Annotated in this window: 50 protein-coding genes (1 of these 50 only partly in view); 31 read left to right on the top strand and 19 right to left on the bottom strand. The window is 38.2% G+C overall.

What is annotated here, in order from left to right:
- The first annotated feature begins 39 nt into the window (after positions 1-39).
- Positions 40-1443, top strand: coding sequence for an Eco57I restriction-modification methylase domain-containing protein (locus tag H6F39_RS03740; RefSeq protein WP_190396260.1), 1404 nt, complete (start codon positions 40-42; stop codon positions 1441-1443).
- 89 nt (positions 1444-1532) lie between these two features.
- Here the strand turns inward: H6F39_RS03740 and H6F39_RS03735 are convergent, their stop codons facing one another.
- The 4 genes from H6F39_RS03735 to H6F39_RS03720 form a co-directional block, all read right to left on the bottom strand.
- Positions 1533-3122, bottom strand: coding sequence for an HlyD family efflux transporter periplasmic adaptor subunit (locus tag H6F39_RS03735; protein ID WP_137909313.1), 1590 nt, complete (start codon positions 3120-3122; stop codon positions 1533-1535).
- A gap of 131 nt (positions 3123-3253) precedes the next feature.
- On the bottom strand, positions 3254-6247 hold the full coding sequence (locus H6F39_RS03730) for a peptidase domain-containing ABC transporter (protein ID WP_190396259.1): 2994 nt from the start codon (positions 6245-6247) through the stop codon (positions 3254-3256).
- A 51-nt stretch (positions 6248-6298) separates the two neighbouring features.
- Complete coding sequence (locus H6F39_RS03725; protein ID WP_137909325.1) at positions 6299-7024, bottom strand: peptidylprolyl isomerase; 726 nt, start codon at positions 7022-7024, stop codon at positions 6299-6301.
- A 408-nt stretch (positions 7025-7432) separates the two neighbouring features.
- Complete coding sequence (locus H6F39_RS03720; RefSeq protein WP_137909315.1) at positions 7433-8215, bottom strand: COP23 domain-containing protein; 783 nt, start codon at positions 8213-8215, stop codon at positions 7433-7435.
- Positions 8216-8458: 243 nt separating this feature from the next.
- On the opposite strand from H6F39_RS03720, the gene H6F39_RS03715 reads away from it, so the two are divergent.
- From H6F39_RS03715 to H6F39_RS03695, 5 genes are all read left to right on the top strand, one after another.
- The gene (locus tag H6F39_RS03715; RefSeq protein ID WP_137909316.1) at positions 8459-9262 is read left to right on the top strand and encodes a type 1 glutamine amidotransferase; all 804 of its coding nucleotides are present in this window, start codon (positions 8459-8461) and stop codon (positions 9260-9262) included.
- A 147-nt stretch (positions 9263-9409) separates the two neighbouring features.
- The gene (locus H6F39_RS03710) at positions 9410-9949 is read left to right on the top strand and encodes a GAF domain-containing protein (protein WP_236097179.1); all 540 of its coding nucleotides are present in this window, start codon (positions 9410-9412) and stop codon (positions 9947-9949) included.
- Between the two features lie 366 nt (positions 9950-10315).
- Complete coding sequence (locus tag H6F39_RS03705; protein WP_190396258.1) at positions 10316-10879, top strand: Uma2 family endonuclease; 564 nt, start codon at positions 10316-10318, stop codon at positions 10877-10879.
- Positions 10880-10957: 78 nt separating this feature from the next.
- Entirely contained in the window at positions 10958-12145 is a 1188-nt protein-coding gene (locus H6F39_RS03700) for a class I SAM-dependent methyltransferase (RefSeq protein ID WP_137909327.1), read from the top strand.
- Positions 12146-12441: 296 nt separating this feature from the next.
- Positions 12442-13320, top strand: a complete 879-nt coding sequence (locus H6F39_RS03695) for an NAD(P)-dependent oxidoreductase (protein ID WP_028082087.1) — start codon at positions 12442-12444, stop codon at positions 13318-13320.
- Between the two features lie 120 nt (positions 13321-13440).
- On the opposite strand, the gene H6F39_RS03690 is transcribed toward H6F39_RS03695, so the two are convergent.
- Positions 13441-13980, bottom strand: a complete 540-nt coding sequence (locus tag H6F39_RS03690; protein ID WP_137909328.1) for a single-stranded DNA-binding protein — start codon at positions 13978-13980, stop codon at positions 13441-13443.
- Between the two features lie 672 nt (positions 13981-14652).
- On the opposite strand from H6F39_RS03690, the gene H6F39_RS20570 reads away from it, so the two are divergent.
- From H6F39_RS20570 to rpmA, 3 genes are all read left to right on the top strand, one after another.
- On the top strand, positions 14653-17340 hold the full coding sequence (locus tag H6F39_RS20570; protein ID WP_190396257.1) for a lectin-like protein: 2688 nt from the start codon (positions 14653-14655) through the stop codon (positions 17338-17340).
- 827 nt (positions 17341-18167) lie between these two features.
- On the top strand, positions 18168-18575 hold the full coding sequence (gene rplU, locus H6F39_RS03680; protein ID WP_028085419.1) for a 50S ribosomal protein L21: 408 nt from the start codon (positions 18168-18170) through the stop codon (positions 18573-18575).
- A 130-nt stretch (positions 18576-18705) separates the two neighbouring features.
- Positions 18706-18990, top strand: a complete 285-nt coding sequence (rpmA, locus tag H6F39_RS03675) for a 50S ribosomal protein L27 (protein WP_028088939.1) — start codon at positions 18706-18708, stop codon at positions 18988-18990.
- A gap of 85 nt (positions 18991-19075) precedes the next feature.
- Here rpmA and H6F39_RS03670 read toward each other — a convergent pair whose 3' ends face one another.
- Entirely contained in the window at positions 19076-19429 is a 354-nt protein-coding gene (locus H6F39_RS03670; RefSeq protein ID WP_306420257.1) for a hypothetical protein, read from the bottom strand.
- A gap of 362 nt (positions 19430-19791) precedes the next feature.
- On the opposite strand from H6F39_RS03670, the gene cruF reads away from it, so the two are divergent.
- From cruF to H6F39_RS03630, 8 genes are all read left to right on the top strand, one after another.
- A complete protein-coding gene (cruF, locus tag H6F39_RS03665; protein ID WP_137909320.1) occupies positions 19792-20700 on the top strand; it encodes a gamma-carotene 1'-hydroxylase CruF in 909 nt (302 codons plus the stop codon).
- A 147-nt stretch (positions 20701-20847) separates the two neighbouring features.
- Entirely contained in the window at positions 20848-22017 is a 1170-nt protein-coding gene (gene cruG, locus H6F39_RS03660) for a 2'-O-glycosyltransferase CruG (RefSeq protein ID WP_190371954.1), read from the top strand.
- Positions 22018-22174: 157 nt separating this feature from the next.
- Positions 22175-22438, top strand: a complete 264-nt coding sequence (locus H6F39_RS03655) for a hypothetical protein (RefSeq protein WP_137909322.1) — start codon at positions 22175-22177, stop codon at positions 22436-22438.
- A 111-nt stretch (positions 22439-22549) separates the two neighbouring features.
- A complete protein-coding gene (locus tag H6F39_RS03650; RefSeq protein ID WP_137909323.1) occupies positions 22550-22807 on the top strand; it encodes a hypothetical protein in 258 nt (85 codons plus the stop codon).
- 9 nt (positions 22808-22816) lie between these two features.
- On the top strand, positions 22817-23260 hold the full coding sequence (locus H6F39_RS03645; protein ID WP_137909324.1) for an HNH endonuclease: 444 nt from the start codon (positions 22817-22819) through the stop codon (positions 23258-23260).
- Between the two features lie 419 nt (positions 23261-23679).
- Entirely contained in the window at positions 23680-24822 is a 1143-nt protein-coding gene (locus H6F39_RS03640; RefSeq protein ID WP_370539361.1) for an NB-ARC domain-containing protein, read from the top strand.
- A 161-nt stretch (positions 24823-24983) separates the two neighbouring features.
- Positions 24984-26132 carry an alanine--glyoxylate aminotransferase family protein gene (locus H6F39_RS03635; RefSeq protein ID WP_190396256.1) on the top strand — a complete coding sequence of 383 codons (1149 nt, stop codon included), beginning with the start codon at positions 24984-24986 and terminating at the stop codon, positions 26130-26132.
- 371 nt (positions 26133-26503) lie between these two features.
- Positions 26504-27088 (top strand): hypothetical protein, encoded by a 585-nt coding sequence (locus H6F39_RS03630; protein WP_137909679.1) that lies wholly within the window; start codon positions 26504-26506, stop codon positions 27086-27088.
- 50 nt (positions 27089-27138) lie between these two features.
- Here the strand turns inward: H6F39_RS03630 and H6F39_RS03625 are convergent, their stop codons facing one another.
- The 3 genes from H6F39_RS03625 to H6F39_RS03615 form a co-directional block, all read right to left on the bottom strand.
- Positions 27139-28449 (bottom strand): ABC transporter substrate-binding protein, encoded by a 1311-nt coding sequence (locus tag H6F39_RS03625; RefSeq protein ID WP_137908864.1) that lies wholly within the window; start codon positions 28447-28449, stop codon positions 27139-27141.
- Between the two features lie 157 nt (positions 28450-28606).
- Positions 28607-29359, bottom strand: coding sequence for an MBL fold metallo-hydrolase (locus tag H6F39_RS03620; protein WP_137908863.1), 753 nt, complete (start codon positions 29357-29359; stop codon positions 28607-28609).
- Between the two features lie 50 nt (positions 29360-29409).
- Positions 29410-30180, bottom strand: a complete 771-nt coding sequence (locus H6F39_RS03615) for a circadian clock KaiB family protein (RefSeq protein ID WP_190396255.1) — start codon at positions 30178-30180, stop codon at positions 29410-29412.
- Positions 30181-30661: 481 nt separating this feature from the next.
- Between H6F39_RS03615 and H6F39_RS03610 the strand changes: the two genes are divergently transcribed.
- Positions 30662-31036: a hypothetical protein gene (locus H6F39_RS03610; protein ID WP_137908861.1), complete on the top strand. Its 375-nt coding sequence runs from the start codon at positions 30662-30664 to the stop codon at positions 31034-31036.
- A 322-nt stretch (positions 31037-31358) separates the two neighbouring features.
- Here H6F39_RS03610 and H6F39_RS03605 read toward each other — a convergent pair whose 3' ends face one another.
- A complete protein-coding gene (locus tag H6F39_RS03605; RefSeq protein WP_137908860.1) occupies positions 31359-31637 on the bottom strand; it encodes a LuxR C-terminal-related transcriptional regulator in 279 nt (92 codons plus the stop codon).
- 245 nt (positions 31638-31882) lie between these two features.
- Here H6F39_RS03605 and H6F39_RS03600 point away from each other — a divergent pair, with 245 nt between their 5' ends.
- Positions 31883-32863, top strand: coding sequence for a carbohydrate kinase (locus H6F39_RS03600; protein ID WP_137908859.1), 981 nt, complete (start codon positions 31883-31885; stop codon positions 32861-32863).
- On the opposite strand, the gene H6F39_RS03595 is transcribed toward H6F39_RS03600, so the two are convergent.
- From H6F39_RS03595 to sfsA, 3 genes are all read right to left on the bottom strand, one after another.
- Positions 32855-33319 (bottom strand): gluconokinase, encoded by a 465-nt coding sequence (locus tag H6F39_RS03595; protein ID WP_190371960.1) that lies wholly within the window; start codon positions 33317-33319, stop codon positions 32855-32857. The genes H6F39_RS03600 and H6F39_RS03595 overlap by 9 nt on opposite strands.
- Before the next feature lie 67 nt (positions 33320-33386).
- Positions 33387-33593: a hypothetical protein gene (locus H6F39_RS03590; RefSeq protein WP_190371997.1), complete on the bottom strand. Its 207-nt coding sequence runs from the start codon at positions 33591-33593 to the stop codon at positions 33387-33389.
- Between the two features lie 58 nt (positions 33594-33651).
- A complete protein-coding gene (sfsA, locus tag H6F39_RS03585) occupies positions 33652-34377 on the bottom strand; it encodes a DNA/RNA nuclease SfsA (protein ID WP_137908857.1) in 726 nt (241 codons plus the stop codon).
- 291 nt (positions 34378-34668) lie between these two features.
- On the opposite strand from sfsA, the gene H6F39_RS03580 reads away from it, so the two are divergent.
- The 5 genes from H6F39_RS03580 to H6F39_RS03560 all read left to right on the top strand — a co-directional run bounded on the left by H6F39_RS03580 (position 34669) and on the right by H6F39_RS03560 (position 43824).
- The gene (locus tag H6F39_RS03580; protein WP_190396254.1) at positions 34669-35340 is read left to right on the top strand and encodes a 2OG-Fe dioxygenase family protein; all 672 of its coding nucleotides are present in this window, start codon (positions 34669-34671) and stop codon (positions 35338-35340) included.
- 116 nt (positions 35341-35456) lie between these two features.
- On the top strand, positions 35457-36716 hold the full coding sequence (locus H6F39_RS03575; protein ID WP_190396253.1) for a tetratricopeptide repeat protein: 1260 nt from the start codon (positions 35457-35459) through the stop codon (positions 36714-36716).
- 326 nt (positions 36717-37042) lie between these two features.
- Positions 37043-39781 carry an amino acid adenylation domain-containing protein gene (locus tag H6F39_RS03570; protein WP_190396252.1) on the top strand — a complete coding sequence of 913 codons (2739 nt, stop codon included), beginning with the start codon at positions 37043-37045 and terminating at the stop codon, positions 39779-39781.
- 84 nt (positions 39782-39865) lie between these two features.
- On the top strand, positions 39866-40876 hold the full coding sequence (locus tag H6F39_RS03565) for an adenosine deaminase (protein ID WP_137908865.1): 1011 nt from the start codon (positions 39866-39868) through the stop codon (positions 40874-40876).
- Between the two features lie 422 nt (positions 40877-41298).
- The gene (locus H6F39_RS03560) at positions 41299-43824 is read left to right on the top strand and encodes a substrate-binding domain-containing protein (protein ID WP_190396251.1); all 2526 of its coding nucleotides are present in this window, start codon (positions 41299-41301) and stop codon (positions 43822-43824) included.
- 222 nt (positions 43825-44046) lie between these two features.
- Here H6F39_RS03560 and groL read toward each other — a convergent pair whose 3' ends face one another.
- Positions 44047-45744: a chaperonin GroEL gene (gene groL, locus H6F39_RS03555; protein ID WP_190396250.1), complete on the bottom strand. Its 1698-nt coding sequence runs from the start codon at positions 45742-45744 to the stop codon at positions 44047-44049.
- Between the two features lie 181 nt (positions 45745-45925).
- Between groL and H6F39_RS03550 the strand changes: the two genes are divergently transcribed.
- Entirely contained in the window at positions 45926-47008 is a 1083-nt protein-coding gene (locus H6F39_RS03550; RefSeq protein WP_190371966.1) for an MraY family glycosyltransferase, read from the top strand.
- A gap of 70 nt (positions 47009-47078) precedes the next feature.
- On the opposite strand, the gene fabG is transcribed toward H6F39_RS03550, so the two are convergent.
- A complete protein-coding gene (gene fabG / locus H6F39_RS03545) occupies positions 47079-47819 on the bottom strand; it encodes a 3-oxoacyl-[acyl-carrier-protein] reductase (protein ID WP_190396249.1) in 741 nt (246 codons plus the stop codon).
- Positions 47820-48045: 226 nt separating this feature from the next.
- Between fabG and H6F39_RS03540 the strand changes: the two genes are divergently transcribed.
- The gene (locus H6F39_RS03540; protein WP_190371967.1) at positions 48046-49062 is read left to right on the top strand and encodes a TOBE-like domain-containing protein; all 1017 of its coding nucleotides are present in this window, start codon (positions 48046-48048) and stop codon (positions 49060-49062) included.
- A 136-nt stretch (positions 49063-49198) separates the two neighbouring features.
- On the opposite strand, the gene H6F39_RS03535 is transcribed toward H6F39_RS03540, so the two are convergent.
- The 3 genes from H6F39_RS03535 to gatA form a co-directional block, all read right to left on the bottom strand.
- Positions 49199-50194, bottom strand: coding sequence for a protochlorophyllide reductase (locus H6F39_RS03535; protein WP_190371968.1), 996 nt, complete (start codon positions 50192-50194; stop codon positions 49199-49201).
- Between the two features lie 62 nt (positions 50195-50256).
- A complete protein-coding gene (locus H6F39_RS03530; protein ID WP_190396248.1) occupies positions 50257-50394 on the bottom strand; it encodes an alpha/beta hydrolase in 138 nt (45 codons plus the stop codon).
- 1 nt (position 50395) lies between these two features.
- Complete coding sequence (gene gatA / locus H6F39_RS03525; RefSeq protein ID WP_137908847.1) at positions 50396-51856, bottom strand: Asp-tRNA(Asn)/Glu-tRNA(Gln) amidotransferase subunit GatA; 1461 nt, start codon at positions 51854-51856, stop codon at positions 50396-50398.
- A gap of 214 nt (positions 51857-52070) precedes the next feature.
- Between gatA and H6F39_RS03520 the strand changes: the two genes are divergently transcribed.
- Genes H6F39_RS03520 through H6F39_RS03500 form a run of 5 tightly spaced genes read left to right on the top strand, consistent with a single transcriptional unit; the run spans position 52071 to position 55945 of the window.
- Entirely contained in the window at positions 52071-52307 is a 237-nt protein-coding gene (locus H6F39_RS03520) for a ChpI protein (protein WP_137908846.1), read from the top strand.
- Positions 52307-52645: a type II toxin-antitoxin system PemK/MazF family toxin gene (locus tag H6F39_RS03515; protein ID WP_137908845.1), complete on the top strand. Its 339-nt coding sequence runs from the start codon at positions 52307-52309 to the stop codon at positions 52643-52645. The genes H6F39_RS03520 and H6F39_RS03515 overlap by 1 nt, the downstream gene beginning before the upstream one ends.
- Before the next feature lie 45 nt (positions 52646-52690).
- Positions 52691-54370: an AIPR family protein gene (locus H6F39_RS03510; RefSeq protein ID WP_190396247.1), complete on the top strand. Its 1680-nt coding sequence runs from the start codon at positions 52691-52693 to the stop codon at positions 54368-54370.
- Between the two features lie 10 nt (positions 54371-54380).
- A complete protein-coding gene (locus H6F39_RS03505) occupies positions 54381-54545 on the top strand; it encodes a hypothetical protein (protein WP_190371972.1) in 165 nt (54 codons plus the stop codon).
- 35 nt (positions 54546-54580) lie between these two features.
- Complete coding sequence (locus H6F39_RS03500; protein WP_190371973.1) at positions 54581-55945, top strand: OB-fold nucleic acid binding domain-containing protein; 1365 nt, start codon at positions 54581-54583, stop codon at positions 55943-55945.
- A 22-nt stretch (positions 55946-55967) separates the two neighbouring features.
- On the opposite strand, the gene H6F39_RS03495 is transcribed toward H6F39_RS03500, so the two are convergent.
- On the bottom strand, positions 55968-56534 hold the 3' portion of the coding sequence (locus H6F39_RS03495) for a PP2C family protein-serine/threonine phosphatase (protein ID WP_137908842.1). Its footprint extends 825 nt past the window's final position; 567 of the gene's 1392 nt are visible here — the last part of the coding sequence; the start codon falls outside the window, past its right edge; the stop codon is at positions 55968-55970.

Here is a 56534-nt window from a genome sequence, read left to right as displayed (position 1 = left end):
AAAGCTGAGAGAACGAAGCGGGAGAAAAAAATTGCTAAGTTGAATAATGAAATTGATAAGTTACGGGTGGAAATTGAGGAAATAGAAAATGGTAGAATGTATGAAAATGCTTTGGAATGGCGCTTTGAGTTTCCTGAAGTGTTAAATAATGATGGTGTTTTTGTTGGTTTTGATGTGGTTATTGGAAATCCTCCTTATATTAGACAGGAAGAAATTAAACAATTAGAACCAATTTTGCAGACAAATTTTATTACCTATTCAGGAACTGCTGACTTGTATGTATTTTTCGTGGAAAGGGGATTTAAAATTCTTAAAACTAAAGGTCAATTTTGTTATATAATGCCTAATAAATGGATGCAAGCGGGTTATGGAAAAGCTTTAAGAACCTATATTTTAGAAAATCAATTACAAGGGATTATTGATTTTGGTGATATTCAAATATTTGAAGAAGCAACTACTTATCCTTGCATTCTGAATGCTTCAAAACAGCAGCAAAATACTAATTTTATTTCTGCTACTGTAAAAACACTTAATTATAGTAATAAATTTGCAGCATATATAAAAAGTATTTCTAATCAAATAAAAGTTGAAACCTTAAATGATGAAATTTGGGTAATTTCTTCTGATAGTGATCAGAAATTACTATCAAGAATTAAAAGTAACTGTGTTTCACTCGCTGAATATATTGATCATAAATCATTTCGTGGAATCTTAACAGGTTTAACAGAAGCATTTGTCATTGGTAATGAAAATTGTAGAGAAATAATTAACAAAGATAGTCGAAATTCAAAAATAATTCGTTCATTTATTTTAGGTCGTAATATAAAACCTTATGCAATTCCTGAAGTAGAAAATTATTTAATAAAAATTGATAAAGGCTTTACCAATTCATTTAGAGAAAATCAAGATGCTTGGATATGGTTATCGGAAAATTATTCAGCAGTTTCTAATTATTTAAGTCTATTTAAAGATCAAGCAGAAAAAAGAACAGATAAAGGTGATTACTGGTGGGAGTTGAGAGCCTGTGATTATTATCAAGAATTTGAAAAACCTAAAATAATGTATCAAATATTTCAGACAAAACCATGTTTTATTTATGATGAACAGGGGCTATATTGTAATAATTCTATGTGGATTATTTCCAAAGCAGATAAGATTTTATTGGCTATTCTTAATTCAAAAATGGGTTGGTGGCTAATTTCAAAATACTGTACCGCTATTCAAAATGGATTTCAATTAATTTGGAAATACTTTGGACAAATCCCAATTCCTCAAGCAAATCCAAAACAAGGGGAAGTTATTACTTCCGTTGTTAATCAAATTCTCACTGCTAAAAAATCAGATCCAAAAGCAGATACAACCACATTAGAAACAGAAATAGATCAACTAGTTTATCAACTTTATGAATTAACACCAGAGGAAATTAAAATCATAGAAGGGTAAACACCACAAATTCCAGATCCCCGACTTCTGAGATTAATTTATCATTTATTGATAAGATAAAAAAGAAGTCGGGGATATTATTTTCATCCCTAACGCACCTCATTTAAACTTTCAATTTGTTCCGTAAACATCTCTGTAAACAAACTCATTACCGTGCGTTCTTCACGAACTTTAATATTAGCAGTAATGGACATCCCTGACTGTAAAGATATCTTTCTATCTTGATTCGTGAGATTTAAATGTTGTTTGTCTAACTTAACTGTGGCCGGAAATCTATAAAATTGATGGTTTTGGTCTGGAGGTAAAGCATCTGAAGCAATCTTAGTTACTTTACCTTTAATATCACCAAATTCACTAAAGGGAAAGGAGTCAATTCTTACATCTACGTTCATACCTTTTTTGACAAAACCAATGTCTTTATTGGTAATGAAAACTTCTGCTGATAGGTTTTCTTTGGGGACAATTTGTAGTAATTTTTGTGTGGAATTAGCAACAAAGCCAACATTTTTAGCCTGGAGATCAAAAACTATTCCTCCTACTGGAGCGCGAAGTTCTTGATATTTAAAGTTTAATTGTGTTTGCGATATTTTGCTATTTATGTCTGCTAAACGCTGTTCATTGTCTAAAATGACCTTCGTGAACTGACTATCAATTTCAGCAATGCGTTGTTTATTATTGCCTATTTTTTCCAAAATATCTTTACCGGAACTAGCAACTGTATTAGTTAATTGCTGTTTTCCTTTATCAATATCAAATTCTAGACGTTTTATTTCTTCCTGCAATTGTGAGATTTCCGCTGCGAGAGTTTGTACCTGTTGTTTCTGATTCAGATATTGAAGTTGGGAAATACCCCCTTCTTCCGCTAAGACTTTGATTTTGGCTAAAATACCGCTTTGAATGGCTAGACTATTGCGAGTATCTTGCAGTTTAAATTGAGTTTGAGAAAGTTGTTTTCTAGTTTTTTCAACTTCTAAATTTGCGGCTTTGGAACGAGACGCTAATTCTATTTTTGCAACTGCTAGTAGTTGTTCTTCGTCAATTCCTATTCCTGCTGTTCCCGATGAATTTCTCAATTGAGAACGTAATAGTTCATTTGCTGCTACTAAGGAAGCGCGACTTTTGAGCAGAAATGCTGATTCTCCTGGTAGTTTACTGCGTAAAAATTCTATTTCAGAATCTTTACCTCTGCTTGCTCCCATTAAGCGTCGATAGATATTGTTTTCTTGAATTAAAGCTATGCGAATTTTATTCAAGGCATTTAATTCTGCTAGGGTAGCAATAGACTCAAATGTTAATAACAATTGTCCTGGTTTTACTTCGTCTCCATCTTTTACATAAATTGATTTAACGACTCCATTAACGGGAGCTTGTACCTCTTTGACTGTTCCTTCTGGTTTTAATTGACCCGTTGCAGGAATTGTTTGCTCAATTTTGGCTAAACAAGCCCAAGTAATTCCAAAACAAGCTAATCCCATGAGGGTGATCATGATGGTTCGTGACCATATTGGAGATTGTCGTAAAACTACAGATTGCTCAAAATTATCGAAATTAAAGTCAATTTTAGGCTGTTGGGAACTGGGTTTGGGAGATGTTAATACTTTTGAGTCTTTATATGATCCATTGCCATTTCCGTTTCCGTTGCCATTTCCGTTGCTGCGATTACCATTAACTTGAGTCATAATAATTTGGGATTTGGGATTTTAGATTGAATATTTACTGGAGTGTCATTTGAGCTTGGCTCTGTTATCAGTTGGATTTTATTTAAGCAACTGACAGGGTTTAGCATTGCTAAACCCCTAGAAATAATTGACTACAAATTTACTTCCTGTTGTTGATAAAGATAGAAATAATGACCTTTAGCAGCCATAAGTTCTTGATGATTACCTTGTTCTATCATCCTACTGTTATCCATGACGACGATAGTATCGGCATTACTAACAGTATTTAAACGGTGGGTAATGAAGAAGACGGTACTACCTTTAAAAGCGCGAGCTAAGTTCAGACAAATTTGTTTTTCGGTGGGATAATCTAGGGCGCTGGTGGCTTCATCTAGAACTAGTAATTTAGGTCTTTGTAACACAGAACGTGCGATCGCAATTCTTTGTCTTTGTCCACCAGAAAGGGCTGATCCTCTTTCCCCAACTCGCGTATTATAGCCTTGGGGTAAACCCATAATAAATTCATGGGCAACGGCAATTTGAGCAGCTTCAATAATCTCCTCTGTTGTGGCTTCAGGATTAGTTAAAGCAATATTTTCCTGTACTGTACCATCAAATAAAAGGGTATCTTGAGGAACTACACCAATTTGTCGCCGCAGAGAATAAAGTTCGACTTTGGCAATGTCGTAACCATCAACTAAAATTCTGCCAGATTCTGTGTCATAAAGTCTGAGCAGTAATTTCATCATTGTACTTTTTCCCGAACCACTTTGTCCAACAATACCGACAAATTGACCTGCGGGAAATTCGACAGTAACATTACTCAATTGTAGGGGGCCTGAGGCGGCAAATCGGAAGGAAACGTTTTCATATTTGACTCCACCAATAATCGGTGGGAGGGGAATATTATTCTTATCTATTTCTGCTTCTTGGGGGCTGTCAACAATATCGCTTAATCGTTCTAAGGATAACCCGGTTTCTTGGAAGTTCTGCCAGATTTGTGCCAGCCGTAATATGGGGGTGGTAACGTAACTAGAAATAATCCGAAAGGCAATTAATTCCCCTAATGTTAGTTCTTGTTTTAAAACTAAATAAGCTCCCACCCATAAAACTAATAAGCTGCTGAGTTTGCTTAAAAACTGACTTGTGGAGTTAGCTAATGTGGAAGTAATAACGGTTTTAAAACCTGCGGCCACAAATTTAGCATATTTTTTTTGCCAAGAAAAACGCGATCGCAATTCAATATTTTGGGCTTTAACTGTTTGAATACCTGACATCACCTCCACTAAATAAGATTGAGTTTCGGCGTTACGTTCTGCTTTACCTCTTAATTGTCTACTCACTGTTGGGGCAGCAATTAATGTCACTAACACAAATAGAGGGATGGTTCCTAAACCTACTATGGTCAATTGCCAACTGTAAAACAGCATGACCACTATATAAACTACGGAAAATAGGGCATCTAACACTACTGTTAAGGCCGTACCCGTGAGGAACTGACGAATATTTTCTAGTTCATTAATTCTGGTGGATAATTCACCCACTGGCCTTTTATCAAAATACCGCAGTGGTAAGCGCAATAGGTGGTCAATAATTTGTGACCCCAAACTCATATCAATGCGGTTGGTGGTATCTACAAATAAGTAAGTCCGCAATGTAGTTAATACCGCTTCAAATACACCCACTGCTAATAGTAATACTCCTAAAACATTTAGGGTATTAATACTATTTTGAACGATGACTTTATCAATAATTAGCTGAATGATTAGAGGATTAGCTAGGGCGGCTAATTGGACGAAGAAGGAAGCAATAAATACTTCTATTAGCACCCGTCGGTAACGGGATAAGTAAGGAACAAACCATCCTAATCCAAAGCGTTCTTTAGGTGTTTCCTTGGTAGCACTGAGCAATAAAACCCTAACTTGTGGTTGTAAGTTGGTTTCATCTGTTTCTAATTCTTTCAGCAATTTATCAAGGCTGGTGTTGATAATACCTTGAGATGGTACACCCAAAACGGCTTTTTTTCCATTTACGGCATAAAGAACCGCAAAACTGTCACGATAGCGAATTAATGCTGGGGTAGGAATGCGGTTAATGGAAACAGCCGGAACATCAACTAGCTGGGATTTGAGTCCAATTAATTCTGATAAATAAGCGCAAAGTTGAAAAGATACACTGCCTTGACGCTTGATTTGGTCATTTAAAATGCGGCGGACTACTTCTTTCCGAAAGGGAATTTCTAAATGCTTGGATAGCATTTGAAAACAAGCCAGACTAGATTCTAGTTCTCCCTGTCCTTTAAAAAATGGATATTTTTGATTTTTTGGTAAATCCTTTGATGTGCTTGTCCCAATAAATTCCGATTCTGTTGCGTAGGGAACTTCTTCTATGGTGACAGTACCATCTAACAGATTTTCTAATTTCTCTGTTTTTAGAGGTGGACTATCCACTAATGATAAATCACTCTGACTGATACCCAACAAACGGACAGGCAGTTTATCTTTAACTTCAATTACTTCGTCTTCTAAGCGAGAACCAGGGGTTAAATTGCTCAGATCACAACTACTACTTACAAACCAAATTCGATCACTTTCTAATTCTCTTAAAGACGTTTTTCCTGGTCGTAAATAGTGAATTTTTGACCCTAATAACGCCTGTTCCGTCAGGTCTTTGAGATTATGATTGGCTAAAGGTTGTTGTGCTATCTGTAAACTCAAGATATCAAATACTTCTGCCAAGTTAGTTATTTGTTGACGAGCCTGAGTAAATGCTAAATTTCGAGATAGGAATTGTAAATAATCTGCTGCATTCCAGGTTAAACATATCACTTCTTCATAGGCGATCGCTGTTTCGCACGGAATTTGACGTAACCAAGAAATTTCCCCAATTACCGCTCCTGGTTCTACTATTTTTAAAGTAATTGGTGATTGGTTTTCCGGGTATCCTAGTAGTCTGATCCTGCCTTGATAAAGAATTGATACTTTTTGAGGTAATTGTTCTTTGCCAACAATTTTCTGCCCCATGCGGTAACGTAAAGGCTGTAAAATTTGTGGTGATGAGAGTTTGCTAATTTCCTCGCTTGATAATTGGTCAAACCCTGGAATCGTGGCAATAAATTCTTCAAAGGTACTCTTAGTATAAGTCATGTTTCTTGAGGTTAATTATGTCAATTTATATTGGCCAAAGGTTCGGGTAATTTATGATGTTTGAATTTGCCATTTTCGTTCTGTCATTTGTTCTTGTAACCATTGATTAAATCTTTCATTCAGCAACCGTTGCCGCATTGAACGATCCAGTTGGGCTGGTAGTAATTTTTCTAAGCGGACAATTACCAGTACATTATTAATTTGAGTTGGTGGTGATAACTGCTGTGGCTGGCTTCTTGAAAGGATATTCACCAATGTTGGATGAAGGGATTGTAAATCTATTGGACCTACTAAGCCATCAGTTTGAGCTTCTGGACCTTGGGCATATTCCCGTGCTAACTCAGCGAAAGACTGTTCACCCTCTTTGATGCGGAAGTAGATTTCTTGGGCAATCCCGATTTCCGAGGTAGTAATCAGCGAATAAATTACCCTATCTAGTTGGGCTTTACGTTGGAAGAAGTACGAGTTTAAATCCCCACCCCAAGTGGCCTCTTTAAACTTTTCTAGTTTTAATTGTCGCATGGCCATGATCTTTAATTGCTGGAAATTTTCTCCTTGTTGATCTATTCCCTGATATTGTTGGGCTAATTGTTCGCAGACCTGTTTTTCTTCTTCTGGAGTATGGACAATTTCGGCTGCTGCGATCGCTTGATCAATGATAATTTCCTTGATTAATACGGGAATAAGCTGGTATTCCGATATTAATGATAGAACTTCTCCGGGCTGGAGGATGCGATCGCCCCATTGCAGGACTTGATTCTTATGGCTTGTGATCAGATTTGTCACCGTTTTTAACTGCTTTTGAAAAGATAATAGGACTAGGTTTTGAACAAGTTATCTTTTGGTTAAGATTAGATAATCTATTACTAATTTACTCTGCTTTCAAGTTAGTGTATAGATGTATATCAGTAAATTTTCCATCGGCAGAAGTTGATTTGCTAGATGTAGATAATCAGACTGTTGATATTTGGATATTATTGTACCAAAATACCATGGATTGATAAATTTGTCATACCAAACTTACTTTTACTCTATAAATCTTTGCTAACCTTAACTATGGCATCATCCCCTGCTAAATTGCTCGTTCTGGATCACAGAAAATCAGGCCGGTAAATCGTAATTACGACTTACCAGCCTGAAGTAGACAATTAAATTTATTGCTCCTACCTCATCAAATCATCCTAATTAACGAAATCTGCCAGGATTTAGACGAGCAGGGTCTTTTTTTGGTCTATTGCGTCCAATTCCTACCCCATTTCTCAATTTTTTGGCAGTACCACCATCTTGAGGATCAAGGTATGGTTTCAAATTAATTCCACTTCTAAAAGAACTAAGCTGATTATTACCACTTACAAGTGTTTGTCCTATGTTGTATAAACTATCTCCCTTTCCTCTCTGAGGTTCAGTGTAGGTATCAACAGCAATAGTTTGTTGTCCACTATCAGCGGTAGTGAGATTTTGGAATACACTATTACGGATTGCATAGGGATCTTTACCACGGGGTACTGTTAAGACAATTCGACAATTGGGTTGGGCTTCAGTGGTGACACAAATAATATTTTCGTTGTTTTCTAAAGCTATTCGTAGTTCTTGTAAACCATCGGGACGATATAATTCTAAACGTCCTGCGATCGCTTGACAACGTTTTTGGGCATCCCAACCCCCACCTAAATTTTGAGGTGCAGCCCAAGCAAAATATTGTCCTGGTTGACTTTGGGGCTGATACATGACTGTAAACTGTCCATTGTAAGATTGACAACTAAATCTTGTACTACTGTTAACTGTGGTAGAATTTGGTACACTGGTTGTAGTCGAACCTGATGGAACTGTAGTTGAACTTGATGGAACTGTACTTGAACCTGATGGAATTGTAGGCACCACAACTTGAGCAACAGTCACAGCATTTCCAAAAAATAAAGAACAGCCAAGACTACTCAAGAATAAGAACCGCAGCGATTGTAAAGACATAAATATAATCCGTAGTGGAGATAGGTAAATAGCTGATGTCTATATTGACGGAGAACATAAGTTTTTGATTCATGGAAAAATCTGTTTTTTGTTTTTACTACCGCAGAAACCGCTGTATTATATGTTTACTAAAATTTAAATTTATTAATGTATTGCAACAATTATGAAATATTTCTTAAAATTTGCCTAGTCCTACATATTCCCTGCTAACGCTATATTAGAGGTTTTGTAAGTCATGCGCCCATGGAAATTATTATTGGTTGGCTGTACCCCAAGTTAATGAGTACTTATGGTGATCGGGGAAATGTGATTACCATAGAACGTCGCGCCCAGTGGCGGGGGTATAATGTGACTGTATTGCCCTTGGATCAAAATTCCACCGCAGAAGATATCAAATCAGTAGATGTGATTGTCGGTGGTGGGGCGCAAGACCGTCAACAAGAAATTGTGATGCGGGATTTACAGGGTGAAAAAGCTGAGGCCATGCGTCATAAAATAGAAAATGGTACACCGGGAGTTTTTACCTGTGGTTCTCCTCAACTACTGGGAAATTATTATGAACCAGCTTTCGGAAAAAGAATTGAGGGTTTAGGAATATTGGATTTAGTTTCTGTTCATCCTGGTGAAAATACTAAAAGATGTATTGGTAATTTGGTCATAGAAGTTACAGCTTCCCGGTTAGCAGCCGAATTGCAAGCAATGACAGGGATAAAACCTTATTTAGTCGGGTTTGAAAATCACGGTGGCCGGACTAAATTAGGGAAGGTGGAAGCTTTGGGGCGGGTAGTGTATGGCTTGGGTAATAATGGAGAAGATGGAACAGAAGGAGCGTTTTATCAAAATGCGATCGCTACCTATTCCCACGGTCCATTATTACCTAAAAATCCCTTTGTTGCTGATTGGTTAATTCAAACCGCGTTAAGATTAAAATATCAGCAAGAAATCAAACTTTCAGCTTTAGATGATACCTTAGCGATGCAGGGACGAGAAGCAATGTTTAAACGGTTAAAAGTTGATTTACCCAATGCTGCGGGAATCAGAATTTAAAATAGGTGTAGTTTAGATTAAATAAGAATCTAAATTTTAATATTAAACTACATGATTTTTATAGAAAAAAAACATAATTTTCTATAAAACATCTGATAAGTTACTATAAAAACCCGAAATCATTTAGTTAGTCATCATTTGAAATCTGTGCAACTTCCTTCTTTACCAGAATTTGAAAATCGCTCGTATCATCACCCTGATCAGGGTTTACAAGAATTACTCAGTCGTCTGATCATCAGAATGCAACGAGATGAATTGATTAGACAAACGACAAATCAATTGCGAGAATCTTTACAGGTTGATCGGGTAGTATTGTATTATTTTTATGGACAATGGCAAGGACAAGTGACATTTGAGTCATTAGGTTCTGATGAATATTCGATTCTCGGTTCTACTGGTCCTAGTGATTGTTTTAATAATGAGTATGCTGCGTTATACTTAAAAGGACGAGTACGAGCGATCGCTGATATAGAATTAGAAGCGATTGAGGATTGTCACCGTGAATTTCTGCGCGGTATGCAGGTTCGGGCTAATTTAGTAGTGCCAATTTTAATACCAAGGGGATTATGGGGGCTATTAGTAGCTCATCACTGCCAAAGTGCGCGTTTTTGGACTTTAGCAGATATTGAATTGATGGAAAAGGGAGCGGGAACTTTAGCAACAGATTCTAATATTTTAGAGAGCTAATCATGTAAAGAATTTTTCTGATGTTGATGTTTTTTAGATATTACAGCGGTTTCCGCTCTTATGAGGTACAAAGTTGAATCATGAAACTCTTGTAGTGCGGGCATCTTGCCCGCTAGATATGTACCTCATAACACCGGGAAGTGCTGTATATTTGAGAAAGAAGTCGGTAAGCTGATGCTTTATCTGTGGTCATCAAAACGGAATTATTCACTGGGACGCACATCCTGGTAATATGATTGATATTAAAAGAAAATAGAAATACTGTAGGGGCAACCCCCTGTGGTTGCCCTTAGCTAATCTAGCTTTTGCAGCTTGGAAATGCTAGAAAATAATACAATATTCATAATCCACCAACCCGAAACGGTAATGGTTCAAATCCCTATTAAACCCTTAACCCTTGATGAATTTCTCAAATTACCAGAAACCAAACCGGCAAAGGAATTTGTTAACGGCCAAATCATTCAAAAACCCATGCCTCAAGGAAAACATAGTACAGTTCAGCTTGACCTCGGTTCTAGTATTAACCTAGCACTCAAACCCCGGGGCGTAGCCCGTGTATACTCTGAATTACGCTGTACCTTTGGCGGTAGATCCATTGTACCTGATCTTGCAGTCTTCACTTGGGAACGCATTCCCCGTGATGAAAATGGTGAAGTTGCTAAGACCTTTGCTATCGCTCCTAACTGGACAATTAAAATACTTTCTCCTGAACCAAGTCAAACTAAAGTTGTTCGTAATATCCTCCATTGTATTAGTCATGGTACTCAAATGGGTTGGTTAATTGACCCCGCAGAAAAACTAGTTTTTGTCTATTTTAGTGATCAACGTATTCTATTATTTGAACTAGAAACAGATGGCTTACCTGTTCCACCTTTTGCTGAGTCTTTTAATCTTACTGTAGGTCAACTTTTCAGTTGGCTAAATGAATAAATGCTATCAGCGATCGCTTTTTTAAGTCGTGGTAATGTATTTGGTATAGTGCTAAGTTCTCTGTCAACTGCAAATTTTATGGATTCCCATTTGCCACTGTGTCAAGCTATAGCCCATCGTATTATTACTAATTCCCAAAAAAGAATTACCTTTGCGGAATACATGGATATGGTGTTATATCATCCAGAATATGGCTATTATGCCAGTGATGCTGTAAAAATTGGATTTCGAGATAGTGACTTTTTCACATCTGCCAGTTTAGGATCTGATTTTGGGGAATTACTGACCAAGCAATTTTATCAAATGTGGGAGATTTTAGATCAACCCATATCCTTTAATTTGGTAGAAATGGGAGCAGGACAAGGCATATTAGCCTCCCATATTCTCAACTATGCAAAGCAAGAATACCCAGACTTTTTTGCAGCGGTCAAATATATTATTGTTGAAAAATCACAAAGTTTAAAACAAGAACAACAACAACGGTTACAAGATTTTTCTGTAGATTGGTGTAACTTGGAAGAAATCACCCCCAATTCCATTATTGGCTGTTTCTTCTCCAATGAATTAGTGGATGCTTTTCCAGTCCATCAATTTATTTTAAATGGGGGGGAATTACGGGAAATTTACGTTACTGTTGAGCAAAAACCGGAGGAAGAAAATTCTGCTTTACCTATATTTATTGAAATCATGGCAGAACCATCAACACCACAATTAGGGGAGTATTTTAAGTTGGTGGGAATTGATTTAAGCCAAAATACTTATGAAAATGGCTATCGCAGTGAAATTAATTTAGCAGCTTTGAAATGGTTGGGTATAGTAGCAGACTGCTTGCAACGCGGCTATGTGTTAACAATTGATTATGGCTACCCCGCACATCGTTATTATCACCCCAGAAGAGATCAGGGAACTCTCCAATGCTACTACCAACATCGTCATCATGATCATCCTTATATCAATATTGGCAGACAAGATATCACCGCCCATGTTGACTTTACAGCCTTATCATCCTGGGGTGAAAGGTGTGGACTCAAAAAAGTTGGTTGGACCGAGCAAGGCTTATTTTTAATGGCATTGGGAATAGGTGAAAGATTAGCTGCTCTCTCCTTTCAACAGCAACCAATATCACAGTTGCTACAGCGACGGGAAGGATTACACCAATTAATTAATCCAGGGGGACTAGGCAATTTTGGGGTTTTGGTCCAAAGTCGAGGACTAACTGCACAAGAGGCATCAAAACCACTGCTGGGATTAGTCGTACCAGAGTAGAGATCAAAGAGAAAGGTTAAAAATCTCTTTAACAATCCCGTATGAGTCTTGTTTGCACTAGCATAACAGAGATGACATTCAAATGACAAATCTACCCCAGAGAAATAATTATGACTGCTCATGATCTGTTAGTGCTAGTAACTCTATTGTCTCCCGGCATCTTACTTTCCGTGATCATAATGGTGACTTTTGCCGCAGGAGGCTAGGAGATTTTGGATTTTAGATTTTGGATTTTATCTAAAATCTAAAATTCAGATCACAACTGACAACTGACCACTGACTAAGGAACGTGAAACATGAAGGTGGCATTTCTGGGAACTGGATTGATGGGACTACCGATGGCTCAAAGGTTATTAGCAGCCAATATAGAGCTAATTGCCTATAATCGCACCCCAGAAAAATTAGAACCGCTACGGGCAGCAGGGGCGGAAATTGTGACAAAACCGCGGGAAGCCATCCGCGCTGCTGACTGTATAGTCCTAATGCTTTCTAACGCCGCAGCTATTTATCATGTCTTGCTGACAGATACCTCTTGGCATACTTTATCAGGACGCAGCATCATTCAAATGGGGACAATTACCCCCGTAGAAAGCCAAGAAATCAGAGATGCAGTAGTTGCGGCTGGAGGCGAATATATAGAAGCGCCTGTCCTCGGTAGTATTCCCGAAGCTAAAACTGGCAAATTAATCGTCATGGTAGGTGGAGAGGAGGAACAGTATCAACGTCATTTCCCACTCCTCCAACATTTTGGAGACAATCCTGTATACATAGGACCTGTGGGTACTGCTTCTACCCTCACCCTAGCACTCAATCAACTCATTGCTTCACTGACAACTAGCTTTGCTCTCAGTCTGGCTTTTATCCAGTTGCAAGGTATTGATGTTGATTTGTTTATGCAAATTCTACGCGAAAGTAAACTTTATGCTCCCACCTTTGATCAAAATTTGCGGCGGATGTTAGATGGTAATTATAATAATGCCAACTTACCGACAAAACAACTGATCAAAGAAATAGATTTATTTATCTCTGAAGCTAAATCCTTGGGTTTGAATCTCAGCAGTATTGAGGGTGTAAGGCAAATCTTACACGCGACTATGAAAATGTCTTATCCAGAAGATGATTATTCATCGGTATTTCCAGCGATTCGGGAATGGGGTGAAGTCAGCGGGGGTTGAGATAAGCTGTTACCCATTTAAATTTGATCATCTTCATCTGGCTAGATGTTGTGGTGCGGGCATCTTGCCCGCTAGAATTATACAAATTAAATGCAGTTTAAAGGCAGTAAAGCCTTCCGGCTAAAACGGGATATCATCTGGATCGGGTTCTGGTGTAACTCCTACAGGGGACGGAGACTGAACGGGTGCGGGTTGGTATGTCAGTTGAGGGGCTGCTACCTGCGGTTCATTTTTTTGAGCAGGGGCTGATGGGGGATAGTTTGATTCATAATTCGTCGGGCGGTAGCTAGGTGATGCTACAGTAGTTTCTACTACAGGTGTGGTTCTCTTAGCAGCTGGTGGTGAATTAGTATAAGTACCTTGTTCAATAGCGTAAATCTTTTGCACCGTCAACTCTGCGCGTTTTTCCTTAAATCCTTCGGGGCGATCAATTGTATTCATACCTAAGCGCCCTTCTATAATAATGCGATCGCCTTGATGATAACTTTGGTGAATCTCTTTTGCCAAATTTCCCCAACCTACAACTTTTAAAGGATGAGTTGGATCATCTGGTTTTGTTCCTGGCACATGAACAATCATTTCTGTCACTTCCAACCCATCTGGTGTGTGACGCAGTTGAGGATTATCATAAATTTCCGCCATCAAAATACAACTGTTCATGACCTGCTCCTGATTTTCAATACTTTTTCTCGCGGTGAATTTAACTTGACGAGAAAATTTCAGCATAATTAATTACAGCAGTTTTTATGTATTTATACCACACTCTGAATTAATCTACTCCTTCGCTTCTTCGCTCCTTTGCGTCTTGGCGCGAAACTTTGATTAAAATGCGGTTCATTTACCTAAAAATGGCTGTAAAACGATGATCATACTTACCGTTCCTGTACCGGAGGCAATCATCATCTTTCTATATTACAAGAATTGCGGCTCAAAGCCGTTAATTAACCCTCATAGCACGGTGTGATGTCACCCAAAAAGTTTTTCAGTAAGTCCTATATATTTATTCATACATTGACAACTCAAGCATATTTATCTTAAAAATAACTTTATTGATGCGTATATTTGCCCTTGACTTGGGAGGATTTACCCATCATGCAGCGAAAAACAAACCACCTTTGGGTATTATCCTGTAAGAATAGCAGAATGTGTCACATAAATTTTGCCTAAGTCCTATTTTTATGTCAGGTAATATTGAAAGTAAAAAAAAATCACAAATACTTTTTAATAAAAGCCGCTTTTTTTCAGTAATTTAACTAGTTGACAATCAATAAAAATGCAAAATATTATCACAAATGTAATGTGTAGAAAAAATTTAAAGGTTAATAGAATAATATGGCAACCATGAACGGAACAGCAGCAGCAGACAACCTCGTCGGTACAACGAGTGACGATATTCTCAATGGTTTAGGTGGTAATGATACCCTCAATGGTGGGGGAGGAAATGATCAGATTTTTGGTGATGTTACCTCTGCTATTACTGCTCCCATTTTCAACTATAATGGCAAATTTTACCTCTTGAGTAATGCAGGTACTTGGACACAAGCACAAGCACAAGCCGTTGCTTTAGGTGGTAATCTTGTTACCGTTAATGATGCTGCGGAAAATCAATTTCTAGTTAACACCTTTGGTTTAGAAGCTTTATGGATTGGTTTGACAGACGAGGTGACTGAAGGAACATTTAAATGGGCAAATGGAGAAGCTGTCACTTATACTAACTGGTCTCCAGGTGAACCTAATGATGCTGGTGGTGCTCAAGACTATGCTTATATCAATTTTCAAAATCCCGGGAAATGGGATGATGCTGGCATAGCTGGTATCCGAGGAATTATCGAAATCGCATCTAATGACACAATCATCGGTAGCACTGGCAACGATACAATTAATGGGGGTATTGGTCAAGACACAGCCGATTATAGTGCCATAGGTCAAGCCATTACCCTGAAACCAACAGGGGTAGTTACCAAAGGTACAGCAGGAACAGACCAACTGGTTGGTATAGAGAACATTATCGGTGCAACGGGTCTAACTAACATTATTGATGCTTCCACAGCCACTGGCACTGCTACCATTAATGCCAATTTAGCGACTAAATCCCTAGTTGTGAATACTGGTGATAGTGCTTTCCCGACTTTGTCCTTTTCCGTTCATAATTTTGTTAATGTTATTGGTACAGCCAATAATGACACAATTACTGGGAATGATGGCAATAATAACCTAGCAGGAGGCAACGGTAATGATACCCTCAATGGTGGAGAAGGAAATGATCAGATTTTTGGTGATGTTACCTCTGCTATTACTGCTCCCATTTTCAACTATAATGGCAAATTTTACCTCTTGAGTAATGCAGGTACTTGGACACAAGCACAAGCACAAGCCGTTACTTTAGGTGGTAATCTTGTTACCGTTAATGATGCTGCGGAAAGTGAATTTTTAGTTAACACCTTTGGTGGTACGGAAAAGTTATGGATTGGTTTGACAGACGAAGTGACTGAAGGAACATTTAAATGGGCAAATGGAGAAGCTGTAACTTATACTAACTGGTCTCCAGGTGAACCTAATGATGCCAATAACGAAGACTACGTAGAATTTAATTTTTTAGGAGCGGGAATATGGAACGATCTTCCCAATTCATTGCTATTATTACGAGGAATTATCGAAATCGCTAACTCTAATGACACAATTATCGGTAGCACAGGTGATGATACAATTAACGGCGGTTTAGGAAGCGATACAGTTAACTATAGCAGTCTTACGGAAGCAATTACCCTGTTAGCAGGTGGAATCGTTAATAAAGGCTCTTTTGGCACAGATACAATTGTAGACGTAGAAACTGTAATTGGTGCTACAGGTCAATCTAACACCATTGACGCATCCACTGGAATCGCTACCACCACATCCCTCAACGTCAATCTAGCCACTAATAACCTGATCATCAACGGATTACCAGCGCCGATTAATTCTATCACCTTAAACGTGCAGAATTTCCTAAATGTGGTTGGTACTACTCAAAACGATACCATCAAAGGTAATAATCTGGCTAACGAGTTAGTTGGAAATACTGGCAATGATACCATCCAGGGTAACGATGGAAATGATATTCTTGATGGTGGTGACGGTAATGATCAACTATTTGGTGGGAATAACGATGATCAACTATTTGGTGGCCTCGGTAATGATATTCTGCAAGGGGATAATGGAAATGATTTCCTCAACGGTGACTTAGGAAATGATACCCTCAGAGGTCTTGCTGGTGATGATATCCTTGATGGTGGTGTCGGTAATGATAGCTTGTTAGGTGGTGTTGGTAACGATATTCTCTTTGGTGATTTTGGTGATGATATTCTCAATGCGGAGGCAGGTAACGATTTAGTATTTGGAGATGATGGTAATGATCGGTTGTATGGTGGTGTTGGTAACGATATTCTCTTTGGTGATTTTGGTGATGATATTCTCAATGCGGAGGCAGGTAACGATTTAGTATTTGGAGATGATGGTAATGATCGGTTGTATGGTGGTGTTGGTAACGATATTCTCTTTGGTGATTTTGGTGATGATATTCTCAATGCGGAGGCAGGTAACGATTTAGTATTTGGAGATGATGGTAATGATCGGTTGTATGGTGGTGATGGATCAGATGAATTAAACGGGGGGATAGGCAAAGATTTCCTTTATGGAGGCAATAATAATGATACCCTCTTCGGAAATGATGATAATGACACCCTCTGGGGTGAAGCTGGAAATGACATTCTCAATGGTGGTAAAGGTAATGATATTTTGGTAGGAGGAGCAAACAATGATGTTTTTGTAATTGCACTAAGTAATGGTGCTGATATCGTTCAAGACTTCCAAGATGGATTGGACCGCATTGGCTTAAGTGGGGGTTTACTATTTACTCAATTGACAATTTTAGGAACTGGTACTAATACTGTGATCAGGAATACGAGCAGTGGTGAAATTTTCGCTACTTTGCAAAATGTTAGTTCCACATTGATTACAAGTGTTGACTTCACTGTAGTCTAATTAGTATCATGTTTGGCGGTTATAAACCGCAGCTACACAAACAAAACCTATCGTTATGGGTTTTATAACTTTAATTTCTCATTATTATCCTAGAAACCTTGTAGAGACGTTCCATGAAACATCTCTACATTTTTTTTCACTAGATTGTTGACAAAAATATTACCAATATAAGTAAGTTGGCATCAAAAAACCAAACTCTGTAAAGAAACGTAAAATCGCTGAAAACCTATTCCCTCTTCCCTCTTCCCTGTCACCTGTCACCTGTTCCCTCTTCCCTCTTCCCTGTCACCTGTCACCTGTTCCCTATTCCCTCTTCCCTGTCACCTGTCACCTGTTCCCTCTTCCCTATTCCCTCTTCCCTATTCCCTATTCCCTCTTCCCTCTTCCCTGTCACCTGTTCCCTGTCACCTGTCACCTGTTCCCTATTCCCTGTTCCCTCTTCCCTGTCACCTGTCACCTGTTCCCTGTCCCCGTGGCGTAGCACCTGTCACCTGTTCCCTAGTCAGTGAATATGTAAGAAAATCTGAGCAACCGTACAAGTCGCTCAGATTGATTGATTTTTATTCCGTCTGTGTCGGGATTAACTACAAAGCCAAAAATTACCTTTTCGGAAATCTGCTGAAAATCCAACAAACTATACAAATTATAATTTTATTTAATAAAAGCTTGACTAATTAGCTATCAATCAGGTACTATATTAGATTGTCTGTCTAATTCCGGCTCGGATCAGGTAGACATACTGCAAAAGCTGGCAAAAGCTGTAAATAATAGCGTCTCTATAAAAGATTATAGCCAGCTACCTGTACGGCAACCTCAAGGACGATTTAATGACCTACGCAATTATTGAAACTGGTGGAAAACAAATCAAAGTAGAAGCAGGTCGTTTTTACGACATTGAACTACTCAACGCCGAACCAGATGAAAAAGTTACCATTAACGCTGTATTGCTTGTAAACCACGACGGCGCACTTTCCATTGGACAACCTTTGGTAGAAGGTGCAACGGTCGAAGGGACAATTATGCGACACCTGAGAGGTCGCAAAGTCCTGGTGTATAAGATGAAACCTAAAAAGAAAACCCGCAAAAAACGGGGACACCGCCAGGAAATTACCAGATTTTTGATTAATTCTATCAATCTTAACGGCGAAGTTTTAGCTTACGAAGCAGCCCCTACTGGTGCTGAAAGTCCAATTATTGATGCTGACTTTGTGGAAGAAACCGCAGAGGAATCATAAAAATTGATAATTGATAATTGATAATTACCAATTACCAATTACCAATTACCAATTACCAATTAAATTTTCCCAGCCTAAACTAGACAATTAGCGGTCTGGGATTCATAAAGTAAATAAAAAAGAGGAAACCATGGCTCATAAGAAGGGAACAGGTAGTACGCGTAACGGTCGTGACTCAAATGCTCAACGACTAGGTGTAAAGCGTTACGGTGGACAAACTGTACGCGCAGGTAATATTTTGGTTCGTCAACGTGGTACTAAGGTTCACCCTGGTAACAATGTGGGTATTGGTAGTGATGATACCTTGTTTGCTTTAGTTGACGGTGTAGTTACCTTTGAAAGAAAGGGTAAAAGCCGGAAGAAAGTTAGCGTTTATCCAGTGGTGGTAGCAGAGGTAGAAGCGTTAGCAAGCTAGTTAGTGATTAATCATCTGGCTGAAAATTGTAGAGATGTTCCATAGAGCGTCTCTACAAGATTTAAAGTAATTAAGATGGGGTAGTTCATATATAAAGCTTAATAAATGCGCCCAGTGCTAAACCTACGACTGCAAAAAAGGATATACAGCCAAAAGCGAGCGCTGGTTTTAAAGCAAGTGTTTGGAAATCTATTCTGGCTAAAATAGTCGCGCACAAAATGAGTAAAATGTCAAGAAATACCCGAAACCAGGCAACCATCAGAAAAAATAGGAAAGCTGCTAAGATAGCTACACCAAAAGCCCTAGCACTGGACTTGAACAAGGTACTGACATACTCGTTTATTTTTAACCAAGGGTTGGTAAAACAGATTAGGGACAGCAGGATAGTTACCACGGTTATCAGCCATATATACCAAGGGGCTTTTTCTTCAAATATCATCCAGCCCAATGTACTGTAACTCAGTAATACGAGTGTCAGGGAGAACCAAGGGATCTTTTTCAAGATTGACATATAGCAGCAGTCAAGAATAAAACAGAGTGAATAAATGTGAAAGTAATGTGAAAGTAATGTGAAAGTTCTGTACCTTACTCAGTTACAAATCGTAATATACTGGTATTTTGAATATCGGTTTCATTCATTATTTCACAGATTTACCTAACCCATCAGGTTTCTTGATGGTAAATTCCACCCCTAATTCCATTTTGAGAGAATAAAAATCAACATTTGGTTAAATATGTTGATAAATATTTGTAAACTGTTAGCAGTTGAGTAGCCAACTGGCATATCATTAAGGATTGATCATGAGACAACTTGTTATCGTCGAGCGTATAAGCCTAATTGGTCATATCGTTTCTATGGTATTTGGACTGCTGGGGATATTAATTGTGATTCCCAATGCTGAATTGCTTGTCAGCTTATCCGCAGCAGGTGAGACCGTCATGCAGTGGAGTATGGCAGGTGGTGGTGTGGTATATATGATTTTCGGGGCGTTGGGAGTGTTCCTCTATGCTTACCGAACTTTGGGTTTGGCACGCACTTTAGGATTTTTAATACCATCCTTATCAATTTCCCTAACTAGTGAATTATTAGGAACTAGTACAGGCTTTCCCTTTGGGGGCTATAGCTATTTGAGTGGCTTAGGTTATAAAATTTCTGGTTTAGTACCTTTTACAATTCCCCTTTCATGGTTTTATGTAGGATGTGTATCTTATGTATTAGCCCGTGCGGGTTTACAAGTAGATAAAAAACCTAGCTTGTTTCGTCAAATTGGTGCAATTGTTTTAGGTGCTTTACTACTCACTTCTTGGGATTTTGTCCTTGACCCAGCCATGAGTCAAACTTCCCTGCCTTTCTGGTATTGGCACGAACCAGGCGCTTTCTTTGGTATGCCTTACCAAAACTTTGTCGGTTGGATGGGTACTGGTGCTTTATTCATGACTGTAGCGGCTTTATTATGGAGTCAAAACCCGATTAAATTAGACTCTTACCAATTGAATGTACCTTTATTAGTTTATTTAGGTAACTTTGGTTTTGCCACAGTCATGAGTTTAGCCGCTGGGTTTCCCATTCCTGTATTACTAGGTATAGCACTGGGTGTAGCTCCGGCTGTGCTGCTGTGGTCTAAAGGTTCTAGCGCACCTGCAACAGTGAATATGGAAGCAGCTACTCAGGAAGTTGCTGTTACTAATGTGAAGGTTGCTTTTAAGTAGGTAAGAGAGACGAGGAAAGAGGGAGAAGAAATTAAACTATTTACCTCTTTCCTAATTACACGGTCAAATTCCCATAATTTAGATTAATTTACACAAATTGCGAGAAGATGTAAAATAGCTACTTTATACAAAAAGTCAAGGTTAGAATTGCTAAATATTATTCCTCTCCTCCTGCTACTAGTCCAAGTCCCCGCCACGGCGATTTTACTTTCTCGTTTACTCAAAGGACCAGGACGTTATCCAGCTTTAAAACCACAACAACCCACACCAGAACTTTTGGGAACTGTGAGTGTGGTTGTGCCGACACTTAACGAAGCATTACGAATTAGCCCGCTGTTAGCCGGTTTAAGTCGCCAAAGTTACGAAGTTAGAGAAATTATTGTTGTTGATAGTAAGTCACAAGATGGTACTCCCGACCTAGTGAAAACCGCAGCATTAACAGACCCCCGCTTTAAATTAATGACAGATGATCCCTTACCTGCCGGCTGGGTTGGTCGTCCTTGGGCTTTACATAATGGCTTTTTATTTACTTCCGAGGGCAGTGAGTGGTTTTTGGGCATGGATGCAGATATTCAACCCCACCCCGGTTTAGTGGCGAGTTTGGTGAAAACTGCGATCGCTCAAGGTTATGATTTAGTATCTTTATCACCGCAATTTATTCTCAAATATCCGGGAGAATGTTTATTACAACCAGCTTTGTTAATGACATTACTGTATAGATTTGATCCTACGGGTATTTATACTGAACAACCAGAACGGGTCATGGCTAACGGCCAGTGTTTTTTGTGTCGTCGGTCTGTGTTAAAGGCTGTGAATGGTTACAGCAGCGCTAAAGGTTCTTTTTGTGATGATGTCACCTTAGCCCGGAATATTGCCTCTCATGGCTTTAAAGTAGGCTTTTTAGACGGAGCAAAGGTGCTAAAGGTGCGAATGTATGAAGGGGCTTTAGAAACCTGGAAAGAATGGGGACGTAGCCTAGATTTGAAAGACGCAACTTCCCGCGCTCAAGTTTGGGGTGATTTATGGTTATTATCTGCGGTGCAGGGTTTACCCCTATTGATTTTACTGGGTTATTTCCTGTTTCCCCCTTTGCTTCCCTCACTGCCGGCACTGCTATTGTTAGAATTAAATATATTTTTGGTGGTGATTCGTTTTGCTTTATTATTAGCGATCGCTCCTTCTTATGATCGTCAAAATGCTAATGGTGGTTGGTTATTCTGGCTTTCCCCCTTGGCTGACCCCCTAGCGGTGCTGCGAATCTTTTTATCTGCCCTCCGCACTCCCAAAGAATGGCGCGGGCGGAAATATGGTGATTAATGTCATTTAGGGCGTTGACCGAGGGTATCGCTCTTTATTCCAATTTATCTTATTGGGGAGAGCGATCGTCATTATTAGAAAATATTTTGGTTCTTAAAGAACACAGGCTATATAATTAGTATATCTTATCTGTAAATTCTCTACATTTATTTGCTCTATGGATTTATTAAACATCCGCACCAAAGTAATCACAGAAATTAATCTCATTCCCGAAGATAAATTAGAAGAATTATATAATTTTATTCATTATTGGCGATTGAATGGAGAATCATCTCCAGGTTCACTAGAACAAACTATGCAGTTTGCTGGCTGTTGGAATGATATGTCAGATGAAACATTTGCTAATTTCAGTGAAGAAATCAACATCCGTCGTCAACAGGCATTTTTTGAAAGGAGAAGTGATGAAACCAGCTTTGATTGATACCAATATCTTATCATTATCACAACAGGAACTCATCCAGCCGTCAATTTTTCCGATAAGTGCTTAAATACCCAAAGTTCAGGAGATTAAAAAAGGAGATAATTAATCATCATGAAAACATCAATCAGTATTAATCCAGCTTATGAAGAAATAATCAACTTTCTCGCTGCTGGCATAACATCTCAAAGTTTAGTTGAATTTCAAGTATCAGAAACAGTAAAAGAAAGAGTATCTGATTTGATTTTTCGAGAAAAAACTGATGGAATTTCTTCAGAGGAAAAATCAGAATTAGATCATTATTTGATTCTAGAACATTTATTAAGACTAGCAAAAGCTAGGGCTTATGATTTTATTCACGAAAAGGCTTAAAATTCAATTATGGAGCGTCCTTATTTAAATCTAGAACTTCGCCGTTTAGTTGCTCAAAGAGCAGATAATTTATGTGAATATTGCCTGATTGCTGAACATGATACTATTTTAGGATGTGCCATTGATCATATTATTAGTATCAAACATGGTGGCTCATCAAATATAGATAATCTAGCTTATTGTTGTGTTTATTGTAATCGGTTTAAAGGCAGTGATATCGGTTCAATTATTATAGATAAAAAAGAATTTGTGCGTTTTTATCATCCTCGTTGGGATAATTGGGGAGAACATTTTAAACTGAATAATTCTACTATTGAATCTCTCACAAATATAGGACAAGTGACGGCTAGAATTTTAGGGTTTAATGATCAATCTCGTTTATTAGAACGTCAATTACTTATTGATAATAAAAAATATCCTTCTCTTTTGGCAATGAGAAGAATGAAGGATTAATGCAACGTCTTCCAGATTATTGAAATTGCGATAATTATGCTGGTGGTAAAATGAGTCGTTGGATAACTAATTCTGGATTATCTAAGAATGGATTGATTTGGTTAAAATCAAATATTCCATTGGCAATACCTCTAGCATATTGATGAATTAAAACTTTACAATGGACTGGGTTTGCAGGTTCTATTTTATCTCTATCAAGGAAACGTAAACGTGGGACAATCCTCAGCGTTCAAGGTTTAAATAAACTTGAGAAGGCGATAAAAATTAGGGAATATAGTGAAAATAACAGCAAGAGATTTACCCTGGATTATCTCAGTAGTCAGACTGGCTTAGACTCTCATACCTTATGCAAAATTTTCAACTGCAATGTCAGAGTTGATAAAAAGTCTCTAGTCAAATGCTTCCAAGCATTTAATCTGGTGCTAGAGGCTGATGATTATCAATCATCTCTTCCCGTCCCATTAGTCAAACCAGAAACACACTCAACACAATTTATCCAACCTTTACAACCTGAAATTCAGCCTGATGGGGATTATAATTTAGCCCCCAAGGTCTCCGTTTTCTATGGACGCACCGCTGAACTGGCAACATTGAACCAATGGATTCAGGTCAATCGCTGTCAATTAATCATGGTCTTAGGAATGGGAGGTATGGGTAAAACCAGCCTCATAGCCAAGTTAATGGCAGGTTTCACCAACAGCACAGATTTGTCATCATCAGAATTTAAGTATGTCATCTGGCGATTCCTACGGAGCGCTTCGCTATCGCTTCATCACGCGCCAACAGTAGAAGAAACCTTAACTGATCTAATTCACATCCTCTCACACCAGCAAGCCGTTGATTTACCAAAATTTCCAGATCAATTAATATCAAAGTTAATGCAGTATCTCCATCAAACTCGTTGCTTGCTGGTTCTGGATAATCTAGAATCTATTCTGCAATGGGGAGGAGGGGGATATTATCGGCCAGGGTTTGAAGGTTATGGACAACTGATTCGCACAATTGGGGAGTCTACCCACAAAAGTTGTTTAATTATCATCAGTCGAGAACCACCAATCGCATTCAGTGTCCTAGAGAAAAAAGCTAATTCAATTAAATTACTGATCCTGAAAGGGTTGCTTCCTGAAGACGGACTCAAGATTTTCCAGTCAGAAGGCATTGACGAAACTCAAGCAGAATGGCAAATATTACATAATCACTATGGCGGAAATCCCCTGATGCTGAAAATTGTTGTCACCACTATTCATTTTCTATTTTCTGGCAAAATTGATCTTTTTTTAGCCCAGGGTATCACCGTCTTTGGCGATATTTACGATTTATTAGATCAACAATTTCAACGCTTATCAGATTTAGAAAAAACCGTCATCTATTCCTTAGCGATTCACCGCCAACCCCTATTCATGCCAGAATTACTAAACAAGATCATTCCTCCTGTCACTTCCCAAAAACTGTTAGGAACGCTAGAAAGCCTAAAATTGCGATCGCTCATTGAATGCAACTCTGATGGATTTACAGTGCAAAACGATCTGACAGAATATGTCACCAGTCAATTTGAATCATAGAGAACAGAAATTTCTATTTTTTTGACAAAATAACAAAATATATAATTGAATGGCATGGTCGGAAATATGGCGCGTAATTAATTAGTCGCATTTCGGCATACTCATTGACCACATACCGCTATATCATGCGATTAAATTCTCATTTCATCTTACATAAATTTATGACATTCGCAATTTCCATCAACAATAGTCACCGTCTAGGACTAGAACCCCTCGATATGCCCCACCGTCTATTACTAGGTCCAGGTCCTTCTAACACCCATCCAGAGGTACTACAGGCGATGAATACCACACCCGTAGGGCATTTAGATCCGGCTTTTTTAACCCTGATGGATGAGATTCAATCTCTGTTACGCTACCTATGGCAAACGGAAAACCCCCATACTATTGCTGTCAGTGGCACGGGTACTGCTGCAATGGAAGCCTCTCTAGCTAATTCTGTAGAACCGGGTGATGTGGTATTAATTGGTGTAGCTGGTTATTTCGGTAATCGTTTGGTAGATATGGCGGGCAGATATGGCGCAGATGTAAGAACTATTACTAAGCCTTGGGGGCAAGTTTTCAATTTGGAGGAAATTAGCACCGCAGTAGCTACCCATAAACCAGCAATTTTAGCTTTAGTTCATGCAGAGACTTCCACCGGTGCTCGTCAACCTTTGGAAGGTGTGGGTGAGTTGTGTCGTCAGTATGGTACGTTACTGTTAGTGGATACCGTGACTAGTTTAGGAGGTGTTCCCATCTTTTTGGATGAGTGGGGTGTTGATTTAGCTTATAGCTGTAGTCAAAAGGGTTTGGGTTGCTCTCCAGGTGCGTCACCATTTACTATGAGTGGGCGAGCAATGGAGAAGTTACACAAGCGGCAATCTCAGGTGGCAAACTGGTATTTAGATATGACATTGTTGGGGAAATATTGGGGTACTGACCGCACATATCACCATACTGCACCGATTAATTTATATTATGGTTTACGGGAAGCTCTGCGTTTAGTGGCAGAAGAAGGTTTAGCAAATTGCTGGCAACGTCATCAAAAGAATGTAGAATATCTTTGGGAAGGATTGGAAGATATGGGTTTAAAAATGCACGTTGAGAAGGAATACAGGCTACCAACTTTAACTACTGTCTGCATTCCTGAAGGCGTAAATGGTAAGTTGGTTGCACGCCAATTATTACTTGAGCATAATATTGAGATTGGTGGCGGTTTGGGTGAACTTGCTGGTAAAGTTTGGCGTGTGGGTTTAATGGGTTTTAATAGTCGTCCTGAAAGTGTGGATAAGTTAATAGCCGCCCTGGGAACCATGATATCTAACTAATTAGTGCGTTGGTATAGCAATTCCCTTGAGACTAGACATCTGGTGAAAATTAAATGTGCGGTTTCTAGAACCATTGTAGAGATTTGACCTGACTAGGTTTATCTCTCTACAATTTTTACCTCCAGATGTCTATTGTCAACTGTACTGCATTAACAGTAATTCTTCTTTGCGCCTCTACGCCAGATCAAAAACCGTGGTTCATTTACCCGAAAATCGCTGTATGTTACCAATGCTGACAAAAAATTAGTCAATTAAACAAAATCAGGATGCAAATTTTGATTTTTCGTGTTAAATGGTGAGTATTAACGAAATTTGTTAACTGAGGATGATATCTAAACAGGTGTCAATCTTAAATCTAGTGAGAAGTGAACATGAGTAATATTATTCTTGGTAAAAATTTTTTAGCCTTACCAGGTATTGCGGCTTTAGTAATTTTAGGTGGTGGGCATTCCGTAAATGCTCAAACAGTGTCTGAAAAAACACAATCATCTAATCAAGTAGCGCAAGCGGACATTGAAGCAGCTATACCCAATCAAAATCAAACTCCTGGTAGCTATATCGGTATTGGTACTAACATTGGTATAACAGGCGGCTCTTCAGCCTTGAGTGATGGTAATTTCAGCTTCATGAGTAAAATTCGTTTTACCAAATCTCTATCAGCTAGACCGTCAGTTATACTAGGAACAGATACAACATTTCTTGTTCCTATCACCTACGACTTTTCTGTTAAACCAGCAGATCCACTGACCACCCCTGTAACTATAGTTCCGTACATTGGAGTAGGTGCAGTCATTCAAACTGGTGATAAATCTGAAACTGCTGTTTTAGTCACTGGTGGTGTTGACATACCTCTCAATCAAAAATTTACCGCCACCGCCGCCATAAACACTGGATTTTTTGATACAGTTGATGTCGGTATTTTACTGGGAGTTGGTTATAACTTCAAAGGATTTTAAACGAATTAAAGGCCAGGAAGTTTAACTTCCTGTCCATACTCTTATATACTCTATTTAGGACTTACCTTGTCAATTACCTTGATTTTGCCATCATCCCCCACAGTCCAAACATCGTAAGTACCAATGACATCACCGTTAGTATCAACATCTACATCACCGCTTGCGCCTTGATAGTTGATTTGTTTACCTTCTTTTAGAAGCTTTAGCCCTTGACAAACATCACTTACTGGTGTACCCTTACCAGCAGCTACTTCTCGCAATTTACTAGCAATAGCCACCCCGGTATTTTCCTTAGCGGCTTGGGCTGCTAATACCAATAAGGCCGCAGCGTCCCAGGCTTGAGGGGCGTATTCTCCTGGAGAAGTACCTTTTTTATCTTTCCAAAGTTTATTAAAATTTTCTAAACCTTTACCACTAGAACCGGGAACTGTACCAATTGCGCCAGATAAGATATATTTACCATCCTTACCTTTACCAACTTGATCAGGGAAACTATCGGATTTTACACCGTCTGTGAGTAAAATTTGTACACCTTTGGTAACACCCTGTTGATAAGCAGCTTTCAGGAATAAACTACCGGTTTCAGCATACAATACGGCTAAAACTGCATCTGGTTTACCTGCAAAAGCGGCAGATGCTTCTGTATCAAAGGTTTGAGCCTTGGGGTCGTAGCGAATAGGCTTATCTTTATTAACTACTGTACCACCTAATTTCTCAAAAGTTTGCACAAATGCTTTTTCAAAACCCACACCATAGTCATTATTAATGACCACAGTGGAAACTCGTTTAAAGCCTTTTTTCTTAGCGAGTTGGGCTAAAGCTAATGCTTGGTAGGTATCAGGGGGAGCAGTCCGCGCCCAAAAGCCTTTAAAGTCGCCTTTTTGAGCTTTGTCAGTAAATACGGGGCTAGTGCTACCAGGAGAAATCAGCATGACTTTATTAGGTACAGCCACGGAAACCGCCGCAGTGGAAACACTACTCGCAAAAGAACCGACTACACCACCGACTTTATCTAAAGTTGCTAATTTAGTCATACCCGCAGCGCCGGCTTTAGGGTCAGTTTGGTCGTCTACTTCTACCAAAGTAACTTTTTCACCATTGACACCTCCACAAGCATTAACAGTTTCCACCAGTAAGGGAACAGAACCAACCATTTGTTGTCCAATAGAAGCCAAGTCACCAGTGGTGGGTAATAAACTACCAATTTTCAATCCCTTGGTATCACTGGTTGTGGTGGTAGCTGTTGGTGAAGGGGTACTAACCGCCTTAGAGGGAGGTTTAGGACTTTCACAAGCGGCTAAAAAGAAACCACTGGCTATGGTAGCTATACTTAAAGCTAAAGAGATACGAATTTTCGACATAGTTAGTCACACTCCTCAGATATTTAGAAGACTTGATCTAGTTAAATTGATATCAAGTGCTTCAACCGCAAATAATAACATCCTGATGACTTACTTACCAGAAATCAATTTAAACTCTTATTTCTCCCCGTCCTGGAGTGGTTGGTTTTTCCATAATTCAAACACTAATTTTTTCGCCAGGGTGAGGAGTGATCACCTTAGTTGTTAAATTGTTATTTTCTAATAAAGTCTGAAATTCTGTCGTATTTCCCCTAGCTTGGAGAAATTTTACCAGTAGTCCCTCAAAGAAAATATCCCCTCCGGCTGCGGTAGGGAGGATAAATTGAGGTTTTACGGATTTTGCTAGTTCTAGGGCGCTATTCATACCTTTGATAATCGGACCGAGTAGGGGTACACTCAAATCAATGATAGGTGTAATTACTACGTCAATGGGTGCTATTTCTTGAAGTTGCGGAGAATGATAACCGTGGGGTTCATAATACAATGTAGAATTATCGGCTAGGTTTTTGAGCAGATAGCCATTTTCTAGTAAAGTAGGTCCAATGGGAGAACCCAGAACAGCTTTAATTTCTATTTGCTGATTTAAAATGAAGGTTTCACCATGTTGAAGACTGATGATTTGTTGATAACCTAGTTTTTCTACCACTTTAGCCGCATTGGGAGAAGCAACAACAGGAATATTTTTGTCAAGTTGCTTTAAAGTGGGTGGGTGTGCGTGATCTTCTAAACCCTGAGAAAGCAGAATTAAATTTATATTATCTGGTATTGACCGATCCTGAGAACGATAACCTTTGAATAACCAATCTAAATTGTTAAAGGTTAAAGTACCAATTAACCAGGGGTCAATTAGTATTCGCTGTTGACCAATTTCAATTAACCAACTATTGCTATCTAACCAAGTAAGGTTCATATTATACAAATCCTCAAATTTTAAATTGGACATTGGACATTGGAAATGATTTACTGTCCCGCTAACATCTGTAGAACTTTATCAAAGTTATCTAAATTACCAACCATGCGCCGAATTGGATGAGGCCAAACCTTAACCAAGGTAGGAGTAGCAGAAACTTGATCAATTTCGGCCTGTTCTGGATTAGTGAGAACATCAACTACTTTAAGAGTATAAGGATACCCTAAAGATCGTTCTAATGATTCGTGCAAGTTTTGTAAAATTTTTTCAGTGGTTATACTGTGTCCAGCAACAAACAAGCGTAAAACAAAACCTGGAGAATCTGGGATATTTTGGGGTGCAGGTTGTGTAGTCATGATTGGTTGTTGATACTGTGAGGGAGAATCAGTTAAATCTAGACGCACAATTAAATCATGATCTTGCCACAGTTGAGGAAATGCAGCACGATAAGTTGATAATACCAGGCGATCGCACAATCCATCTTGCCAGGCTGCTGATTGCCAGATTAAATCCCCATCCCCAAAAATCGCATTTAGCACAGCTTGATGACGCATGACTGCGGGATAGGCCTCCGCAAAGACTTGGACTTTTTGAGTCCGAGGATTTAACCAATGATCAATAGTTGCAGTATAACAAGGAACTAAAAAATGTGGCGGTTCTGGTAAATCCAGGATTTCCTGCAAAGCCGCACACAGATTTAAATGCCATCTTCCTTGTTTACTAGGATCAATACAATAAATTAAATCTCCTCCAGGTGTAAACAAAGCAATACCCTTGAATAACTGAGGCTGAGATAGTTTGTCTACATTCAACTTAGTCATTGGTTAGTGGTCAGTGGTCAGGTGTTTTTAGGGGTTTTTATGAGTTTATTCATCAGTATATCAGTATAATTGCAAATCACCAGGACAAAAAACAGGGAACGGAAAAATCTGTTAGATCAAGCCCACGAGACTTGTTTAATTCATCTGTTGATCAATTAGATAAATTATGAGAAACAATACGGTTTTATATAAGAAATATTAAGCATCTAGGCAATCCAAGGGCGGGGATCAGGTTCTGGTTCTCATCTACCGTTAGTCCATATTTCTAAAGGCATACAGCCAAACTTATTTCCTTTCCTGTGGGCATATCTGGCTTCTCATTCATAAGCACAAAAAATTAACTGTAAAGTTTAGTAAAGAAATGCTCATTTTGGTGCTAAGGTTTTATATACTAAATTTCACTGAAACAAAATCGGTTTATTCGCCTCCCAGCGATAAATAACTGAAATTTAAACTTGCTGTGTATTTAGGAGGAAAAGTCATGGTTTCTGCTCAAAGCTCTAATCTGGTTCAGACCCACTCCTTGTTAGTGATGAAAAGCTTTTTAATCTGGACATTTACATTGGCAGTGTGCTTGTTAGTCGTCGGTTTTCCACTGGTTGTATTGATGGCTACAATTGGATGTCTGTTGTCTATTGTGTTACAATCCGTAATGCCCGCTAGTGCAGTTTTAGTTGTGGCAGGTGGTTTAGTAATGCTTAATGTTATGGCAGTATTAATTGCTGCTGGAGTTCTCACAGCTAAGGGTATTCATCCTAAGCAGGTAAAATGGTTAAGCTGGCTACATGGTGAAGCTGAAAAAACCCAAACTACTGTTTATGCAGCTTGTCCTTTAACTTGTGAAATCAACCAATAGTGATCATTCGCTAAAACTTGACAAAAAGTACATCTGCCCGGTTCAGCCGGGTTTTTTAATTATGTATCAATAGCTTCTTAATTGTATGTGTTTGGGAGTATTGATACTCTCCTTACCTGACTTCGTTACTTCAATAACCAAATCAACCATATTCACAGGATAATTGATTTACGCCTGTCCATACCTGTATTTTTACGTTACTTTTTAAATATAAAACGTTGCTAATACACAACAGCGTAAATCAACCACCCATACCTCTGAGCAGGAATCTTTAAAATAACTAAAAAGCTTGATTAATCAGCTTTTTAACTACAATCCTGCTTCACGTGGACATACTTTGATCATTTCCAAGGGGAAGAGAACAGCAATTAACATCGTTTAAACAGACTTTACCCCATTGTAAAGCCCAGCGAACTAAGGCCACACGGTTATCAGTCTTAGTTTTAGTGAGAATATTGCTAATATGGTTATCAACTGTCCGTTTGCTAATTTCCAGCTTTGCTGCAATTTCTTGGTTAGTTAAGCCGGTGGCCACTAAGTCGATAATTTGCATTTCTCTGTCTGACAGACTAACATGGTTTCCAGACTCACTAGCAGCCATTACTTACTATTCCTCCCTTAGTATATGTACTCAAGTCTTATTCCTTATTCTAGAAGATTTTTGCGGAGGTAGATAGTTTTAAATGTTACTAATACTACTAATGTCAAAATTTTCTTTTGATTTTAGGTTTGTAGTCATATACACTACAGATAAAAAGTATTGATTTTAACTAGAATTAATTGAAAAGCTGTCAAACTAAATATATAAATTAAATATATAATGCCCCATAGAAAATCAAAAACGCAATGATTAATCCCCGTGTTCTATGTCTTGGTGAAGTCCTATTTGATTGTTTAGCTGATGAATTGGGACTTAAACTAGAGGAAGTGAAATCATGGACTCCCTACCCAGGAGGAGCGCCGGCAAATGTGGCTTGTGCTTTAGTGAAGTTGGGGACATCAGCCGGATTTATGGGCGCAGTGGGTGAGGATGAATCAGGGAATACACTGATAAAATTACTAGAAACGGTCGGCGTAAATACAACTGGTGTGCAACGTCATCCTACAGCACCAACGAGACAAGTATATGTAGTTAGGGATTTAACAGGCGATCGCACTTTTGCCGGTTTTGGTAAATATGATACTTCAGAATTTGCTGATACCCGCCTCCAATCTACAAAATTACCACCCGCGCTGTTTGATGAAGCTGACTTTTTGGTGCTAGGAACTCTAGAATTAGCCTATCCTGAAAGTGAGCAAGCTGTATTACGAGCTTTAGAATTGGCAGAACAATATGACCTAAAAATTATTCTTGATGTCAATTGGCGACCAGTATTTTGGCCAGATGAAAATACAGCCAAGACCAAAATTCAAGCTTTATTAGGGAGATTTGATTTTATCAAATTGACCAAGGAAGAAGCGCAATGGTTATTTAATACAATAGATCCTGGAGCAATTACTTATAGACTCAATTCTTTGGAGGGAGTTTTAGTGACAGATGGTGAAAATGGTTGCACCTATTGTTTAGGGGAGAATGAAGGTAAATTACCAGCTTTTTCCGTGCCTGTTGTAGATACCACTGGTGCGGGAGATGGGTTTTTGGCTGGGTTTATCCACCAATTGCATCAAGTTGGGATTCACAGACTCAAAGACGCGGAAACCGCTAGAAAAATTGTCACCTATGCCAGTGCTGTGGGAGCTTTAACTACTCTTAAACCAGGTGCGATCGCTTCTCAACCCACTGCTGCGGAAGTTGATGCTTTTGTGAGTTCTCATCAACTAGCCTAAAGCCTTTTTAATCTTTTCTACAATTACTTCCGGGGCTTGGGAAACATCAAAACAAATACAATTATCTGGCTCTTCAAGGTCATTAAACTGACTTTTGAGGAGCTTTTCAGTCATAAAGTGATTTTTCCGGGCTTTTAGCCGATTTTCAATGACATCAAAAGACCCCTTGAGGTAAACTAACTGAATGCGGCTATCAATTATCAGCATTTGACGATAACTGGTTTTGAGTGCAGAACAGGCCAAAACAACATTTTTGTTTTCTTGTAGCCAATTTTTGATAGCTGTTTGCAAATCTTCTAACCAAGATATTCTATCACCATCATTGAGGGCAATTCCTAACTGCATTTTTTCAATGTTTGCTAGTTTATGGAAGTTGTCAGCGTCTCTAAATTCCCAGTTGAGTAATTCAGCTAAAAGTTTACCAATTGTAGTTTTACCAGAACCAGAAACACCCATAATTAAAATTATTGAACTTAATTTGTTGATCAAATTAAACCTGCCATTTTTCTATTTCTGTAACTTCTTAGGACTTACGTAAGATGTGGCTGAACACCTTATTCTTGCGTAGGGGTAATTCATGAATTACCCCTACTTTCGGTTCTTTTTGCGTAAGTCCTGCTTCTAAACCCGTTGGCTGAGCCACTTGTTCTAGAGACATCCCATTTTGCCACAAATTCACCGCAATTTCTCTTAATTGAGATTCAGCTTTTTCTTCGGCTGTAGTTTCCAAAGCGCGAAGTTTAAAATTTTAAATCTTCAAATTTCATAATTTAATATAGCTATCACGTCTATATTTTTAGTTCTGCTAAACCTAAATAACGGATACCTGCTGGAGAAATATCAAACCGACATGGTAAAACTTCTAAACCTAGATTAATCGCTGCCCTTAATAATTTACCATATAGGGGATCTTTGCTGTCCCCAGGTGCAAATTCTAAACAATCATTCCGGTTAATAAAATATAGCATTACTGCCCGATTTTGAGGGAGAATTTCTATTAATTCCTGTAGATGTTTTTGTCCTCTGGTAGTTTCTGTGTCGGGAAATAAGGCTAAAGTTCCTTGAGACCAAGTTGTATTTTTCACCTCTAAATAAATCGGACGTTGTTGAGCATTTCCTGTTAAATAAAAATCAACTCGACTTTTGCGATCTTTTCCATAGACAACTTCACTTTTAACTTGTTCATATTCAGTTAATTCTGAGAATAAATGTTTCTCTAAAGCTAATTTGATGACACGGTTAGGTAAGGCTGTATTTACACCCACCCAAGTTGTTGCATGATCATTGACTTCTATTAGTTCTAAAGTATATGCTAGTTTTCGTTGAGGATTATCACTTTTAGAAACTTGTACAGCACTACCAATAGTAGAAACTCCTGTCATTGGTCCTGTATTTGGACAATGTGCTGTGATCAATTCTCCAGAATTTAATTGAATATCAGCAAAAAACCGCTTGTAGCGTTTGAGTAAAGTACCAGCATATAGAGTTGGGTAGTTATAAAGCCAATCTGTCATGATCATCAATTAGGTAGAACATTTACTCATATTAACTCAAAATCATTCCCAGTCTTGCTGACTAGAGGAGATTAGGAAAATAGGAATAAACCCAATACGCAAAATCATAAAATCTATATGTTTATCCATCACTAAGGGACAACTAAGCCACAAAGTCTAATTTTAATCATAAATAATTCGTTTTTGTAGTCAAATTTACGATATTTTTATCAAATTTGAATATAATGGACATTATAAACCTACCATTTTTGTCCAAATGGTAGCATTTACCAATACAAGGAGAAATATTCTATGCGAAAAGTCTCACTTGATAGGGAATTAGAATATGCTTTTCTGTTTACCCTTAGAAAAGTAAACTCCATTAATACCATAGGTTTTCAGCCATTTTTTGATAATTTACCAATTGATCCTTATATTAAGGGGAAATATCGCTCACGCAGGTTATCCAGGTTTCTAGTTTCTAGAGATAAGTTGCTCAAACTTCCACACGGATATCTATTACAAACTAGAGAACATAATCCTTTATTGGGAGGGATAAAAAGGGAGTTTTCAGAATTGGATAATGCACTCATAGAACTGGATATGTTTAAGCATCTGATTTTCGCATTCTGTGATTCTTGTAAACTAGATATAGAAGCAGAAATTGATGTTCATCAAATTAGAACTACCTGTTCACCAAATAATTTAGGAAATCCTGCTCCTGAAGGTATCCACAGAGATGGTAGTGATTTTATTGGTATTTTTTCCGCAGGAAGAGATAATATTGAAGGTGGAGAAACTCATTTATATGCTGCGAAAAAGGAAAAGCCAGTTTTTAACAAAGTTTTGCAACCTGGAGAAATAATTTTAGTCAATGAACATCAATTTTTTCATTTTACTACTCCCATAAAACCCCAGAATCCTGGGTTAGGAACTAGGGATGTATTTGTGATCAATTATCCTAGTTTAATCTCTGATTTTTAGGAAATATAAATGTTCTAGAGAGATTCATATCCCCGATTTCTTCAAGAAGTCGGGTATCTGGTTGAATTGGTGTATAATTAAATTAAGAAATTCTTGATTTTTTTCCATTACCAATTATGAATAACGAATTTTACAATCGGGGATTAGAAAAAGCCCAACAAAAAGATTATACTGGTGCTATAGCAGATTTTAACTTGGCTATTCAGGAAAATCCTAAATTTACCAAAGCATATATCCAACGGGGTTTAGCATATTATGATTCAGGAGAAATTTTGCCAGCTGTTTATGATTATACCACAGCTATAAAGCTGGATGAATCTATTCCAGAAGTTTTTTACTGTCGAGCTTTGGCTAGATTAACATTAAAAAATTTTCCTGGTGCTTTAGATGATTTAGACAGCGCAATTCGTCTTAATTCTAATTATGCTGCTGCTTATGATTTACGGGGAATAGTAAGACGAAAACAAGGGGATATTCAAGATGCAATTAATAATTTTAAAAAAGCAGCTAAACTATATTTAGAACAAAAAAACAAAGAAAAATGTCAAGCCTGTTTGCAGAAAATTCAACAGTTACAACCACCTGAAAAAACGCAAATAACTAAATCTACACCTCTATCTATTATCTCTACAAATCAATATTTTCATCAATTATTAGCAAAAGCAGAAAATGGAGAAACACAAGAAGCAATTGCTGATTTAAATTGGGTATTAAAAACTGATCCAAATGATGGAAAAGCTTATTGTTTTCGGGGAGTAATCCAGTGTAAAATTGGTAATTATCAAGACGCTATAGCCGACTTTAATTATGCAATAAAACTAAATTTTCAAGACGCAATTGTTTATAGAAATCGCGGAAAAGCACGTTTCCAAATTGGTGATTATCAAGGTGCATTATCTGACTTAAACCAAGCATTGAAAATGCAGCCACAAGATCCTTTAGTTTATGTTGCTAAAGGTAATATTTATCGGACTATGGGTGATTATCTCCACGCAATTCAAGATTATAGTCAAGCATTGGAAATTCATCCTGATCATGCTCCAGCATACTATAATCGCGGTCTGGCCTATACATTGTTAGAAGAAATGCAAAATGCTGTATCCGATTATCAAAAAGCAGCTAGTATTTATTGTGAACAAGAAGACTGGGAAAATTACCAAGAAGTATTAAATAATTTACAAAAAATCCAAACATCTAGTCCCGAAATCAAAAATCAGAAATATGAAGTTTTACGTCAGCGACTTTTGCGTTTAGTGGGGGGACACTGGGAAATAGCAGAACGCTTAATTCAACAACAAGAATATCATGAGCCGGGAATGTCAGATGATTGGTATTTACAAAGAGTAATTGAGCAGTTGGAGAAAGAACGCAACTGATAATTAATTCAATATTCTCGATTTATTCAAAAAATCGGGAATCTATATTTTTATATCAATTTAGTTAATTTATTTACAGCATAAATAAAGATTTGATGAAACCTGGTCATTAGGTATAGCGGTTTATCATAATTGCTCGTACAATTTATTTTTATAAATCCACATTTTGATTTAAAGGAAGTAAGATAAACGAAAAAGATATAAATTATCATCTAAAATTTCCATTAATACCATCATAGGTTTTAGATTTAAAATCTTCAATGATTGAATCTAAAATCAGCTTAAAAAGCCAGAACTTTACCATAAATCAAGTAGGATATATACCAATGACTAATATTTATCAGACAATTCCTAGTGCAATTTTTCAGCAAAAGTTTGTTTGTAATCGTTTAATTGCAAAACCGGAAGGTTTTATAGATTTTCCTAAGTCAGAGATTGAGCAATCTATTCCTCAACGATTTGAACAACAAGTTAATAAATATCCTCATGCTATTGCTATCAAAACCAATAATCAAATCCTGACCTACAGACAATTAAATGAAAATGCTAATCGGTTAGCAAATACAATTCTCTCCCAAAGAGGAGAACAACTAGAAGTAATTGTCTTATTGCTAGAAAAAGGTGCAGATTTCATTACAAGTATTCTGGGAGTTTTAAAAACAGGTAAAATCTTTGTTCCTTTAGATCCCACATTTCCCGTTGATAGACTTACTTATATTATTGAAGATTCCCAAGCCGTTGCATTCATTACTAATAATTTGAATTGGGATTTAGCCAGGAAATTAGCTAATAATTGTCAATTATTTAATATAGATAATATTAAAGACAATATTAATAGCAATAATTCTGAGAAAAATCCTCTGATTAAAATATCACCAGAAACACTAGCTTATATAATTTACACTAGTGGTTCAACCGGTAAACCTAAAGGAGTAGTGCATAGTCATCGAAATTCTTTACATTACTGCATGAATGATACAAAAACCTTATTAATTAGCCATCAAGATCGTGTAGTTTTCCTCTATTCCTGTAGTGCATTGGGAGGAATATTATGTATTTTCTACACTTTACTTAATGGTGCTAGTCTCTATCCTTTTAATGTCAAAGAGCAGGGATTAACTAATTTAGTAAAATGGCTAATTACATCAGAAATTACTATTTATCATTCCTTTACAACCCTATTTAGACATTTTGTAGAGATCCTGACAGATACAGAACAATTTCCTAAAATTCGTCTAGTTAAATTAGGTGGTGAAGCTACCTTAATTAGAGATGTAGAAAACTACAAAAAGTATTTTTCTGCAAATTGTATTTTATATGCCAGTTTAGGTGCAACAGAAGCAGGAACTTTTTGTAATTTCATAGTTGATAAAAACACGAAAATTGCAAATAGTACCATACCTATGGGCTACCCAGTTCAAGATATGGAAGTTGTCATTTTAGATGAAAATGGCCTAGAAGTTAAAAATGGTAATACTGGAGAAATTGCTCTAAAAAGTGAATATTTAGCTCTGGGTTATTGGCAAAAACCAGAATTAACCCAAACTGTCTTTTTACCAGATATTCAAAATAGTAAAGAAAGAATTTACCGCACTGGTGATTTAGGCTGTATTCAATCTGATGGTTGTTTAGTTCATAAAGGTAGAAAAGATTTTCAGGTAAAAATTAGAGGTTTCCGTATTGAAGTTGCAGAAATTGAAATGGAATTGCTGAAAATTCCTCATCTTCAAGAAGCAGTGGTCGTAGCTACAGAAGATATCCCAGAAAATAAACGTCTCATAGCCTATATTGTTGCCAAAAAACAACCAGCAGCTACTACTAAAGAAATCCGACAACATTTACAAAATAAACTACCCGAATATATGCTTCCTAGTGCCTTTATTTTTTTAGATACTTTGCCATTAACACCCAATGGTAAACTAGATAGAAAGGGACTAGCCGCATTTAATTTAATTAAACCCGAAGGGACTGAAAACTTTGTTAAGCCCCAAAATGATATAGAAAGTCAGTTAATCAAAGTTTGGGGAGATTTATTAGGTGTTCAACCCATTGGTGTTCAAGATGATTTTTTTGAATTGGGGGGAAATTCCTTATTAGCAGTGCGATTATTTGCTGATATAGAACATATATTTGCTAAAAAATTGCCCCTAGCAGCTTTGTTTCCGTCAGCTACAATAGCAGCAATAGCCCAAATTATTCACCAAGAAACAGTTTTAGAAAACACTCCCAAAGCCAATTATTCATCCTTAGTGAAAATTCAACCCCACGGGACAAAACCACCCATATTTATGATTCATCCTTTAGGGGGAGAAGTGTTATGTTATCGCAATTTAGCCAGACATTTAGGATTAGAACAACCCTTGTATGGACTCCAACCACAAAAACCAGATCAAAAACAGTTTCCTGTAGTTCGGGTTGAAAACATGGCCTCCCAATATCTTCAAGAAATTCAGACTCTTCAACCTCAAGGACCTTACTTTTTGGGAGGATATTCTTTTGGAGGTATTATTGCTTATGAAATAGCTCAACAACTCCACCGTCAAGGTCAAAAAGTTGCATTTTTAGCTATGTTAGATACCTGTCGTCCCGGTTATAAGCGACGGTTATCATTCCTAAAACGAATTTATTTACATCTTAATTATATCAGACAACGCAGATCTAACTATATTTCTCACAAGGCTAAAAGTTTCTACAAACACACTAAGTTTTATATGAAACAAATTTTTCAACATTACTTACGACTTGTTACTCAGATATTTAATCCCCGGACACCTAAAATAAATAACTATTTACACAGGGATGATATTTATACTCAAGCTATGAATACATATACCTTTCAACCTTATTCAGGTAAAGTAACTCTCTTTCGCACAAAAGATGAAAATCGGACGGATGCTATAGGTATGGAATATGACTCAAAATTTGGTTGGGATGAAATAATAATTGGTGATTTAGATGTTAAATATATTCCCGGATCTCATCTTTCCCTTCTTGATGAACCTAATGTCAGGGTATTGGCCAAACAAATGAAAATCTGTTTGCACAAAGCCCAGAATCTAGAGTAGAATTTTACTCAAAATTGGATGACAAAGAAAATATTGTCTAGGTTTTTGTTACAATTAATTAAGTTTTTACAGCAAAATACCACTATGGCTTTATACGCAGAATTGCATCGGCATCTAGGTGGTTCAGTTGTACCTCGTGTCCTCTGGCGATATTTTCAGCGTCACAATACTGAGTTAATTTCTCCCTTTGCTGAATATCCAGAATTTGAAGATTTTTACACCCGTCCCCGTAATACATTGGATGAGTATCTAGAACTACATACTTTGGTAGAAAGTGTCCAAACGGTGGAAACCTTACCCTACTTTATTTACCGCTTATTGCGCGGTGCTTATATTTTTGAGAATTTGGCTTATTTGGAATTACGTTATACCCCATATTTACGAACTCCTGAACATTTGAGTCAAAATCAGAGAATTGATAAAATGGCGGAAATTGTGGATATTGTCGGTAAATCTAGTCATATCCCCGAATATCCCATTATTACCCGTCAAATCCTCTGTATGCACTCCCGTTTACCTTTCGAGGTAAATCAGGCCATTATTGATTTAGCAGCGCGAAATAGGGAATATGTTTGCGGCATAGACGTGGCAGGAGGCGATCGCTATTATGCTGAAAGGATGGCAGAATGGATACATTTATATAATTATGCCCATTCATTAAATATTAACACCACAGGGCATCTTTATGAAACTCAAGATGGTTGTTATCCAGAATTGCTACCCTATTTAATGCGAATTGGTCATGGTATTCAAATTCCTCTTTTGTATCCTGAATTACTTCCAGAAATTGCTAAAAGAGGACAATGTTTAGAAGTTTGTCCCACAACTTATTTAAAAACAGGCACTTTGCAGGATATTCGTCAGCTAAAATTAGTCTTTGACCGATGTTTTGCAGCAGAAGTTGATATCGCCATTTGTACGGATAATGCCGGGCTGCATAATATGCGTCTACCCTTTGAATATGAAAATCTTTTGACTTACGACATTATTAATTTTCAACAGTTACAAGCTTGTCAAAATGCAGCCTTTCGTCATGCTTTTGCGTGGCCTCATAGTCAACATCCAGCATCTTTGTTAACTGAGATGTTAAAGTAGATATTACCTTGCTCAATTGTCAATTCACCAGTAACAGTTGTTTAATAGCAAGGATAATTAATTTTTTGGCGTTACATAATGCAGGTATGAGTTATGTTTCCCGTCAAGGCGCAAAGTTTGATCTCTTGAATTTTCTTTTAAGTCTAAAGGGTGACTTGAAAAGTATTTTTATTAACCACAAAAGCCTCAAACCCTAACCGGGTTTTCAGGTCTCTCCCATAATCAAAGTTTTTCCCATTCTGTTTTTACTCGGCCTGTTGAGTGGAAGCCACCTCCCGACTCCCGACCCCTTTTTTATTTTCATCACTTGTGTTATTACAGATAAAAATGACTCAAGTTGTATAATTAACCCGTCTGCTCAATCAAACAACTATTTTGAGTATTGGCGAGTAGTCCATTTATTTTAGCTTAATTAGGGATGTATGTGGCAACAACAAAAAAAAGATAGTGTAATTATCAATCTGGCTTTATTAATGTCCATAACTACCAGCCCCATGGTAGCAAGTTTCTTAATTTCCGCACCAGTCCAAGCAGAATCCCAGACTCATACTCCGGCCTTTTCCCTGCCGCAAACGGTAGAAAATGGCACAATAGTTAAAATTGACGGTTCGGCTAACTTTCTCACCCTTAACCAAACCTTAAAAGAAAACTTTGAAAAACAGTTTTCGGGAACTCAGGTAGAAGTTGCTATCAATGGCAATGAAGAGGCATTAAAAGCGATTTTAGATGGTAAAGTTGATCTCGCAGCCCTTGGTCGCCGACTCACCCCAGAAGAAAAAGCACAAGGTTTACAACAAATACTGGTGCGTCGGGAAAAAATCGCTATCATTGTTAGCAACCATAATCCCTTTCAAGGTGGCTTAACTACTGAACAGTTGGCGAAAATTTTCCGAGGGGAAATTACAGACTGGTCACAAGTGGGGAATGCTCAAGGTAAAATTAGATTGATAGATCATCCCGACCATAGTGATACTCGTGCTTCCTTGGGCGAATATCCAGCATTTAAATCCGGCCAATTTGCTAACGGAAATGCTGTACAAATGCTAGACGATAATACAGCCAATATAATTAAAGAATTAGGTGATGATGGCATTAGCTATGTTTTAGCAAATCAGGTTTCTAAATTGCCTGCGGTGCGAGTCTTGAAAATACAGGACTTCTCACCAGACACTGTGGAATATCCTTTTTACCAGCCTTTTGTCTACGTTTATCAACAAAATCCCAGTCCAAAAGTTAAGGATTTTCTCGGATTTATTTTAGCTAAACCCGGACAGGAATCTATAAAAGCTGCTAGACAAGCAGAAGCACTTGCTATTATGTCGAGTCAATTACAAACTGTTACCACTCCTACCCTAACCTCGACAGAAATCTCAACAGCAACCCCAACAGCAACCTCTACAATTGATCAAAATCCATCTTTATCACCTATTCCCACAAGCCCCGCTACAGAGCAACCTATAGAAACTGGGGGTGAAATACAGTTGGTAAATCCCTTTAGTGACCCTTCAATGCTCACTAAAAATATCGGGTTTTTGCTGCTATTACCCTTATTTTTGATTGTTGGTTTAATTAGTTGTTTACCTTTGTTGTGGGGAAGAAAAAAGCGATCGCTAAATGCAACAACTGAATCAAATTCAAATATATTAGATTCAGAAGATTTAGAGGATGACTACCTCTTTCAAGAAGCAACCAAGGAAACCCTAGACGCAGCTATCCCACCAACTACAACTAACAATCATAATGGACTCAACGGTAATCACTCTCAAGAGGACATTTTTCCACAAGCAACAGCAGCAAATAATCTAGCTCTCACCCAGACAATTTCCCCAAAGGATCAGATAAAGGAAATTAATGAACTTGATTTAGACTATAATGGCACAATGTGGGATACAGAAGCTCCTGTGATTGTCGTCAATAATCATTATCCACCAATCCCAAGTATTCATCACGATCTAATTGACTCAGACATACCCATAGATGAATTTACCAATTCTCTACTAGAAACATCCGAACCACTAACATCAACATCATCTGATCAAAAGACCATATCTTTATCAGAATTGCTCAATAGACCTCCTGCTGCAATTAGAGAAGATAAATATATCTCTTTATCAGAATTACTCGGTATATCCTTTCCACCAAATCACCAATCACCACCCGATCAAAATTTATTATCCGATTTACCATTAAATCTGGAAGAGGCTTTAAATTCGATCACCAATGACATTGAACCCAATATACCTGAGATAGCAGAAGAAATATTACCGACTCCATTCCCTTCTACAACCACAGATGAAAACATCGCAATGGAGTTAGATGCAGAAATAGCAGCTTGGACTACTATTAACCAAATCAATGCTGATGAAAATACCAGAATTATCTTCACACCCCGCACTCCCAAATGGGCTTATGTATCTTGGTATATTTCTGATAGCGATAAGTTGAAACAAGCCATAAATCATCAAAAGATGTTAAAGAATCAAGGATTTATGACTTTGGCTGTACGTCTCTATGATGTTACTAACCTTGACCTTAGCTATCAGTTTCCTGAATTGGTGCAACAATACGAATGTGAAACCGCAATTCATGATTGTTATATACCTATTCCCAAAGGTGAACGTGATTACATGACAGAAATTGGTTATTTAATTAATGATCATCAGTGGTTATGTCTGGCTCGTTCTGGTACAGTTCACGTCTTCAGTAGTCCTAGTACAGATTTCTGGTTTGTCGTTGATACCGAATTAGTGATTTATGGTGCAACAAAACAAGATGCAATTGTCACTATTGATGGTCAAAATGTCAAACTCAATGCTGATGGTACATTTAAGGTATCTCTTCCTTTTGTGGATAATTTGGTTGATTATCAAATGACTGCTACTTCTGCTAATGAAGAAAATACTAAAACTATTTACCAAAAGTTTTTTCAGGAACAGAAAGAGAATTAATGGCAATATTACCTATTTATAGCTGTAGCCATCAAGATTAAGACATAAACCATAATGACCAGACTTGATAGTAAAGACTGCCCAGCAAAAGTGGTGGAAGCAGCGTCCTAATTAACCTAGCTACAGCTATAGCCAAAAAATTAGTTAAAAAACCACCCCTCAGCACTCTAGGGGTGGGTAACTCATCAATTACATAAATTATGGATTTGGGACAGTATCAAATTAGAACATACCCATACCACCCATACCACCCATACCACCCATACCGCCCATACCACCCATACCACCCATACCACCCATACCACCCATACCGCCCATACCGGCATCAGGGGCAGCGGCTTGTTTCTCAGGTTTTTCGGCGATAATAGCTTCAGTGGTGAGTACCATACCGGCAATAGAAGCGGCATTTTGTAAAGCAGAACGAACCACTTTGGCAGGATCAATGATACCAGCAGCAATTAAGTCTTCAAATTCCCCAGTCGCTGCGTTATAGCCGATATTTAAGTCAGTTTCCCGGACTCTGGCCACAATTACAGAACCTTCTACTCCGGCATTGTCTGCAATTTGTCGCAGGGGTGCTTCTAAGGCTTTTTGGACGATATCAGCGCCAATTCTTTCTTCAGGGGAGAGTTTGGCTTTAATTTCATCTACCTTACTAGATAGATGAATCAATGTTGTACCACCACCGGGAACAATACCTTCTTCTACAGCTGCTTTAGTGGCATTAAGTGCGTCCTCAATTCGTAGTTTTCTGTCCTTGAGTTCGGTTTCTGTGGCTGCACCAACTTTAATCACAGCAATACCACCAGCTAACTTAGCAATGCGTTCTTGCAGTTTTTCGGTATCATAATCGGAATCAGTTTCTGCCAACTGTTTCCGAATTTGAGCAATTCGTTTTTGGATTTCTGGTTTAACAGTGCTACCAGCGACAATTGTAGTGTTTTCTTTGTCAATGTTGATTTTTACAGCAGTTCCCAACATTTCCAAGGTAGCGGTGTCTAAGCTTAAACCAATTTCCTCAGAAATTAATTGCCCATCGGTGAGAATGGCAATATCTTCTAGCATAGCCTTACGGCGATCGCCAAAACCAGGAGCTTTAATGGCAGCTACAGCCAACACACCACGAGATTTATTCACAACCAGAGTTGCTAAAGCATCACCGTCTACATCTTCAGCAATAATTAGTAAAGGTTGACCTGAACGGGCAACTTTTTCCAATATAGGTACTAAATCTTGGATGCTGCTGATTTTTTTATCGGTAATCAGGATGCGAGCATTTTCAAATTCTACTGTCATCCGTTCGTTATTGGTGATGAAGTAGGGAGAAATATAACCTCTATCAATCTGCATTCCTTCAACTACTTCTAATTCAGTAGTGAGAGATTTAGATTCTTCCACGGTAATGACACCATCTTTTGTCACCTTTTCCATGGCCAATGCCAGCATATTGCCAACTTCAGCATCATTTCCAGCGGAAACTGTGGCAACTTGAGCAATAGCACTTCCTTCTACTGGTCTAGAAATTTTGGCAATTTCTGCTACCAGTCCCTCAACGGTTTTATCAATACCCCGTTTCAAACTCATGGGATTTGTTCCCGCTGCAACATTCTTTAAACCTTCCTTAATCAAGGCTTGTGCTATAACTGTGGCAGTGGTAGTGCCATCGCCAGCTATATCTTTAGTTTTCGATGCTACTTCCTGAATCAATCTAGCACCAGTATTTTCTAAAGGATCTTCTAATTCAATTTCTTTGGCAACAGTAATACCATCGTTAACAATTTGGGGAATACCAAATTTTTTTTCCAATAGAACGTTCCGTCCTTTTGGACCCAAAGTGATCTTCACCGCATCTGCTAGGGTGTTAATACCCTTTTCTAAAGCACGCCGTGATTCTTCCTTAAATGCAATAACCTTGGCCATGTTTTATTTCTCTATATACTTCCATTAGACAATTTAGCACTCACTGACCAAGAGTGCTAATCCCTTTGCACAATTTATTTTATTTCACAATTTAGATGCACCATCAAAATCCCAAAATACATTACCATTAGCAGTTGATACTAATATTTAACTATAAAACCCATGATTGTCTTGGGAGCAGATGAATCTAGAAAACTTCCTTATATCCCTTGGCATTGCTAAACCTAGCGGCTCCGGCTGGTTAGCTGTAGTGTTTACATTTCTATTAGCTTCAGGTGTCACCTGGTTTTTAATTCCCACAATTCGCAAATTTGCCTTAGAGGTAGGTTGGGCAGACCAACCCAATGCCCGACGACTGAATCAAGAACCTTTACCTAATGCCGGCGGTTTGGCAATTTATGCGGGTGTAATTGCGGCTTTGGTCTTAGCTAGTCTCTTGCGGCCAATTGAAATCCAGGGCGTTTTGGCTCAAGTCTTAACCATTCTCCTGGGAGGTTCAATTTTAGTTCTGGTTGGCTTTATTGATGACCAATTTGGTTTACCTGCCTCTGTGCGGTTATGGGCTCAGGTGACGACAGCACTTTTGTTAGTTGGTAACGGGATCAGTATTAAAGTTATCTTTGGTACACCAGTTGATTCTCTCTTATCTATGGCCTTAACGGTACTGTGGGTAGTAGGAATCACTAATGCCATTAACCTCATGGACGGTATGGATGGTTTAGCTGGTGGTATCAGTTTTATTACTGCTATTAGTTTATTAGGAGTTTCTGCCCAATTTGATAATCGTGCGGCTGCTACTTTAGTTTTAGCGGCTTTGGGAGGGGCCGCATTGGGTTTTTTACGCCATAATTTTCACCCCTCACACATCATTATGGGTGATGCTGGAGCATACTTTTTTGGTTATGTTTTAGCAGCAACCAGCATTTTAGGTAAACTTCAACAAAATACTGTTTATGCCCTCATACCTACAGTTTTATTTCTGTTGTTGCCAGTTATTGACACTACTCAAGTGTTTATACGCCGGATCATGGCCGGAAAAAACCCTTTGAGTACACCTGGTAAAGACCATCTGCACCACCGTTTGTTGGCTTGGGGACTATCCCAACGCAATGCGGCTTTTATCTTATGGTCCATTACTTTGGGTTGTAATTTACTGGCTATGAAAATCCAGGGTATGAGTTTATCTGTAATCCTGGCTACTGCTGCTGGTATTATCTTGCTGTTAGGCTTTACTGTTTGGCAAAGAATACTGAATAATCGCTAAAAATGATTATAGGCATAGATCCCTGACTTCTTTGAAAAGTCGGAGATCTGGGTATGAGCGTATTATCAAACTACATCACCATGCCACCGTCAACATTAAATACTTGTCCAGTGATGTAGGCTGCTGCGGGATCAGATGCTAAAAATCTTACCATGCCGGCAATTTCTTCCGGTTGACCAAAACGCCCCAAGGGAATATATTGTAAAATTCCTTCGGCTTTAATATCGCTGGTCATGTCAGTGATAATAAAACCCGGAGCAACGGCATTTACAGTAATTCCACGGGAAGAAAGTTCTTTGGCTACGGTTTTGGTAAAACCAATCACACCCGCTTTGGCGGCACTGTAATTGGCTTGTCCAGGATTGCCCATTTGTCCAGCTACGGAAGCAATATTAATAATCCGCCCTGAACGTTGTTTAAGCATAATTTTACTGACTGCTTTTGTACATAAAAATACGCCAGTTAAATTAATGTCTATCACTGCTTGCCATTCTTCTAATTTCATTCTTAGCAGCAGGGTATCACGAGTAATTCCGGCGTTATTAACTAGGATATCCACTCGCTGGAACTTTTCTAAGGTGGTTTTAATCAGTGTATCTACTTGATTTTCTTGAGACACATCTCCTTGAATAGCAAATGCTTCACCTCCGGCTGTGGTAATTTCTGCTACTACTTGATCTGCAGCTGTGCTAGAACTAGTGTAGTTAACAACTACTTTTGCACCTTCAAAGGCTAATTGTAAAGCGATCGCTCTGCCAATTCCTCGTGATGCACCAGTGACAATTGCTACCTGATCTTTTAATAAACTCATCTCATTTTCCTCAATCTTTGGAGATATCGCGCTCATTATTTTATGGTAATTTGGTGAGGAGATCAGATATTTTCTGAATCCATTATGTTTCATCGCATCTGATAAAACAGACTCAAAATCTTTTCATTCACAAATTTTAATAACAACACGGCAAATATTTATGATATAAGTAAAGTACGGTATTCCTACTTAAAAACCGTAGATTATTTGCAGAGGTGTAGCACCAGTGGGTATAGTAGTAGAAAACGTTTCTAAACAATTTGGTAGTTTCCAGGCCGTTGCACAGGTAAATCTGGAAATTCAAAGTGGTTCTCTTGTGGCTTTATTAGGTCCATCTGGATCTGGTAAATCTACTTTATTACGGTTAATCTCTGGTTTAGAAATGCCAGATACAGGTAAAATTATTCTGACAGGGAAAGATGCTACTTATCAAAGTGTGCAAGAACGAAATATTGGCTTTGTCTTTCAACATTATGCTCTATTTAAACATTTAACTGTTCGTAAAAATATCGCTTTTGGTTTGGAAATTCGCAAAGCTCCGCAAAAGAAAATTCAAGGTAAAGTAGAACAACTACTAGAATTGGTGCAATTAAGCGGGTTAGGCGATCGCTATCCTTCGCAATTGTCTGGGGGACAAAGACAACGGGTAGCATTAGCTAGAGCATTAGCGGTAGAACCCAATGTACTATTATTAGATGAACCTTTTGGCGCACTTGATGCTAAAGTCCGTAAAGACTTACGAGCTTGGTTGCGTCGTCTGCATGATGAGGTTCATGTTACCACAGTTTTTGTTACTCATGATCAGGAAGAAGCAATGGAGGTTGCTGATGAAATTGTAGTTATGAATAAAGGTAAAGTTGAACAGGTAGGAACACCAGCACAGATTTATGATCATCCTGCATCAGCATTTGTCATGAGTTTTATCGGTCCTGTGAATATATTACCTAGTTCTGCTAAAATTTTCCAAAGTAGTGGATTTGAGTCAACACATCCAGAAACATTTTTGCGTCCTCAAGATATCATCATTGAAACAGTTGCTAATGGGACCACAGTACCAGCTATAGTTAGCAGAATCATTCATTTAGGTTGGGAAATTCAAGTAGAATTAACCTTAGATGATGGACAAATGATGACAGCCCATTTAACACGGGAACGGTTTGATGAATTAAAGTTAGAACCACAAGAAAAAGTTTATGTCAAGCCTAAAGAGGCTAAATCTTTTCCCCTTTATTATTCAATATAAAAAGAGAGAATGTAAAGCCAAAGATTAGTAATGTAAGGCAAGCAAATAGTAATGTAAAGCCAACGATCAGTAATGGATCATAAATAATTGACAATTGACAACTGTAAATTATCAATTATCAACTATCAATTAGTAATTAGATGAGAGATTTTGCCTTTTCAGACTCTTTTCCTAAACCAACCAACTGAGTGCTAAGTTCCCACATTCGTTTGCCTTTTTCGTCATCTCGTGCTTGGGGAGAAACTTTCTGTACAAAAGATGTTCTATCCTTCTTTTGACGATTTCCCCAACTCCAATAAATACCAGATTGCTTGTATTCAGGGTCAGCTACTACCATAGCAACACGTTCTCCTGATAATTCCTCAGAGACAAATCCCCCAGTAATATATTTTTGGAACAGAGGGAAAAGTTTTTGAAACTGAGGGTAATGATTACGGAATAAAGCCGTTGTGGCTACACAACCAGGATAGAGAGAACTGAAAGTAATACCAGTTTTTTCATGAAAACGGTTATGTAGTTCGCGCATAGTTAGCACATTGCATACCTTACTATCTTTGTAAGCCTTGACTGGTTCAAACTTCTTACCGTTAATCATTGTAATTGGGTCTTGGAAACCTGCTGCAAAACCCTCAAAATTACCCAAATCTGGACGAGGGGGAATTTTGCCACCCAATTCATCTGGGTTATGGGTAACAGTTCCTAGAATTACTAATCTTTTATCAGTGGCAGATGACTTTTGCAAATCTGGTAACATGAGATTACACAGTAGGAAATGTCCCAGGTGATTTGTAGTGACAGTTAATTCATATCCTTCGGGAGAAAATAAAGGCTCTTTGATTAAAGGCATATAAATAGCAGCATTGCAAACTAAAGCCTCTAAACTTCTACCAGTAGCCCTAAAATTGTTGACAAATTGTCGAACGCTTTCTAAAGAGCCTAAATCAATGTGCATGAGTGTGTAGCTATTTGCAGGTATTTCCACGCTTTTAGCAGCTTTTTCGGCTTTGATTAAATCACGACAAGCCATAATAACGTGCCATTGTCCTCTATTAGCGAGAGCCTTTGCTGCTTGTAAACCTACTCCTGAAGAAGCACCTGTAATGATTACGGTTGACTGACGATTTTGTTCCATTTGTTTATATTGCTTCGATGATTGTTGAGTTTAAAAAAACAGTGTATATGATCTTGATGATCTCATACTTTTGAAATTTCTATGGTAATGAGTAATTGGTAATGGGTAATGGGTAATTGGTAATGGGTAATTGGTAATGGGTAATTGGTAATGGGTAATGGGTAATTGGTAATGAGTAATGGGTAATTGGTAACTGACAAATTAAACAATTTTTGGTTTTTGTAAATGCCAATTAGTTGATTGTTCATAAGCATAAGCTACTTGGAAAAGTTGCTCCTCTCCCAAAGCTTTGCCAACTATTTGTAGCCCAATTGGTAAACCTTGACTATCAAAACCACAAGGTAAACTAATCCCTGGTAAACCAGCTAAATTAGCGGGAATAGTCATTAAATCATTCAAATACATACTCAAAGGATCGGTAGTTTTTTCTCCGGCTGTAAATGCGGTAGTAGGTGCAGTGGGAGAAATTAAAACATCTACTATTTCAAAAGCTTTTTCAAAGTCTTGTTTAATTAAAGTGCGGACTTTTTGCGCTTTCAAATAATAGGCATCATAATAACCAGCGGAAAGGGCATAAGTGCCAATCATAATCCGGCGTTTGACTTCCGCTCCAAAGCCTTGAGAACGAGTCCGGGTATACATTGATAAAAGATTGTCCGCATCAGGAGAACGTAAACCATATTTAACGCCATCGTAACGGGCTAAATTAGCTGAGGCTTCCGAGGGGGCGATAATGTAGTAGGTTGGTAAACCATAGCGAAAACTGGGACAGGAAATAGGATGAATTTCTGCACCTAATTCTTGCAGTTGTTCAATAGCTTTAGTGACAGCAGCTTCTACTTGAGGATCTAAACCTGCACCAAAGGTTTCTGTAATTACACCAATTCTCAATTTTTTGCCAACTTTGAGATCCGGTTTTAAACTAGCTGCATAGTTAGGAATTGGGACCTTGAGACTAGTAGAATCTTGGGGATCATAACCTGCGATCGCACTCAATAATATAGCTGCATCTTCTACACTGCGTCCAAATGGTCCAATTTGGTCGAGAGAAGAAGCATAGGCCACCAAACCATAACGGGAAACTAAGCCATAGGTCGGTTTCATCCCTACCACACCGCAGAAAGACGCAGGTTGACGAATTGAACCTCCGGTATCAGAACCCAGAGAAACCACACATTCATCTGCTGCTACTGCTGCGGCTGAACCACCGGAAGAACCACCGGGAACACGGGATAAATCCCAAGGATTAGCGGTAACTTGATAAGCGGAGTTTTCTGTAGAACTCCCCATAGCGAACTCATCTAAATTAGTTTTACCCACCATGACACCCCCAGCGTCAGCTAGTTTTTGGGTGACGGTAGATTCGTAAGGTGGGACAAAATTTTCTAAAATCCGCGAAGCGCAGGTGGTGACAATCCCTTTTGTACATAAGTTATCTTTAATGCCGATGGGAATCCCCGCTAACAGTCCAATTTCTTCTCCCGCAGCGACTACTGCATCCACAGCACGAGCTTGTTTTAAGGCTTGTTCTGTCGTGACAGTGAGGAAACTGTGCAGTTTTGGTTCTAACTCTTGAATCCGATTTAATGCTTCTTGGGTAATTTCAACAGCAGAACGTTCTTTAGTGATTATCTGTTCGTGCAATTCGCGGATGGATGCCATAATTGTTATCTTTAAGGAATCAAGTCATTGATTTTAGCATTTCCAGGGCTGGGGATTGGGGAATTTGCGTCTCTACAGTAGATTTTTTGCCCCTCACCCAGAGGTGCAGAGACGCAAAGAGAGTTTTGAGAGTTTAGTTATAGTCCTAAAGCGATTATTGCCATAATTACAAAAAGTTGCTAACATTAAGGTATAACTAAAGTTATACCAAGTTATGAAAACAGCAATTTCCATTCCTGACCCTCTTTTTGAAGCTGCTGAACAATTTGCAAAACATAAAGGCTTATCCCGTAGTCAGCTTTATGCTGTAGCACTTCAAGAGTATTTGCGATCGCATAAACCGGATCAAATTACTGAACAGTTAGATGCTGTATATGCCGATGAAGATAGCAGTCTTGATCCATTGTTTGTCAGTCTACAAGCCCATACAATATCAGAGGAAAATTGGTGATGCAGCGAGGTGAAATTTGGTGGGCAGAACTGCCCATACCTGTTGCTTCTGAACCAGGATATCGTAGACCTGTTTTGATTATTCAATCAGATGAGTTTAATAGGAGTCGAATTAGAACTGTGATTGCTGCTGTTCTCACAACTAATCTGCGATTGGCCCAAGCTCCAGGAAATATTTTACTAACAACAGATGAAACTGGTTTATCCCAAGATTCCGTTGTGAATGTTTCCCAAGTAATTACTGTGGATAAGTCATTTTTAATAGAGCAGGTAGGACAGGTAGATAATAGCGCAATGTTGCTTATTAATGAAGGTCTTCGTTTAGTTCTAGCTTTATAGTCAGATTATTAGTAAACTATCAAGTCACTCTCTCAACTACAAATCATGAATATTAATGCCTCTATTATTGATCAACGTTTGCAATCAGTGACTGATGCCATTCGACAACGGGCTGCGGAAGAATTAAATATTAATGATGCCGGTAAACTTAAATCCTTAGCATTTGTATATTTTTGTGTGCAAACAATTCTGGATTTAGAAGACTCTAATACCTTTGATTGTTTGACCGAAGGTGGTGGAGATTTTGGTGTGGATGCTATGCACATTTCTGAAGAATATGATGGTGAGTTTACAGTCAGTTTATTTCAGGTAAAGTATGTAAATAATCTAGAAGGTAAGACTAATTTTCCTGAAAATGGCATCACGGCTCTCATTAATGCGATTCGATTTTTGTTTGATCCCACTGCAAAATTAGAGCATATTAATCAACGCTTACTTGCGAAAGTAGAAGAAGCCCGGAGTTTAATTCGGGATGGATATATTCCCCAGGTGCGGGCATTAGCTTGTAATAATGGCATAAAATGGAACGCGTCATCTCAAGAAGCAATTGATCGATCTGGATTCGGTGATCAGGTGACATGGGAACACATCAATCATGAACATCTGATCAAAATTCTGCAAGCTTCCAAACCAGTTAAAGATACTTTACAACTAAGTGGCAAAGCTGTAGTTGAAGATATGAATTTCAGTCGGGTGCTGGTGGGCAGAATTTCCATAACTGAAATTGCGGCTTTGATTGAGCGACACGGAGAACGCTTGTTAGAACGCAATATCCGCCGTTATTTAGGGCTGCAAGGCAACCGGGTCAATGAGGGTATTCGGGACACTTTAAACAGCGATGAAAAAAACAATTTCTATTTTTATAATAATGGCATTACTTTAACTTGCGACAGTTTTTCCTATAACGCGCTGCAAAATGGTGATTATCAGGTACGAGTTGAGAACCTACAAATTATTAATGGTGGTCAAACTTGTATGACCATTTTTAAAACTCTTCAAGACCCAAATTTCTGCCGACAAAATACTGAAGCTTATGTTTTAGTTCGGCTTTATCAATTACCTACTGATAATGATGATTTAGTCCAAAAAATTACTTATGCTACCAATAGTCAAAACCCGGTGGATCTGTATGACCTGCGAGCCAATGATGAGCGACAGCAACGGCTGGAAATGGATATCCAACAATTGGGATTTAACTACCGCCGCAAACGCTCTGATACAGCCACTAAATCCACAGATATTACTTCAGGTGTGGCGGCGGAGGCGGTATTAGCGATTTGGCGACAAAAGCCTCATCAAGCTAAGTTTTTCACTCGTGAGCATTTTGGTAAACTGTATAATGTAATTTTTACTGAGCAGCTGAATGGCGCACAAGTCGTAATCGCTGTACAGTTGTATAGAATTGCTGAAAAGCAACGCAAACGACCAAACCCAAATGATCCTGCTTGTGTCCGTTATGCTTCATGCTTTATTGCCATGCAAATGGGGCGAAGACTTCTCAAAAGAATGAATCTACAAATGAAGGAAATTGACCACCGTAATTTTGAAGATGTAACTCAGTTGATTAATCAAAATGGGGAGAATTATTTCCATGATTCAGTGCGAGATGTTCAAAAGGCACTTCAGGTGCTTTACGGAAGCCAGGAAATTTCTTTACAACAACTTTCTGCCACTTTCCGACGCGGTGATTTAATAGAGAAACTTCAGCAGATGGAAATTCATTAAATATATTCCTATGAATGACAAACTCCAGACCGAAACAGACAATCTACAAGAAAACACTAATGTGGAAATAAGTCCAGAACCAGAAACCGAAAAAGTTTTATGTCCCCATTGTCAACGCACTGCTACAAATGGTATTAAATGTAAAGGCATTTGTGTGGCTGATAATGACTATTAAGGTGTAAATAAACAAATTTAGAAAAACTAAGTAATATGGTTAAAATAATTTCCCGGAAATATGTCGGTCAAGCCAATGTTTATGATATTGGTGTGGAAAATGACCATAATTTTGTGATTAAAAATGGTTTTGTCGCGGCCAATTGTTTCAATAAATCTCACTCTACTGCTTACGCTTACGTCACCTATCAAACAGCATATTTAAAAGCAAATTACCCATTGGAATATATGGCCGCGCTGTTAACTGCTAATAGTGGTGATACTGACAAGGTACGGAAGTATCTTGATAATTGCTCTAATATGGGTATTGTTATTGATCCACCTGATGTTAATCGCTCTGGTTTAGATTTTACTCCCATAGATGACAAAATTTTATTTGGATTTTCGGCGGTACGAAATGTGGGACAAAATGCGATCGCCTCAATTTTAGAAGCAAGAGAACAATCAGGAGAATTAGTCCCATTTAAATCTCTCGCGGATTTTTGCGACCGTGTTGATTTACGAGCTATGAACCGACGTACTTTAGAATCACTAATTAACTGCGGCGCTTTTGATAAAATTGAACCTAACCGCAACCAATTAATCCATGATTCGGAATTAGTTTATGAGTGGGCCCAATCCCGTGCTAAAGATAAGGCTAGTGGACAGGGAAGCATTTTTGATTTATTAGGAAGTGGATTTGCAGGTAATAATAATCTAGTTCAAAAAAACACTTTTGAATCTGCTCCGAAAGCTCCTCCTGTTAATGATTTACCACCTCAAGAAAAATTACGAATGGAAAAGGAATTATTAGGATTTTATTTATCAGACCATCCTCTCAAATCTATCAGACAATCATCGTCAGTCCTTGCACCAATTAATTTAGCACAACTGGGTGAACAAAAGGATGATTCTATCCTTTGTGCGGTAGTAATGTTGAATAATGTTAAAAAAGTAATGACAAAAAAGGGTGAACCAATGGCAATTTTGCAAGTTGAAGATTTATCTGCTGCTACGGAAGCTATTGTTTTTCCTAAAACTTATGAACGCATTAGTTCTATACTGGCAGTTGATGCTAGATTAATTATTTGGGGTAAGGTAGATCGTCGTGACGAACAAAGTCAATTTATTCTGGAAGATGCAGAAACTGTAGAAATGGTAAGAATGATTTTATTGGAACTTAGTCCACAACAAGCGGGGACTATTGAAGAACAACATCGTCTAAATACAATTCTTAAAGCCCAAGCTGGAGATAAGGATAATAAATCAAAAGTACCAGTAATTGGCATCGTTCAAGCAGGAAATCATCGAGAAATTGTCCGGTTTGGTAGACAGTTTTGGGTACAAGATTCGGGAACAGCATTGCAAGCATTACAAAATGCTAATTTTCACGCTGATATTAAACAATTAACTAGTGGTTAAGCATAAACATAAATTTGAGTGATTACACAATTTGCAAAACAACCAATGTCATATCATCTGTATTTTGTCTATCAGTGCCGATAAATTTCTCAACTTGATCAAATAGATATTCAACAATTTCTTGAGGACTATTACAATACTTACAAGCTGTTCTAAAGGATGTAATAAAATTATCTTCATCAAAGCGATCGCCTCCAGCCGCCGCCGCATCAGTCAAACCATCAGTATAATAAATAACTGTATCCCCAACTTCTAACTGGGCTTGAGCGTCTTCATATTCACTATTAGCGTCTAAACCAATTAACATTCCCAAGGTATCCAAACGGGTGACGGTCTTTGTCGCTGCGTGCCACCACAAAGGCGGATTGTGGGCTGCATTACTATAAGATAAAATCCGCGTTTGCGGGTCATATTCTGAATAAAACATAGTTACAAAGCGGTGGGAATTTTCTAAATCCGCATACATAACACGATTCAAATTTTGCAAAATTCCGGCTGGAGTGTTACCGTGTAATACTTCACCCCTTAACATTCCCCGCAACATGGTCATAATTAAACCTGCGGGGACACCCTTACCCATAACGTCCCC

The sequence above is a fragment of the Dolichospermum sp. FACHB-1250 genome, assembly GCF_014696335.1.
In the GTDB taxonomy this organism is placed as follows: domain Bacteria; phylum Cyanobacteriota; class Cyanobacteriia; order Cyanobacteriales; family Nostocaceae; genus Dolichospermum; species Dolichospermum planctonicum.
Note: the sequence above shows the minus strand (reverse complement) of the source record. Positions and strands in the feature narration are given on the sequence as shown.

Excerpts from the sequence above, each read along its gene's own strand:
- H6F39_RS03705 (WP_190396258.1), top strand. The coding sequence starts at position 10,316 with ATGGTTCAAATCCCTATTAAACCCTTAACCCTTGATGAATTTCTCAAA.
- H6F39_RS03575 (WP_190396253.1), top strand. The coding sequence starts at position 35,457 with ATGAATAACGAATTTTACAATCGGGGATTAGAAAAAGCCCAACAAAAA.
- H6F39_RS03720 (WP_137909315.1), bottom strand. The coding sequence starts at position 8,215 with ATGTCTTTACAATCGCTGCGGTTCTTATTCTTGAGTAGTCTTGGCTGT.
- H6F39_RS03520 (WP_137908846.1), top strand. The coding sequence starts at position 52,071 with ATGAAAACAGCAATTTCCATTCCTGACCCTCTTTTTGAAGCTGCTGAA.
- H6F39_RS03615 (WP_190396255.1), bottom strand. The coding sequence starts at position 30,180 with ATGACTAAGTTGAATGTAGACAAACTATCTCAGCCTCAGTTATTCAAG.
- H6F39_RS03735 (WP_137909313.1), bottom strand. The coding sequence starts at position 3,122 with ATGACTCAAGTTAATGGTAATCGCAGCAACGGAAATGGCAACGGAAAC.
- H6F39_RS03600 (WP_137908859.1), top strand. The coding sequence starts at position 31,883 with ATGATTAATCCCCGTGTTCTATGTCTTGGTGAAGTCCTATTTGATTGT.
- H6F39_RS03500 (WP_190371973.1), top strand. The coding sequence starts at position 54,581 with ATGGTTAAAATAATTTCCCGGAAATATGTCGGTCAAGCCAATGTTTAT.
- H6F39_RS03620 (WP_137908863.1), bottom strand. The coding sequence starts at position 29,359 with ATGAACCTTACTTGGTTAGATAGCAATAGTTGGTTAATTGAAATTGGT.
- rplU (WP_028085419.1), top strand. The coding sequence starts at position 18,168 with ATGACCTACGCAATTATTGAAACTGGTGGAAAACAAATCAAAGTAGAA.
- groL (WP_190396250.1), bottom strand. The coding sequence starts at position 45,744 with ATGGCCAAGGTTATTGCATTTAAGGAAGAATCACGGCGTGCTTTAGAA.
- H6F39_RS03645 (WP_137909324.1), top strand. The coding sequence starts at position 22,817 with ATGGAGCGTCCTTATTTAAATCTAGAACTTCGCCGTTTAGTTGCTCAA.
- H6F39_RS03700 (WP_137909327.1), top strand. The coding sequence starts at position 10,958 with ATGGATTCCCATTTGCCACTGTGTCAAGCTATAGCCCATCGTATTATT.
- H6F39_RS03595 (WP_190371960.1), bottom strand. The coding sequence starts at position 33,319 with ATGGGTGTTTCTGGTTCTGGTAAAACTACAATTGGTAAACTTTTAGCT.
- H6F39_RS03515 (WP_137908845.1), top strand. The coding sequence starts at position 52,307 with ATGCAGCGAGGTGAAATTTGGTGGGCAGAACTGCCCATACCTGTTGCT.
- H6F39_RS03630 (WP_137909679.1), top strand. The coding sequence starts at position 26,504 with ATGAGTAATATTATTCTTGGTAAAAATTTTTTAGCCTTACCAGGTATT.
- H6F39_RS03625 (WP_137908864.1), bottom strand. The coding sequence starts at position 28,449 with ATGTCGAAAATTCGTATCTCTTTAGCTTTAAGTATAGCTACCATAGCC.
- H6F39_RS03655 (WP_137909322.1), top strand. The coding sequence starts at position 22,175 with ATGGATTTATTAAACATCCGCACCAAAGTAATCACAGAAATTAATCTC.
- H6F39_RS03695 (WP_028082087.1), top strand. The coding sequence starts at position 12,442 with ATGAAGGTGGCATTTCTGGGAACTGGATTGATGGGACTACCGATGGCT.
- rpmA (WP_028088939.1), top strand. The coding sequence starts at position 18,706 with ATGGCTCATAAGAAGGGAACAGGTAGTACGCGTAACGGTCGTGACTCA.
- H6F39_RS03715 (WP_137909316.1), top strand. The coding sequence starts at position 8,459 with ATGGAAATTATTATTGGTTGGCTGTACCCCAAGTTAATGAGTACTTAT.
- H6F39_RS03550 (WP_190371966.1), top strand. The coding sequence starts at position 45,926 with ATGAATCTAGAAAACTTCCTTATATCCCTTGGCATTGCTAAACCTAGC.
- H6F39_RS03690 (WP_137909328.1), bottom strand. The coding sequence starts at position 13,980 with ATGAACAGTTGTATTTTGATGGCGGAAATTTATGATAATCCTCAACTG.
- H6F39_RS03505 (WP_190371972.1), top strand. The coding sequence starts at position 54,381 with ATGAATGACAAACTCCAGACCGAAACAGACAATCTACAAGAAAACACT.
- H6F39_RS03570 (WP_190396252.1), top strand. The coding sequence starts at position 37,043 with ATGACTAATATTTATCAGACAATTCCTAGTGCAATTTTTCAGCAAAAG.
- sfsA (WP_137908857.1), bottom strand. The coding sequence starts at position 34,377 with ATGACAGATTGGCTTTATAACTACCCAACTCTATATGCTGGTACTTTA.
- H6F39_RS03650 (WP_137909323.1), top strand. The coding sequence starts at position 22,550 with ATGAAAACATCAATCAGTATTAATCCAGCTTATGAAGAAATAATCAAC.
- cruF (WP_137909320.1), top strand. The coding sequence starts at position 19,792 with ATGAGACAACTTGTTATCGTCGAGCGTATAAGCCTAATTGGTCATATC.
- H6F39_RS03605 (WP_137908860.1), bottom strand. The coding sequence starts at position 31,637 with ATGGCTGCTAGTGAGTCTGGAAACCATGTTAGTCTGTCAGACAGAGAA.
- gatA (WP_137908847.1), bottom strand. The coding sequence starts at position 51,856 with ATGGCATCCATCCGCGAATTGCACGAACAGATAATCACTAAAGAACGT.
- H6F39_RS03560 (WP_190396251.1), top strand. The coding sequence starts at position 41,299 with ATGTGGCAACAACAAAAAAAAGATAGTGTAATTATCAATCTGGCTTTA.
- H6F39_RS03610 (WP_137908861.1), top strand. The coding sequence starts at position 30,662 with ATGGTTTCTGCTCAAAGCTCTAATCTGGTTCAGACCCACTCCTTGTTA.
- H6F39_RS03565 (WP_137908865.1), top strand. The coding sequence starts at position 39,866 with ATGGCTTTATACGCAGAATTGCATCGGCATCTAGGTGGTTCAGTTGTA.
- fabG (WP_190396249.1), bottom strand. The coding sequence starts at position 47,819 with ATGAGTTTATTAAAAGATCAGGTAGCAATTGTCACTGGTGCATCACGA.
- H6F39_RS03535 (WP_190371968.1), bottom strand. The coding sequence starts at position 50,194 with ATGGAACAAAATCGTCAGTCAACCGTAATCATTACAGGTGCTTCTTCA.
- H6F39_RS03635 (WP_190396256.1), top strand. The coding sequence starts at position 24,984 with ATGACATTCGCAATTTCCATCAACAATAGTCACCGTCTAGGACTAGAA.
- H6F39_RS03580 (WP_190396254.1), top strand. The coding sequence starts at position 34,669 with ATGCGAAAAGTCTCACTTGATAGGGAATTAGAATATGCTTTTCTGTTT.
- H6F39_RS03670 (WP_306420257.1), bottom strand. The coding sequence starts at position 19,429 with ATGATATTTGAAGAAAAAGCCCCTTGGTATATATGGCTGATAACCGTG.
- H6F39_RS03510 (WP_190396247.1), top strand. The coding sequence starts at position 52,691 with ATGAATATTAATGCCTCTATTATTGATCAACGTTTGCAATCAGTGACT.
- H6F39_RS03730 (WP_190396259.1), bottom strand. The coding sequence starts at position 6,247 with ATGACTTATACTAAGAGTACCTTTGAAGAATTTATTGCCACGATTCCA.
- H6F39_RS20570 (WP_190396257.1), top strand. The coding sequence starts at position 14,653 with ATGGCAACCATGAACGGAACAGCAGCAGCAGACAACCTCGTCGGTACA.